We start from the raw sequence: 54,156 nt of genomic DNA, 5'->3' as shown, positions 1-54,156 counted from the left end.
GCCTGGCCCGCAAGATCGTCAACAAGCAGGTGCCCGAGGTCCTGGCCGGGGCGACCATCTTCTCCCTCGACATGGGGGCGCTACTGGCCGGCACCCGCTATCGCGGGGACTTCGAGGAGCGGGTCAAGCAGGTGGTCAAGGAACTGGAGAACCACCCGGACGCCATCCTGTTCATCGACGAGATCCACACGGTGATCGGCGCCGGCGCCACCAGCGGCGGGGCCATGGACGCCTCCAACCTCTTGAAGCCGGCCCTGGCCTCAGGCGCCCTGCGCTGCATGGGCTCGACCACCTACAAGGAGTTCCGTCAGCACTTCGAGAAGGACCGGGCGCTGGTCCGGCGCTTCCAGAAGATCGACGTGAACGAGCCGACGCTCGAGGACACGATCAAGATCCTGAAGGGCCTGAAGACCTACTACGAGGAGTTCCACAAGCTCCGCTACACCAACGACGCCCTCAAGGCGGCCGTCGAGCTGTCGGCCAAGTACATCAACGACCGCAAGCTGCCGGACAAGGCGATCGACCTGATCGACGAGGCCGGGGCCAGTCAGATGCTGCTGCCCGAGAGCCGTCGGAAGAAGACCATCGGGGTCAAGGAGATCGAGGCCGTGGTGGCCAAGATCGCCCGCATCCCGCCGAAGTCGGTCTCCAAGTCCGACACCGAGGCGCTGAAGCAGCTGGAGACCGACCTGAAGCGGGCGGTCTATGGCCAGGACGAGGCGATCGACCAGCTGTCCGCGGCCATGAAGATGGCCCGGGCTGGCCTGCGCGATCCCAACAAGCCGATCGGCTGCTACCTCTTCTCGGGGCCCACGGGCACCGGCAAGACCGAGACCGCCCGTCAGCTGGCCTCGACGCTGGGCATCGAGCTCCTGCGCTTCGACATGTCGGAGTATATGGAGCGGCACACGGTCAGCCGCCTGATCGGCGCGCCTCCGGGCTATGTGGGCTTCGACCAGGGGGGCCTGCTGACCGACGCCGTCGACCAGCATCCCCACGCCGTAGTCTTGCTTGACGAGATCGAGAAGGCCCATCCGGACGTCTACAACATCCTGCTGCAGGTGATGGACCACGGGGTGCTGACCGACTCCAATGGCAAGAAGATCGACTTCCGCAATGTGGTGCTCATCATGACCACCAATGCGGGGGCGGCCGATGCGCAGCGCAACACCATCGGCTTTGGCCGTGGCAAGGCTGACCATGAGGCCGAAGAGGCGATCAAGCGGGTCTTCACCCCGGAATTCCGCAACCGCCTCGATGCGGTGGTGGCCTTCCGCCCGCTGGACTCCTCAATCATCCGCCAGGTGGTGCAGAAGTTCGTCATGCAGCTGGAGGCCCAGCTGGCCGACCGGCACGTGACGATCGAGACCAGCGACGAGGCGGCCGGCTGGCTGGCCGACAATGGCTTCGACGAGCTCTATGGCGCCCGGCCTCTGGCCCGGGTCATCCAGGAGCACATCAAGAAGCCGCTGGCCGACGAGATCCTGTTTGGCCGACTGGTCAAGGGTGGCCACGTCCGCGTGGTGCTCAAGGACGGCAAGCTGGACTTCGAGATCGAGGGCGACTCCCGCGAGCCGGGCGCGCCGACGATCGAGAATCCGTCCAAGGATGCGGCCGCCGAACTGGCGGACTGATCTGGACGCACCTCAGAAACGTCAAAGCCCCGGCCATCGGCCGGGGCTTTTTCGTGGGCGAAACCGCGAACCTAAGTTCAGCTGATCTGGGCTGCGATCTGCTCGGCCAGGGCCTTGAGTTCGGCGGGATCGGCCATGCCGCCTGCGGCGTGACGGCCCACCGCGACCCCGTCCCAGCGGGGCAGGATGTGAAAGTGCGGATGGAAGACGGTCTGGCCGGCCGCCGTCCCGTTGAACTGGGTGATGACCAGGCCGTCGGGCTTAAGGGCTGCGCGCACCGCCCGGGCCACCCGTTGCACCCCCAGGATCAGGGGGCCGAGCACCTGAGGGGCCTCCTCCAGAAGGTTGCGGGCCGTGGAGTGCTTGGGGATCACCAGGGTGTGTCCCTTCACCTGCGGGAAGACATCCATGAACGACAGGACGTGATCGTCCTCGAACACGCGCGCGCATGGCGCCTCGCCGCGCAGGATCTTGGCGAAGATGTTGTTGGGGTCGTAGGTCCCGTCCAGGCTCATGGCGCGCTCCTTGGTTTCCTGTCCCCTTCCTAGCGGTTTCGCATCCGGGAGGGAATCGCGCGGCCGCCAGCCCTTGCGGCGTATGAGATTTTTCTCGCCTCCGACAAATTTGGGCATGTCACCGGTTCGTCGCGCTTCCATCATTGGACCGTCAACGAGCGCCCCTATCGCAACGCCGATTAGCAATTGCAGCAAAGCTGCAGGGGGATCTCCACATGCACCGCAAGAGCCAACTTCTGCTGGGCGCCGCCCTGGCCGTCCTCGGCCTGGCGACCCAGGCCCAGGCCCAGTCCACGCCGGCCGACACGGTTGTCGACGAACTGATCGTCACCGCCCAGCTGCGGGAGCAGAAGTCCATCGACGTGCCCATCGCGCTCACCGCCTATGGCGCCGGCCGGCTGGACGACCTGGGGGTGCAGGAGTTCGAGGACCTCGCTCTGTTCGTCCCCGGCTTCGAGGTGCAGAACCAGTCCCCGAACAATCCCGGCTTCGTGATGCGCGGCATCACGTCCGACTCGGGCGAGGCCACCAACGAGCCCCGGGTGTCGGTGTTCCAGGACGGTGTGTCGATCTCCAAGTCGCGGGGCTCCTATGTGGAGCTGTTTGACCTGGAGCGGGCCGAGATCTCCAAGGGTCCGCAGTCGACCCTCTACGGCCGCGGCGCCCTGATCGGGGCCGTCAACCTGGTCCAGGCCAAGGCTGACCCGAGCGCCCTGAAGGCGGCCTCCAAGGTCGAGGTGGGCAACTATGGCTACGCCATGGTCGAGGGCATGCTGAACATGCCGGTGAGCGAGGCCTTCGCCGTGCGGGTGGCCGCGCGGCTCAAGGCCCGCGACGGGTTCGTGGAGAACCTGCTGGGCGGCAAGGACTTCAACTCCACCGACACCCAGGCCTTCCGCGTCGCCCTCAACTGGGCGCCGAACGACCAGTTCAACGCCGACCTGATCGTCAACTATCAGCAGGACAATCCCAGCGGCACCTCGTTCAAGTCGCTGACCTTCCTGCCCACCGACCCGACCACGGGCGCCGTGATCGGCGACCTGGGGCGCAATTCCGGCGCGGCCCTGTCCAGCGCCTTGGGCTTCATGGGCGGCAAGGATCTGGGGCTCGACCGGCATGTCTGGGGCGCGACCCTGCTGGCGGACTATGCGTTCAGCGACAGCCTCAGCCTGAAGTCCATCACCGCCTATCGCGAGTTCGACAGCCTGGAGGTGTTCGATCCGGACGGCTTCTCCCTGCCCCTCTTCGTCTTCGCCGAAGACGCGGTCGGCGAGCAGATCAGCCAGGAGTTCCGCCTGAACTTTGACGACGGCGGCCGACTGACCGCCTTCGCCGGGATCGGCCTGTTCCACGAAGAAGGCTCCCAGACCGTCCCGCTGCAGTTCAGCGAGAAGATCTACGCCCTCTATTCCACCGGCGCCCTGGCGCCGCCCCGCGGCCTGCCCCTGCCGGTCATTGAGGCCGTGGCCCCGCGCCCGTTGAAGGCTGCCCACCGCGAGACCTACGCCAATTTCGGCGAGACCACCGCCTATGACGTCTTCGCCGACGTGACCGTCCAGCTCACCGACACCCTCGAGCTGACCGGCGGCGTCCGTTACACCACCGAGGACAAGACCAGCGGCTATCAGGCGCAGCTGATCAATGGCGGCTCGGTCCTGGCCGGCAGCACGCCGACCGTCGGGCGCGGCCTGTTCGTCCAGCCCACCGCCGGGGGCGCGGTGGAGAGCCGCGACATCTCCGACGATGGCCTCACCTATCGCGTGGTGGCCCGCTATGCCCCCACCGCGACGCTCAGCGCCTATGCCTCTTACGCCAAGGGCCGTCGCCCCAAGGTGCTGAGCGCAGGGTCCCCGACCACGCCGGGCGGCCCGGTGCGGTTCACCGAACTGCCCGCCGAAGAGGTGGACTCCTTCGAGGTCGGCGTGAAGAGCGAGCTGTTCGACCGCGCCCTGTCCCTGGAAGGCTCGGTCTACCGCTACGACTACCAGAACTTCCAGACCTCGGTGCTCAACAGCGCCGGCCAGATCGTGGCGGCGAACGCCGGTGAGGCTGACGCCACCGGCTTCGAGGGGCAGTTCACCTGGCGGCCCAGCCCCCGCTTCGAGGCCTTCGGCACCTATGGCTACAGCGACGCCCGGTTCGGCAACGGCCTGTTCAAGGGCAACCAGTTCCGCCTGGCGCCCGACCATGCGGTCTCCCTCGGCTTCCGGGCGGCCATGCCCCTGGCCGGCGGCGATCTGGCCTTTATCCCGGCCTACACCTGGCGCTCGGAGGTCTTCTTCGACAACAACAACGACCGCTCCGACCTGCAGACGCAGGACCGGATCGTCGATGAGGTGCAGAAGGCCTACGGCCTGTTGAACCTGCGGGTCGTCTATCAGCGCGACGACGCCCCCTGGACCCTGGGCGCCTTCGTCACCAACGCCCTGGATCAGGACTATATCAAGGACGCCGGCAACACCGGGGACGCCTTCGGCATCCCCACCTTCATCGCCGGCGAGCCCCGCTACTACGGCGTCTCCTTCGCCGTGAGCTACTAGGTCCGGAAAGGCGCGATCCGTCCCTCAAGGGACGGGTCGCGCCCTCTCACGTCCAAGACTCGAGCGCGCTCTACCCCTGGCGGAAGGGGGAGTATTCCTCGGCCAGCCACTCCATCTCGCCATCGACGGCGGCCTTCTCCCGGGCGACGAAGTCCTCGACCGGGCCGCGCAGGGCCGGATCGGCGATATAGTGGGCCGAATAGACCGGCGTCGGCAGATAGCCCCGGGCGATCTTGTGCTGACCCTGCGCACCGGCCTCCACCCGCGCCAGCCCGCGGCCGATCGCCCATTCGATGGCCTGGTAGTAGCAAAGCTCGAAGTGCAGGAAGGGCACGTCCTCGACGCAGCCCCAGTTGCGCCCGTAAAGGGCCTCATCACCGATCAGATTGAGCGCGCCGGCGATCCACCGCCCGCCTCGCCTGGCCATGACCAACAATACGCGTTCGGCCATCCGCTCGCCGAGCAGGGAGAAGAACAGCCGGTTCAGATAGGGCTGGCCCCACTTGCGTGAGCCAGTGTCCATATAGAAGCCGTAGAAGGCGTCCCAGGCGTCCTCGGTGAGGTCGGCGCCGGTCAGGCAGACGATCTCAAGCCCTGCCTGGGCGTCGCGGCGCTCCCGTCGGATGGTCTTGCGCCGGCCCGAGGACAGGTCGGCCAGGAAGTCGTCGAAGGTCCCATAGCCCCGGTTGAACCAGTGGTACTGCTGACCCTGGCGCTGGGCGAGCCCCTGAGCGCCCAGCCAGTCCCACTCCGCCTGAGGAGGAAAATTGATGTGGACCGAGGAGACGCCCATCTGCTGGCAGAGCGTCAGGGCGCCGCCCAGAAGCATCTCATTGCCCGCCTGAGCCGGAACATCGGGGCGGACCAGCAGGCGCGGTCCGGTGGCCGGGGTGAAGGGCGCGGCCGACAGGAGCTTGGGATAGTAGCGCCCGCCCGCCCGCTCATAGGCGTCGGCCCAGCTGTGGTCGAAGATGTATTCGCCCTGGCTATGGGACTTCAGATAGAGGGGCATGACCGCCCCCACCTCGCCGGCCTCGTCCTCGATGGCCAGGTGCTGCGGCCCCCAGCCGGTGCGCTCCACAGCACAGCCGGACTGCTCCAGCACATCAAGGAAGTCGTAGGCGACGAAGGGGTTGCCGCTCGCGCCAGCGCAGGCCTCCCAGGCCGCCTTGCCGATGTCGGCGATACGGCGGTTCACGCGGACCGCCGGCTTCAGGCTCACGGGCGGAAGCCCTCGAAGATCAGGTTGTCACAGTGATCCTTCACCGCCTCCCACTGCTCGGGCTGGCGGACGGTCCAGGCGACCACGGGCATACCCTCGGCCCGGTAGGCGTCGGCCCGCGCGTCAGGCAGCATGTCCAGACCAAGCGCCAGGAAGTGCGGCCGGGCGATCGCCACCTGCTCGAGGCGGGCATAGGCCTGACGCTCGACCTCGCTCAGATGCTTCACGTCCTTGTAGCTGAAGGAGTCTAGCCCCCGCAGGACGCCGGGATAGTGGTCGGCGAACCAGGCGTGGGAATAGGGATTGAAGCCGATGATGCAGAGCGGTCCGGCATGATCGATGATGATCTCGTGGACCCGTCGCTCCAGGGGGCCCACCTCGCCCCAGTGGGTCTTGAGCTCGATATGCACCATGGCCCGATGGCCGATCAGGGCCAGAGTCTCCACCAGGGTCGGAATGGTCTCATCGGTCCCCTTGAGGGACATCTCGCCCAGCTCGGCGGCGGTGTGATCGCGCAGTCGGCCTTCGACCCCGGTCATCCGCGTCAGGGTGTTGTCGTGGAACACCATCGCCTCCCCGTCCGAAGACAGGTGGACATCCAGCTCGATCCCGTAGCCGGCCGCGCAGGCGGCCTGGAAGGCGCCGAGCGAATTCTCCGGGGCGCCGTCCGGCGTCCACAGGCCGCGGTGGGCCACCGGCGGGTGGAACAGAAGATCCCAGGCCTCGCCGAAGCGGTCCTTCACGACAGCTCCACCACGGCGTCGACCTCGACGGCGAAGTTCATGGGCAGGCGATAGACGCCCACCGCCGACCGGGCATGGCGGCCCAGGTCGCCGAAGGCGTCGACCATCAGGTCCGAGGCTCCGTTCACCACCTGGGGAATGTCGAAGAAGTCTGGGCCGGCCTGGACGAAGCCGCCAAGCTTGACAACGCGGACCACCCGACCGAGGTCACCCCCGCAGGCGGCCTTCATCTGGGCGATCAGGTTGATGGCGCAGAGACGGGCGGCGAAACGCGCGGTCTCCATGTCGACATCCTGGCCGACGACGCCGGTGACGCCGCCCTGGGCGTCGCGGGACACCTGTCCGGAAATGTGCAGGAGGCTGCCGGCCCGGACGAAGGGCACATAGTTGGCGACCGGGGCGGAGGGCTCGGGCAGGCGGACGCCAAGCGCGGCCAGACGTTCTTCAACGGTGCTCATGGCTCTGTCTGTAGCGCCCGGGCCGCCATGAGAAAAGCCCGGTCCGTCGCCGGACCGGGCTCTTCAAGAGATAGGCTGCGCCCGAGGGCGCCGCCGCGCCCTAGCGGGCGGCTTGCAGACGCTCGACGGTCGCGGTGACGCGCTCGTTGATCGGCTTCATGGAGTCCTTCATCGAGGCGGTGAAGAGCTCCGACATGCGGGTCATTTCCGACATGTAGGATTCCATCGCCTTCTTGGTGAAGGCGGTCTGGAGTTCCATGGCTTCCTGCAGGCTCTTGGCCGAGGCCAGGGTCTTGGCGGCGGCCATCTGCTCCTCGACGTTCTTCTTGGCGAAGGCCAGAGCCTCGGCGCCGACGGCTTCAGCGCCCTTGGCGGCGGCCGTGGCCGAAGCCACCAGGGCCTCGAGGTTCTGCTTGGAATAGGTGTTGGTCTCGGCCAGGGCGGTCATGGACTTCTCCATGGCGTCCTTGAAGGCGTGGTTGCCAGCGAGGGTAAACTCTTCGGCGGCGGTCTTGGCGGTCTTGGCGTTGTCGGCGGCGGCCATGGCTGAACTCCTTCAGAAGTCAGATGCGCGGCGGGCCGCGCGGGGGGATGTCAGGAAGCGCGGCGGCGGCCGCGCGAACGCTTGATCAGGAACTGGGCTCTACGCATCCGCAACATCCCATGCTGCACCGCAGCAGTCAACCTTGTTTTTGTGCACCGCACAATGAACGCGCCACTCGCCTGACAGGCGGGCAATGCGACGATTTGGGATGCTCAACAGGTGTTTACCCTCGCGCAAGGTGGGACGTGTCATGTTAGCGTTTGATCCTTGGCGCGCACCTCGGGGGGCGCGTCAGAAACCCAAAACGTGACGGACGACGCGATGCTCAAACACGCCCGCCGCCAGATTCTCGCCGGCCTGATCGCCGCGGCGACCGTTCTTGGCTTTGCCGCTCCGGCCGCCCAGGCGCAGATCCCCTATCTGCAGTTGCCGGCGCAGCAGCCCAAGTACGCCTCCATCGTGGTGGACGCCGAAACCGGCGAGGTCCTCTATGGCAAGCGCGCCGACAGCTCTCGCTATCCGGCCTCCATCACCAAGGTGATGACCCTCTATCTGATGTTCGAGCAGCTGGCCGCGGGCCAGATGACCCTGGAGGACCGGGTCGTCTTCTCGCCCCGCGCCGCCGCCGCACCGCCCACCAAGCTGTTCGTCAAGGCCGGCGATTCGATCACGGTGGAAGAGGCCATGCACGCCCTGGCCATCCGCTCGGCCAATGATGTCGCTGTGGCTGTCGCTGAGAAGCTGGGGGGCAGCGAGGCGCGTTTCGCCGCGCTCATGACCCTGCGGGCCCGGGAGCTCGGCATGGACTCCACCACCTTCGTCAATGCCTCGGGCCTGCCCGACAGCCGTCAGCTGTCCACCGCCCGGGACCTGGCGGTGCTATCGCGGGCGATCATGCGGGACTTCCCGCAGTACTACACCCTGTTCAGCACCCCGGAGTTCAACTTCCGGGGCACGCAGATTCGCGGCCACAACAGCCTGCTTCGGCGCGAGCTTGGCGTGGACGGGTTGAAGACCGGCTACACCAACGCCTCGGGCTACAATATCGCCATTTCCGGGGTGAAGAATAACCGCCGGCTGATCGTGGTGGTCCTCGGGGGCGCCTCGACGGCGGCCCGGGACAATCACGCCCAGGACCTGCTGCTCACCGGCTTCGACGTGGCCGACCGCCGCTCGCGCGGCGAGCGGATCACCGTGGCCCAGAACCTGTTCGAGCCTGAGCCGACCGGCCCCATCATGCGCCCGTCGCGGGAACAGGGGGATGGCGAGCAGGACGGCCTGAAGATCGTGCTGGCCACCGCCCCGCCCCCGCCGGCCCCGACCCGGGCGGCCGCCCAAGCGCCGCCGGCCGGCCAGTGGCAGGTGCAGGTGGGCGCCTTCAAGTCCAAGGCTCTGGCCCAGGAGCAGCTGAAGCTGAGCCGCCGCCGATTCGCCGAGGCCTTTTCCGGGGCCGGCACGCTGGTCACTGACGCCACCGCCGGCTTCTACCGCGCCCGCTTCTCCGGCCTGACCGAGGCCCGCGCCAAGGCGGCCTGCGAGACCCTGAAGGCGAAGAACCAGGCGTGCATGGTGATCGGGCCGGCCTGAGGCCTCGCCTCAGCCCCGCAGAAGGCGGTCACGGGCGGCGTTGATCTGCGCCGCCAGTCCGGCTGAGCCGCCCGCGTCGGGATGGGTGCGGCGCATCAGGCGGGTATAGGCCGCCTGGATCTCTTCAGCATTCGCCTCGGGCCCGACCCCCAGGATATCGCGAGCCTCCCGCTCGCTCATGCCGCCCTTGCCACTGGAGCGCGCGCCGCCCTCGCCGCCCAGGCCTGGACCTGCGCCGGCGCTGCGGGCGCTCATGGCCAGCCAGAGTCCGATGACCAGCAATACAGGGGCGAAGGCCCAGCCGCCGCGCACGGCCAGGAAGGCGGCCGCGGCGAAGGCCGCGACGCTGGCCAAGCCTGAGAGGATCCGCCACTCCCGCCGTTGAAACATCGGCCGGCCACGGCGGCCCAGCCACACGAACACGGCCAGGGCTATGCACCCCAGCGCCAGATAGAGCATGGGCCTATTCGGCCGCCATCAGGGTCTGCCCGGTCACCTCGCCGAGGCCGAGCGCGCCGATCAGGGCGCGGAGCTCCTGGCGGGCGGCCACGTGCTGGAGGGAGATGGCCACCGGGCGGATGGCCGGCGACAGGTCGGCGATGGTCAGGCCGAAGGGATAGAGCTCGCGATAGATGACCCGGTCGCGCAGGCCAGGTCCGACGCGGAAGCCGACCCGGCGGGACAGGGCCTTGACCCGTTCGTCCAGGCGGCGGCGGTTGCGGGCCTCGGTGGGCGCCAGACGGTTGCGCAGCACCACCCAGTCGATGGAACGGCCATCGGCCACGGCGCGGGCCTTGCGGCTGTCCCAGACGGTCACCGAATAGAGCCCGGGACGCTTCAGATCCAGCGAGACGGGGTCGACGACGCCCAGCATGTCGAAGTCGACAAAGCTGTCGTTCATCGGGGTGACGATCAGATCAGCCAGACCGTGGGCGGCCCGGGAAATGGCCGTATCGCCCCCGGGGGTGTCGATCAGCACGAAGTCGGCGGCCTCATTGGCCGCCTCGAAGGCCTGGTGGAAGGCCGCCAGAGCCTCGCCATCCGTGGCCAGGGCCAGGTCGGGGCTCAAGGGGAATTCCAGAGGCATGGGGGCTTCGACCTCATTGGCCGCCAGCCAGGCTCGCCGGCTGGCGAAGAAGTGGCCGAGGGACTGCTGACGCAGGTCCAGGTCGAGCACGGCCACCTTGGCGCCGCCATACATCAGGGCCACGGCGAGGTGCAGGGCGATGGTGGACTTGCCAGCACCGCCCTTCTCATTACCGACGACGATCACACGGGGTTGGGACATGAGTCCTGCTCCATCGATTCGGCCAGGCGGGCCTATAGGTTAACGAGAGGCTTATGCCGGCCGCCACGTCAACTTGGCAGGCCCCCGCCCCTGTGGACGGATGGACGCACCCCCTGTGGTTCAGCCATAAGCCGCAGGCTGCTTTTTCCGCCAGATGAGGCCCCATGTCCGCGCAAACCCTGCCCATCGTCCGCACTGTCACTGCGCTTCGGGACCAGGTCCGCGCCTGGCGGGCGGCCGGCGAGACCGTGGCCATGACGCCCACCATGGGCGCCCTGCACGAGGGGCACCTGTCTCTGGTGCGGCTGGCCAGGACGAGGGCCGACCGGGTGGTGGCCAGCATTTTCGTCAACCCCGCGCAGTTCGGGCCCAATGAGGACTTCGAGCGATATCCCCGGGACGAGGCCGGTGACGCCCGCTTGCTGGCCAGCGCGGGCTGCGACCTGCTCTATGCGCCCGAGGTCGGCCAGATCTATCCGCCGGGCTACGCCACCAAGGTCAGCGTCGCAGGGGTCAGCGAGCCCCTGGACGGGGCCGCCCGGCCCGGTCACTTCGACGGGGTGGCGACCGTGGTGGCCAAACTGTTGAACCAGGCCCAGCCCGATGTGGCGGTGTTCGGCGAGAAGGACTTCCAGCAGCTACAGCTGATCCGCAGGCTCGCCCGCGACCTGGACCTGCCGGTGGAGATCCTCGGCGCCCCCATCGCCCGGGACGCGGACGGCCTCGCCCTGTCCTCGCGCAACGCCTATCTCAGCGCTGCAGAGCGCCCCATCGCCGGCATGATGAACAAGGTGCTGGCCGACGCGGCGAGGAGACTCAAGGCCGGGGATTCGGTGGAGAAGGTGGAGGCCACAGGCCGCGCGGCCCTGGAGCGGCACGGCTTCCAACGGGTCGACTATTTCGAGGTCCGACAGGTCGAAGACCTCTCACCCGCCGGCGCCCCGCCCCATGAGGGGCGGGTGCGCATCTTCGCCGCCGCCCATCTGGGCAAGACCCGGCTGATCGACAACATGGCGGTCTAGGGACCGCTACCAGAGGCCGGCCTCGCGCAGCTGACGGGCCAGTTCCGGCGGCGTCTCCTGGCCGCTGTCGCCGGCCAGGTCTGGCGGGACGTCCTTGGGCTCCAGATAGCGCCAGCCCTGGAAGGGCCGCCTGGGCGTCGGGGCGACCCGCACCAGGGTCTCGTCCAGCAGCATCTCGCAGCGGGCGTCCGGCCCCTCCCCCACCGTGGTGACCTCAAGGATCAGCTGCCGGGTCAGGATCGCGCCCTTGTAGACCCGGTAGAGGGAGCCGCCGTCGGTGAGCTCGGCCGCCCGCTTCGGGGTCTGCCGGGTGCGCAGGATCCAGGGCTGACCCGCCCTCGCCTGAGGTTCACGCCAGTCCAGCAGGTCTTCCACGGTGTCGCAGCCGACGACGAGCTTGATCAGATGAACGGTCATGGGGCTCGGTCTAGGCGGCCGGGGCCAGCCGCGCCAGCACCACGCCCTCGCTGACCTGGGCGCCGACGGAGACCGAAACCGTCTCGACCACGCCGTCGAAGGCCGCGGTCAGGGCGTGCTCCATCTTCATGGCCTCAAGCGTCACCAGGGTCTGACCCCGGACCACCTTGTCGCCCTTGGCTACCGCTACCGCCACCACCTTCCCCGGCATGGGCGAGATCACCGCGCCGTCGCCCGCTGGCCCCTCCCCGGCGACCGCCGCCGGCGCCTGACCGGAAAAGGCGTAGGCTTCCCCGGCCTCGAACACGACGATGGCGCCGGCCGCGTCCAGCAGCACGTCGGCCGACAGCGGTCCCGCCTCCAGGGGGGCGTCCATGGCTGCGCCGTCGCGGTACAGCCGCAGGCTCGTCTGCGGGGATGCGTTCAAGCGAAAGCCAGTGAGCGCGCCCCAGGGACCGCCCGGCTCGGCGGCTGATGTGGGGGTCTGGGATAAAAGCCCCTGTGCAGCGGCCGAGAGGACCGCGGGGCTGGGATCAGGGGACAGCGCCAGGGCGTCCTGACGCGCGGCGATGAAGCCGGTGTCCACCTCGCCAGCCAGGAAGTCGGGCTCCCCCAGGCAACGGGCGAGAAAGCCGGCATTGGTCCGCACCGGCCAGACCTGCACCTCGCCACACGCCTGCGCGAGCCTGCGGGCGGCGGCCTGGCGCGTGGGGCCATGGGCGATCAGCTTGGCGATCATCGGATCATAGTGCGGGCTGACGACGCCGCCAGCCTCGACGCCGGTGTCCACCCGCACGTCGTCGGGCAGCACGAAGTGCTCGAGCTCGCCGATGGACGGCAGGAAGCCCGCCGCCGGGTTTTCGGCATAGAGCCTGGCCTCCATGGCCCAGCCGTTCAGGGTGATCTGATCCTGGGCCAGCGGCAGGGGCTCGCCGGCGGCGACGCGCAACTGCCATTCCACCAGATCCTGGCCGGTGACGGCCTCGGTCACCGGATGCTCCACCTGCAGGCGGGTGTTCATCTCCATGAACCAGATGCGGTCAGCGCGCAGGCCCTCGCTGGCGTCGGCGATGAATTCGACCGTGCCAGCGCCCACATAGTCCACGGCTTGCGCAGCGCGGACGGCGGCGGCGCAGACGGCCGCGCGCACCTCGGGGCTCATGCCTGGCGCGGGGGCCTCCTCGATCACCTTCTGGTGGCGGCGCTGCAGGGAGCAGTCGCGCTCGAACAGGTGGACCACCTGGCCGTGGGCGTCGCCAAACACCTGCACCTCGATGTGCCGCGGCCGGGCCACATAGGTCTCCAGCAGCACGCGGTCATCGCCAAACGCCGCCGCGGCCTCCCGCTTGGCCGCCCCAAGAGCCTCGGCGAAGTCGGCGGCGCGCTCGACCTTGCGCATTCCCTTGCCGCCGCCCCCGGCCACGGCCTTGATCAGCACCGGATAGCCGATCTCTTCGGCCTGGCCGGCGAGATGGGCGGGGTCCTGGTTCTCACCGTGATAGCCCGGCGTCACCGGCACCCCGGCCTGGATCATCAGGGCCTTGGCCGCGTCCTTCAGCCCCATGGCGCGGATGGCCGAGGGCGGCGGCCCGACCCAGGTCAGGCCCGCGGCCATCACCGCCTCGGCGAACTCGGCATTCTCAGACAGGAAGCCATAGCCCGGATGAATGGCGTCGGCGCCGCTGACCCTGGCCGCCTCCAGCACGGCGGCCACATTGAGATAGCTCTCCCGGGCCGCCGCCGGCCCCAGGCGCACGGCCTGATCAGCCTCACGCACATGCGGGGCCTGGACGTCGGCGTCCGAATAGACGGCGACGGTTGCCAGGCCCATCTGCCGGGCGGTGCGGAAGATTCGCCTGGCGATCTCGCCGCGGTTGGCGACCAGCAGGGTCGTGATCATTCGGACCAGCGGGGCTTGCGCTTTTCGAGGAAGGCCAGCACGCCCTCCTGCCCCTCGTCGCTCACCCGCACCCGGGCGATGACCTTGGCGGTGTCCTCCATCAGGCCGTGATCGATGTCCTGATAGGCCACGTGCTCCACGATCTTCTTGGACTCGATCACCGCCATGGGGCCGCAGGCCATCATCTCGGTGGAGAGACTCGCGATGGCGGCGTCGAGTTCTGTGTCATCGGCCACCACCTGGGTGATGAGGCCGATCTTCTCCGCATGAGCCGCATCGAAGGTGCGCCCGGTGGCGAACAGGCCCCGCGCCGTGCGGGGGCCGAGGGCGGCGACCACATAGGGGCTGATGGTGGCGGCCACGAGGCCGAGCTTGACCTCGGCGAAGCTGAACTGGGCGTCGGCGGTGGCGATGGCCATGTCGCAGGCCGCCGCCAGGCCCGCCCCGCCGCCATAGGCGCCGCCCTGGACCAGGGCCACGGTGAGGGCCGGGATGTCCCACAGAAGCTTGAGCATCTTCGCCATGGCCATGGCGTCTTCGCGGTTATCGTCCTCGGTGTGGCCAGCCGCCGCCCGCATCCAGTCCAGATCGGCGCCGGCGCTGAAAGTGCCGCCCGCACCGCGCAGGAAGACTAGGCGCACATGCTCGGCGCCATGCAGGGTCTCGAAGGTCTCCGACAGGGCGGCGATCAGGGCCGCATCGAAGGCGTTGCGACGCTCAGGGCGGTTGATGGTGACGATGGCCACGCCCTCAACGGTGGCCTCCAGGCGCACCAGGGGCGAGGTGGCGTCAGAGTCGAGGCCTTCGACCAGGGGATCGACGATGGGATTGGTCATGGTCTTTCAGGCTTCCTCACATTCGGAAGACGCCAAATCGCGTCTCCGGCACAGGCGCATTGAGCGCCGCAGAAATCGACAGGCCGAGCACGTCGCGGGTCTGGGCGGGATCGATGATCCCATCATCCCACAGGCGGGCGGTGGCGAAATAGGGGTCGCCTTCGGTCTCGTAGCGGTCGCGAACCGGCGCCTTGAAGGCGGCCTCATCCTCGTCCGCCCAGGTTTCGCCCCGGGCCTCCAGGCCATCGCGGCGGATGGTGGCCAGCACGCTGGCGGCCTGCTCGCCGCCCATGACGCTGATCCGGCTGTTGGGCCAGGTCCAGAGGAAACGGGGCGAATAGGCCCGGCCGCACATGCCGTAATTGCCGGCCCCGAAGGAGCCGCCGATCAGGACGGTGAACTTGGGGACCTGGGCGCAGGCCACCGCGGTGACCAGCTTGGCCCCGTCCTTGGCGATGCCGCCGGCCTCATAGCGGCCGCCGACCATGAAGCCTGAGATGTTCTGCAGGAAGACCAGCGGGATCTTCCGCTGGCAGGCCAGCTCGATGAAATGGGCGCCTTTCAGCGCGCTTTCGGAAAACAGGACGCCATTATTGGCCAGGATGGCGACCGGATAGCCCCAGATGCGCGCAAAGCCGCAGACCAGGGTCGTGCCGTACAGCGCCTTGAACTCGTCGAAGTCCGAGCCGTCGACAATGCGTGCGATGACCTCGCGCACGTCATAGGGCGCGCGCACATCGCCGGGGATGAGGCCGTAGAGCTCTTGCGCATCGAAGGCCGGGGGTCGTGGCTCGGCCAGGGCCATCTGGTGGGTCTTGGTGGTGTTCAGATTGGCGACGATAGATCGCACGATGAGCAGGGCGTGCTCGTCGTTCTCGGCCACGTGGTCCACGACGCCCGAGCGCCGGCCATGGGTGTCGGCGCCCCCCAGCTCCTCGGCGCTGATCACCTCGCCGGTGGCCGCCTTCACCAGGGGCGGGCCGCCGAGAAAGATAGTCCCCTGCCCGCGGACGATCACGGTCTCGTCGGACATGGCCGGCACATAGGCCCCGCCGGCCGTGCAGGAGCCCATGACGCAGGCGATCTGGGCGATGCCCGCCGCGCTCATCTGGGCCTGATTGAAGAAGATGCGGCCGAAGTGGTCGCGATCGGGAAACACCTCGGCCTGATGCGGCAGATTGGCCCCGCCGGAATCGACCAGATAGACGCAGGGCAGATGGTTCTGCAGGGCGATTTCCTGGGCGCGGAGATGCTTCTTCACGGTCATGGGGAAATAGGCCCCGCCCTTCACCGTGGCGTCATTGGCGAGGATCATCACCTCGCGGCCAGACACCCGGCCGACGCCCGCGATCACGCCAGAGCCAGGCGCCTCGTCGTCATAGAGGCCGTGGGCGGCCAAAGCGCCGATCTCCAGAAAAGGCGCGCCGGGATCCAGCAGCCGCATGACCCGGTCCCGGGGCAGCAGCTTGCCCCGTGATTCGTGGCGTTCGCGCGCAGGCGCCGGTCCGCCCAGGGCGGCTTGCGCCGTTCGCGCCCGAAGCTGGTCAACCAGGCCGCGATTCAGCTGAGCCTGGGTCTGATATGCCTCGGAAGCCGTGTCGATGGAGGAAGTTAGCCTCGTCATATGCATGGCATAGCCCCGCGCGTCGTCACGCGCTAGGCTCTGCGACTGTGGCACGACTGCCGGACCTTCCCAGCGACACCGCCCTGGCCCAGCTGTTCTTTGACGAGCAGCTGGAGGGCGATGCGACATGGTTCTCCCTCCCCGGCGGCGGGGTCCTGTTCGAGCCCGGCGAGGCCGCCGATCAACTCTATTTCCTGAGGGCCGGCCGGCTGGGCGCCTTCCGCCATGAAGATGGCCAGGAGCCCGAATTCCTGGGGGTCATCCGGCCGGGGGAACCGGCGGGAGAGATGTCCCTGCTGTCTGGGACCCCGCACACCGCCCGGGTGGTCGCCCTGCGCGACTCCGAGGTTTTCGCTCTGCCCCGGGACCTGTTCCTGGAGGCCGCGGAGGAGGATCCTGCGGTCATGCTGGAGCTGGCCCAGCTGATCGTCCGGCGCAGCCGCCGCCAGACCCATCGCACCGCCGGCGGCGAGCCCTCAGTCTATGGCTTCGTCACCGTGGGCGAGCCCGTGGCGGTTCGCCCCCTGGTGGACCGGATCGCCCGCCACATCATGCGCCAGGGCTACAGCGTCACCGTTGTCGGGGCCGAGGCGGCCACCGCGCCCACCGAATGGTACTCCGAGGTCGAGCGAAATCACGACTTCGTCCTCTACGCCGCCGAGGGCCAGGACCTGGGCTGGCGGGCCGTCGTCGCCCGACAGGTGGACCGCCTGTTCCGGATCGGCAAGGCCGCCGCCCAACCGCCCGCCAATATCGTCCTGCACCCGGCCCAGCCGCTGCAGGCCCACCAGCTGGTGGACCTGATTCTATTGCATCCCCGGGAGAGCCCCGCGCCCCGGACCTCCGAGGCCTGGGTCAAGGCCGCCCAACCGGCCCGGCTGTTCCATATGCGACGGGACGACGAGGCCGACGCTGCGCGGCTGGCCCGGGTGCTGACCGGCCAGTCGGTGGGGCTGGTGCTGTCGGGCGGCGGGGCCAGGGCCTACGCCCATGTCGGCGCCATCCGGGTGCTGCGGGAGCGCGGCGTGCCCATCGACTTCATCGGCGGCGCCTCCATGGGCGCGATCGTCGCGGCGGGTCTGGGCATGGGCTGGTCCGATGAGGAGGCCGACCGCCGGATCCGTGACGCCTTCGTCTCCTCCAGCCCGCTGGATGACATCGCCTTCCCTCTCCTGGCCATGACCCGGGGGGAGAAGGTTCGGGCCAGGCTCTATGAGCATTTCGGCGACACCAGCATTTCTGATCTGTGGCTGCCCTTCTTCGCCGTCTCCTCGAACCTGACCACCGGCGCCTATCAGATCCACCGCAGCGGCCGCCTGACTGACGCCCTGCGCGCCACCATCGCCCTGCCCGGCGTGATGCCGCCGGCGACCCAGGGCGACGACGTCCTGGTGGATGGCGCGGTGCTGAACAACTTCCCCGCTGACGTGATGAGCGCCCTGCACCTGGGCCCGGTGGTGGGGGTCGATGTCACCCGGGGGCGCAGCATCACCGCCCGGGATGTGGCGCGACCTTCATCTGTGTTTCGCTGGATCCTGTCGGGCGCCTGGCGCCAGGGGCCGCCCATCGTCTCGCTGCTGATGCGCGCAGCCACCGTGCCGACCGGACGCGATCTCCGCGCCGCGCGGGAGAGCGTCGACCTGCTGGTCACCCCGGACATGACCGGGGTCGAGATCCGAAACTGGGAGGCCTATGACCCGGCGGTCACCGCGGGCTACCTGGCCATGGGTCAGGCCCTGGACCGCCTGACGGTCCCCGTCACCGAGCTTCGCCGGCGCAAGGCGCTGAGCGAAGGCGGTGGAAAGGGCTGGCGCTGAAACGTCGCAGCGATCACGCAGACTTGGGTTTGCCAAACTCAGAATCCCATCCCATATTCGTTGTGGTGTTCAACAATTGAAAGGAGGTGATCCAGTGTCTCATTGTCATCTGTCGCAGTCGGTGACCGTAGCCTGGGCCTCCCACGAGGTTCGCGCCTAAGCGCTGCTAAGGTTGCGGGCCGCCGCACTAGCGGTCCGACAATGGAAGGGCCGGCCCCGACAATGGGCCGGCCCTTTTTTGCATCTCGATTTGGCTGGAAGCAGCCGGACGACTAGGTCCGGCTGCGCCGTGGTCTAGTTCCGGCGGGGGGTGGTCGCCGCACCGGCTACACCGCCGATAGCCGCGCCAGCCGCCGCACCACCCAGATCGCCGCTGACGGCCCCGCCCACGGCGGCCCCGCCCAGGGCGCCGGTGGCCGCCCGCTCCGTGACGGTGGTGCCGCAGGCCGCCAGGGCCAGGGCGGAAAAGGCGATGGGGATCACGATCAGGGTCTTGCGCATGGGGAGGCTCCTCTGGGTTTCCTCAAAAAGGAAGGCGCCAGCCCCCGTCGAAGTTCCCGAAAAGTCAGTAGGCCAGACAGGCCAAGCTGACGCTTTGCAGGACGGACTCTTGCGAGAAACGGGTCCGGTAAGCCGCCCGCACCGCGCCAAGGGCCGCCCGGTCGATTGCGCCCTCTTGAGCCAGGATCACGATTTTGGACGCCTCGGCCATCAGGGCGCCGCGATGGGACCAGCGGCCCTCGGCGTCGAGGATCGTCATGCCGTTGGGGAAGCGCGGGGCCAGTTCGCGGGCGACAAAGTCCCGAAACGCCGCCTCGTCCACGCCAGGCGCCTCACCGATGTTGCGCCCGAAGAACAGGTGCGCCGTCTGGCCAGCGCGCTCGTCAGGGCCGCAGGCCGGGGCCGTGGCACAGCCCGTCAGGACCATGGCCCCCAGGATCATGGCCGCCAGCAGCCTCACCCGCCGATCAACTCCCGGCCGATCAGGAAGCGGCGAATCTCATTGGTGCCGGCGCCGATGTCGTAGAGCTTGGCGTCTCGCAGCAGGCGCTCCACCGGATAGTCCTTGGTGTAGCCTGCGCCGCCCAGGGCCTGGATGGCCTCCAGGGCGCATTTCACGGCGTTTTCCGAGGCCATCAGGATGGCGCCGGCCGCGTCGAAACGGGTGGTTAGGCCGGCATCGCAAGCCCTGGCCACCGCATAGACATAGGCCCGGGCCGAGTTGAGGGCGACATACATGTCGGCGACCTTGGCCTGCATCAGCTGGAAGGAGCCGATGGGGGCGCCGAACTGCTTGCGCTCGCGGACATAGGGCAGCACGGCGTCCAGGCAGGCCTGCATGATGCCGAGCGGCCCACCGGCCAGGACGGCGCGCTCATAGTCGAGACCGCTCATCAGGACGCCAACGCCGCCGTTCAGCGGCCCCAGCACATTCTCCTGCGGGACCTCACAGTCCTCGAACACCAACTCGCCGGTGTCGGAGCCGCGCATGCCGAGCTTGTCCAGCTTCTGGGCGCAACGGAAACCCTTGAAGTCCTTCTCGATCAGGAATGCGGTGATGGCCCGGCCCGTCACCTCGGGGTCGGTCTTGGCATAGACCACCAGGACGTCGGCATGGGGGGCGTTGGTGATCCAGAACTTGGTCCCGTTCAGCACATAGCGGTCGCCGCGGGGCTCAGCCCGGAGACGCATGGAGACCACGTCTGAGCCTGACCCGGCCTCGCTCATGGCCAGGGCGCCCACATGCTCGCCGCTGATCAGGCGTGGCAGGTAGCGTTGTTTCTGCTCCTCAGATCCCCAGCGACGGATCTGGTTCACGCAGAGGTTGGAGTGGGCGCCATAGGACAGGCCCACCGAGGCCGAGGCCCGGCTGACCTCCTCCATGGCCACCACATGTTCGAGATAGCCGAGACCGAGGCCGCCATAGGCCTCCTCCACCGTGATCCCATGCAGGCCCAGGGCGCCCATCTGGGGCCAGAGGTCCCTGGGGAAGGTGTTGGAGGCGTCGATCTGCGCCGCCCGCGGGGCGATCCTATCGGCGGAGAACCGCGCGGTGGTCTCACGGATGGCGTCGGCGGACTCGCCGAGGCCGAATTCGAGCGAAGGGCCGGACTGCAGGGTCATGGCCAAGGGCTAGCACGGGCCGCGGCGGGCCGCGAGAGGACAAACGCCCCCCAGCTCGCCCGAGCTCAGCAGCTCATGCCCCGCCGACCGCGGCGCCGCCGTCAGTTCAACCCGTCTTCGCCCTCTTCGAGGTCGTCGTCGCCGCCCAGGCGCTGCAGCACCAGATAGGCCGCGACGCCGAAGAAGCCGACCCCAGCGATGCCCGCGATCCAGCCCACGGTCAGCGGGCTGATCAGCCCGCCTTCAGTGACCCGGGCGTTGAACGCCCAGAACAGGCCGCCAGCGAACAGGGCGAGCCCCGCCCCGGCGAGGGTGATCAGCGCGCCCAGATCCCCACGGTTGATCGTGCGAGGCACCGGTTCGAAGGACATGGTCGAGGGCGGCTCAAGGGTGTCGTCGATCAGCAGCCGGGGCGGCGCATCATCCACCGTCCGGGCCTCTGGCGGCGCGGCTGGCGCCTCGAGGGGGTCGTTAGCCGCCTGGATTGTCGGGGTCACCAGCCGCGGCGGCTCCGCCGGCGCCGGCTGCGCCACCGGCGCCGCAGGCTCGGCCTCATCGGGGGGCGTCAGCACGAGGGCGCGCTCGGCGCCCCCGCCGATCAGTCCCACCGTACCGCCCCAGCTGGACGCGGCCGCCGCCTTGGGGGCGTCAGGCTCAGGCGCAGGCGCAGGCGCAGGCGCAGGCGCGGCTTCGAGCGCTTGGGCCGGCGTCGGCAAGTCTTCGGTCAGCGACGCCACAGGCGTCGGCTCATCCTGATCGGGGGTCTCCGCCATGGACAGAGACTCAGGGGTCGGCGCGTCCTCGGCGGCGGCGTCAGACGCCGGGGCCTCATCCTTGAAGATGGCGGCCAGGCGATAGCTCACCGCGGCGGCGGCGGCTTGGGCCGGACTGGGGGCCTGGGCCTCCTCCTCCGGCGGCGCCGGCCGCAGGGTGGCGGCGGCCGGGTCGCGTTCAGCTACGGCGCTCAGTCCGTCGAGGGCCGCGCGGACCGCCAGCGGGGTCTCCCGAGGCACGATCCCGGCGATGTCGGCGTCCACATTGGGCCGCAGGATCGGCGAAGGGGCCGGCACCCAGCCGTCCATGGGGGTCAGGAACAGAGTCTTCTCGGCGGCCCGGCGGCGGACCAGGGCGTCGATGACGATCCGCTCGCCCTCAAAGTCGGCCTTGCGCCACAGCTCCATGGCGCAGGCCGCCTGCAACAGCTGGCCCTCATTGATCCGGCGCAGGACCGAGGAGCGGCGGAAGTTGTCCAGGCCGATATTGAAGGCGAAGCAGCACAGGGCGTCGAACTGGTTCTGGGTCAGCGGAGCGTAGGTGACCTCGTTGACCAGGTGCGCCACGGCGATCAGGTCGTAGAGCAGCAGGGCCTCGGCGTCCCGTTCAGAGACTTCCGCCCCTTCCCGCGCCGTCAGGGTGTGGCCATAGCCAATCGTCCAGTGGCCATCGGCCAGCCTCGCGGCCTTGGCGCGGTAGCCTTCGAAGCGCTTGATCAGTTCGATCGCAGCGCGGGAGATCTGGTGACGCGGTTTCATGGCCGTCCTGATCCATGTTGAGACACAAACACGGGGTCCGGGCCTCAAGCCGCAAGATAAGGGCCGCTTACAACAGGATCAGGCCGGCGATCCCAAGGAAGGCGAAAAACCCTGTGAAGTCGGTGACGAAGGTCACAAAGACGGCAGACGACACGGCCGGGTCGCGGCCCATGCGCTCCAGGGCCAGGGGCACCAGGGCCCCGGCGGCCGCGGCGACGAACATGTTGATTATGATCGCCGCGCCAAAAGCCGCACACAGCCTCAGGTCGCCAAACACCAGATAGATGGCCACGCCGGTGACCACGGCGAGCACGCCGCCATTGACCAGACCCACCAGCATCTCCCGGCTGACCGTGCGCATGGCGTTCACCGCCGAGAGCTCACGGCTGGCCAGGGCGCGCACCGCCACGGTCAGGGTCTGGGTCGCGCCATTGCCCCCCAGAGAGGCGACGATCGGCATCAGGACGGCCAGGGTCACCACCTCGGCGATCTGCGCCTCGAAGGCCTGGATGACGCTGACCGCCAGGGCGGCGGTCAGGGTGTTGAGCAACAGCCAGGGCAGGCGCGAGGCGACCATGTCCCAGACCCCCCCGTGGCGGCCGCTGTCGGAGACGCCGGCCAGGGCCAGGATGTCTTCGCGGCTTTCCTCGTGGATGACGCCGACAATGTCATCGACGGTGATCTGCCCCACCAGCCGGCCGCCCGGCTCGACCACCGGGGCTGAAATCAGGTGGTACTTGTCGAAGATGTAAGCCACCTCCTCCTGGTCCATATCGACCGGGATTTCGGACAGCGACTCCATGATCTGGGCCAGCGGCACGTCGCGGCGGCTGCGCAGCAGGGTGCTGATCGGCACCGCGCCCACGGGCTTGTAGGCCGGATCGACCACATAGACGTCGAAGAACAGCTCAGGCAGGTCGTCGGCTTCCCGCCGGAAATGGTCGATGGCCTGGCCGACGGTCCAGAACTGCGGGGCGGCGACCACCTCGCGCTGCATCAGACGGCCGGCGGTCTCCTCGCCGTAGGACAGCGCGCTCTCGATCGCAGCGCGCTCGCCCTCCGGCAGGGCGGCCAGCACCTCGGCGCGCTTGTGGATCTCCAGATCCTCGACCACGTCGGCGGCGTCGTCGGAATCCAGTTCGCCGAGCGCCCGGGCCAGGACGTCGGGCGAGACGGCCTCGAGGATCTCCTCGCGGATTTCGTAGTCCAGCTCCGACAGGATCTCGGCCAGGGCCTCGGGATCCAGATGCGGCAGGATCTCCTTGCGATCCTCAGCGGCGAGGAAGCCGATCAGGTCGGCCACGTCGGCGGGATGCAGGGCGCTCAGCAGTTCCCGCAGGCGATCGGAGTCGCCGCGGTCAGCGGCGTCCACCACCATGGATACGAACTGCGGGTTGAGCGCATAGTCCTCGCCCAGGGCGAGGTCTTCCAGGTCTTCTTCGCGATCGACATTGAGGTCGGCGGCAGGGTCGGCCCGTTCACGGCTCATCTGGCCCTCCCCTGCGCTTTGGTCGAAATCTACCGCTTCTGCTGTTCCTGGTTCACTGGTGCGGTCGAGAAGACTCGAACTTCCACGGGTTGCCCCACAGCGACCTCAACGCTGCGCGTCTACCAATTCCGCCACGACCGCTCGTGGTGAGCCGCGGGGCGTAGCAAACCGCCGCTGCTTTGTGAAGGAGAGTTTTGCGCGCTTAGCTGCCGCCGGCCATGTAGTCGAACACATTGGCCCCGCGGGTGACGGCGATGGCGATCTTGTCGTCGCTGATCTGGATCTCGCCCCGGGCCACAGGATGGTTGTTGGCCAGGATCCAGACCTCTTCGTTGACGGTGGCGTCGAGGGGAATCACCGCCCCGCGGCCCATCCGCAGCAGCTGCTGCATCGGCAGGGAAGCGCGGCCGAGCACGACCGAGATCTCCACATTGACCGCCTGAACCTGACTGGACAAACCCACACCCCTGAGCGCCGCCTCATCTGCGACTTTGCAGCCGGCGGCTTAAGCCCCCACATTGCCCTTGCCATGCTTGACCACGCGTTAAATCCCGAGCCCCCGCAGATAAAGTTTCAGCGTCAGGATGGCGCAGCCGTCGGCTGGGCGGTGTCTCAAGGGCTTGTGGACTATGAGGCCGCCGTGGGCGTCATGGAGGCCCGCGCCGCCGCCATCGCCGAGGGCCGGGCCGGCGAGCTGGTCTGGCTGCTGGAACATCCGCCGCTCTATACGGCGGGCGTGTCCGCCAAGCCGGCCGACCTGCTGACGCCTGACCGGTTCCCGGTCTTTCAGAGCGGCCGCGGCGGCCAGTTCACCTATCACGGCCCAGGCCAGCGGGTGGCCTATGTGATGCTGGACCTCACCGCCCGGCGCCGCGATGTGCGGGCCTTCGTGGCGGCGCTGGAAGCCTGGGTGATCGAGTCGCTGGGGCGCTTCAACATCGAGGGGGCCATACGCCCCGGACGCGTCGGGGTCTGGGTGGAGCGCAACACGCCTGGCTTTCCGCCGCAGGAGGACAAGATCGCCGCCATAGGGGTCAAGCTGCGCCGGTGGGTGTCGTTCCACGGCATCGCCCTGAACGTCGAACCCGACCTTGGCCACTTCGCCGGGATCGTCCCGTGCGGCGTCACCGAGCATGGGGTGACCAGCCTGGTGGACCTGGGCCTGCCCGTGACCATGGATGAAGCCGACGCGGCGCTGCGCGTCGGCTTCGAATCCGTCTTCGGGGCGAGCGCGGAGGTCGAACCCCCGACCCTCCCCTGAGTTCAAGGCTAGGCGGTGGCGCCGTAGTAGCCGGTCACCTCATCGCGCCAGCCGTAGTCGCCGTCGCTGAAACGGGCCTTGTCGTAGCCCGGCGCGCCTTCAAGGGTGTCCTTCTCGAGGGCGACGACGAAGCCGTCCTGTTCGGTGTCATAGGTCAGGACCGACCAGGGGAGCGGATAGTGCTTTTCGCCCATGCCCAGCAGGCCGCCAAAGGCCATGGTGGCGAATTCGGCCTGGCCGGAGCGCTTGTCGATGAAGATGTTCTCCACCGTGCCCAGCTTCTCGCCCTGGGGGTTGTAGACGCTGACGCCTTCGACCTTGTCGGCGGCGATCAGGCGCATGTCGGTGCGGTCGGCGGGATCGTTTGCCATGTCAGGCTCCTCTTGAGGTGGATTGCCTCAAGGGAACCCCCCACAGGGGCCTCTGTTCCGACGGCGAAGCTGGGGATCGTCGGTCAGGCGAACTCGGCCAGCACCTCGTCGGCGGCCACCGAGTCGCCGGCCTTGGGGCCGACCAACTTCACTGTCCCGTCGCGCTCAGCGCGGATGATGTTCTGCATCTTCATGGCCTCAATGATGGCCACCACCTCGCCGGCCTTCACCTCCTGGCCCTCCACCACGCTGAGGCTGACGACAAGACCTGGCATGGGCGAGAGCACCAGCTTGGCGGTGTCGGCGGCCTGCTTGGCCGGCAGGCGCTTGTGCAGCAGGGCCGAGACCGGCGTCAGCACCAGAACCCGCGCCTCGGCGGCCCGGTGGCGGATGACAAAGCCCTCGGCCGCCGGACGCACTTGGACGCTGAATCGCGCCCCATCCAGGGTCGCGGCGAAGACCGGCTGGCCTGGACGCCAGTCGATGTCCGACAGCACCAGCCGGCGACCAGCCTCGGGCAGCTCCACGCTGACCGTGTCGCCGTCCAGGCTCAGGCGCACCGGATGATCGGCGCCGCCCAGATTGACGACCCAGTCGTGACGGCCCCGGCCGGGCCAGGCGCGCTCGCTCATCACCTGATGCATGGCGCAGGCCGCGGCGATCTGGATGTCGGTCTGGCGGGGCGTGGGGATCGCCCCGTGGAAGCCCTCGGGGAACTCGTCCTTGATATAGCTGGTGGACAGCTGGCCCGACCGGAAGCGGTCCTCGTCCATCACCGCCACCAGGAAGGGGATGTTGTGGCCGAGGCCCTCGATATGGAAGGTCTCGAGAGCTTCGCCCATGGCGTCGATGGCGGCCAGACGGGTCGGCGCCCAGGTCGACAGCTTGGAGATCATCGGGTCGTAGAACATCGAGATCTCGTCGCCCTCGCGGACGCCGGCGTCGTTGCGCACGGTCAGCCCGGCGGCCTCGGATTCCTGCGGCGGACGATAGCGAACCAGCCGGCCGATGGAGGGCAGGAAGCCGCGATAGGGATCCTCGGCATAGATGCGGCTTTCGATCGCCCAGCCGTTGATCTTCAGGTCGTCCTGCGTGAAGGCGAGCGGCTCGCCGGCGGCCGAGCGGATCATCTGCTCCACCAGGTCCACCCCGGTGATCAGCTCGGTGACCGGATGCTCCACCTGCAGGCGGGTGTTCATCTCCAGGAAGAAGAAGCTGCGGTCCTGGCCGGCGACGAACTCGACGGTGCCGGCGCTGTCGTAGCCGACCGCCTTGGCCAGCGCGATGGCCTGGTCCCCCATGGCCTTGCGGGTGGCCTCGTCCAGAAGCGGGCTGGGCGCCTCCTCGATGACCTTCTGGTTGCGCCGCTGGATCGAACATTCCCGCTCGAACAGGTGGACGACGTGGCCGTGCTTGTCGCCCAGCACCTGGATCTCGATATGGCGAGGGCTCTCGATGAACTTCTCGATGAAGATCCGGTCGTCGCCGAAGCTGGACTTGGCCTCCGCCTGCACGGCGGGGAAACCCTCTTCGACGTCCTGGCGGGTCCAGGCGACCCGGATGCCCTTGCCGCCGCCGCCGGCCGAGGCCTTGATCATCACCGGATAGCCGATCTCCTCGGCGATCTGGACGGCGTGGGCGGTGTCGGAGATTTCGCCCACATGGCCCGGCACGGTGGAGACGCCGGCGCGGCCCGCGGCCTTCTTGCTTTCGATCTTGTCGCCCATGGCCGCGATGGCCTCAGGGTTCGGCCCGATGAAGACGATGCCCTCCTCGGCCAGCCGCCTCGCGAAGCCTGCGTTTTCAGACAGGAAGCCGAAGCCCGGATGGACGGCCTCGGCCCCGGTCTCGCGGCAGGCCGCAACGATCTTGTCGGCCACCAGATAGCTTTCGGAGGCCGGAGCCGGACCGATGAAGACCGCCTCGTCGGCCATCTCCACAGCCATGGAGTCGGCGTCGGCCTCGGAATAGACCACCACCGTGGCGATCCCCATCCGGCGGCAGGTCTTGATGATGCGAACAGCGATTTCGCCCCGGTTGGCGATCAGAATCTTGGAAAACATGGTCACCGAACTCAACGCAGCTTCACCGCCGTACCCGAGGCGCTGACCATCAGCATCCCGTTCTCGGCCCCCAGGGTCTCGTAGTCCAGGTCGACGCCGACCACAGCGTCGGCGCCCAGGCCGCTGGCCTCGGCGCACATTTCGCGCAGGGCGATGGCCCGCGCCTCGCCCAGGGCCTTCTCATATCCCCCGGCGCGGCCGCCGATGATGTTGGTGATGCCAGCGAAGATGTCCCGGAAGATATGGGCGCCAATGATCGCCTCCCCGGTGACGACCCCAAGGGTCCTGGCGATCTCGCGCTCGGCGATGCTCGGGGTGGTGGCGGTGATCATTCCTGGGCTCTCCGACATCGCCCCCATTTGACAGGGGGTCCTTCCGATCCGTCGGGGGCGACCTTAGATTGGCTCACATGACCAAGCCAGCCGAGTCCCCCGTGACGACTTTTGATCTGACGCCCCCCGACCTTGCGGAACGCAAGACCCTGGAAGGCGACCTGACGCTCGAAGAGGCAGATGTCCTCCTTCGCCACGGGACGGAAGCGCCCTTCTGCGGCGGCCTGCTCGATAACAAGGAGGACGGCGTCTATTGCTGCCGCCTTTGTGGCCTGCCCCTGTTTCGCGCACACACCAAGTTCGAGAGCGGCACGGGCTGGCCGAGCTTCTTCGCCCCGATGAACGAGGCCCACGTCATCGGCGTGCGCGATGTGAGCTATGGCATGGTCCGGGTCGAGACCCGCTGCGCCCGGTGCGACAGCCACCAGGGTCACGTCTTCCCCGACGGTCCGCCGCCGACGGGCCTGCGCTATTGCATCAATTCGGTGTCCCTGGAATTCGTTGGCGACGGCGAGCCCCTGCGCGATCCCCTGGGCCGCGGCGACAACGCCCACCTGCGAGCGGGCTAACCGGCCTCCAGGATGGCGAGCATGGCCCTGGCCGTCGCCGGGTCAGTGCCATCCTGGGCATGCCAGGCGGCCGATAGTCCGGCGTGGGCGTGGGCCCAGCTTCTTAGGCGGGCCGGCTCCAGATCTGCAGCCTGCGCGATCTGCGTGAGACGCGCGGCGACGCGGTCGGGGGTCACCGAGGCCAGGTCTGGATTGGGAAAGATGTTGGCGTAGTCATAGGCGCGCTCGCCCACCAGCCCCCAGGGATCGATGGCGAGCCAGCCCAGGGCGCCGAAGTCCAGCACATTGCCGTGGTGTATGTCCCCGTGCAGGAGCACCAGGTCGCGGGGGGACCGCAGCAAGGCCATTGCGAGGTCGCGCGCCCGGCCCAGGCTCGGGTCTGCCGACTGGATCAGGGCGTCGAACAGTTTATCCAAGGGCGGCGCCGTCGGCGGGGCTGAACCGCGCGACGCGTGCAGCCTGGCGACCACCTCGCAAAGGATCGCGGTGGCCGCCTCGTCCCATCCAGCCTGGACCATCGGGACCAGTGCGCCGCCTGAGGCGCGTACCATCAGCAGCGCGTCGTCCTGGGCGGCCAATATAGGGGCAGCCCCTGCCCCGCCCCACCACGCCATGATGCTCCCGCCCCGCCGCTCGTCGGCGCTGTGAGCCAGTTTCAGCATGGCGGCCTTATCCCCTGCTCTCACCGGCAGCAGGCGCGAGCGGGTCACGGGCATGGACATGACATCGCCCTCTGGAACGAGGGTCCAGAGGGCGAGCCAGGGTTCGAAATCCTTCAGATCATCGCCCATGCGGCCAGCCTAGGCCGGCGGCCGCGTCCGGCGCAATCGCGGGCTATTCCTCGCCGTCGGTGACCTTGGCGAGGGTGGTGTTGGTGGCCATGCGCGCCGGCTGGCCGGTCACGGAGCCCTGATCGACCCGGGGCTGGACCCGCAGATTGTTCTGCACGTGCTTCACCCCGTGAATATCCTCGACGCAGTGTTCGGCCCGGTGCTTGGCGCGGCGGTCGTCGACCGTGCCGCTCAGGGTCACCTCGCCGTCCTTCACCTGGACCTGGATCTCCGAGGCGTCGATCCAGGGATCGTCGGTCAGGCGATGATGGACGTCGTCGCTGATGCGGTCGTCGGGCCGCACATAGCCCTTGGGGCCGCGTCCGCGATGGCTGCGCGCCTGATCACGGTCGCGGCGGCGTTCGGCCTCTTCGTCTCCGAACCAGGAGGCGACCTCATCGGTGGTTCGGTCCCAGAAGCCGCGGTCGTCACCGCGATCGATGCGCCGTTCGTGTCCGCCATAAACTCGGGCATAGGCGTCGCGGGTCGAGGCCCGTTGGGGCGCCGCCGGTCCGCCGAAACCGCCCTGCTCCATGGCGTAGCCTTCCTGACCAAAATAGCCTTCGCCATAAATCCGGTCGCGGTCGGGCTGGGCTCTGATCTCGCGGGACATGGTCCGTACTTCAGCGTCGCGGCCATAGGCTGCGCCGCTCTCGCGCTCCCCGAACACAGGGCCGCGAGCGGGCTGCTGCGGGGAAAAGCTGCGAGCCTCATCATCCCGCTGCCCATAGCCGCCCGAGCGACGATCCTGGTCGCCGCGCATCGCACGAATGCGCTCATATTCCTGGTCTTCGGTCCACCTGTCGGCCATGGCTGGTTCTCCCGTTTTTGACTGGGTGCGCTTCAGCGCTCTCCAAAGACAACGGGTTCAGGGGCGAGCTTGTTCCGCGACGCCGCCGGACGGCAGACGCCTCAGAGCGGGATATTATCGTGTTTCTTCCAGGGGTTGGACAGGGTTTTGCCCTTGAGGGAGCGCAGGCCGCGGACAATCCGGCGCCGGGTGCCGTGGGGCATGATGACGTCGTCGATATAGCCGCGGGCTGCGGCCACGAACGGGTTGGCGAACCGCTCCTTGTACTCCGCCTCACGGGCGACCAGCTCCTCGGGCGTCTGGTTGCGGAAGATGATCTCCACCGCCCCCTTGGAGCCCATCACCGCGATCTCGGCGGTGGGCCAGGCATAGTTCAGGTCACCGCGGATGTGCTTGGAGCTCATGACGTCATAGGCGCCGCCATAGGCCTTGCGGGTGATAATGGTGATCTTCGGCACCGTGGCCTCGGCATAGGCGAACAGGAGCTTGGCGCCGTGGCGGATCAGCCCGCCCTGCTCCTGGCGGGTGCCCGGCATGAAGCCCGGCACGTCGACGAAGGTCACCAGCGGGATCTCGAAGGCGTCGCAGAAGCGCACGAAGCGGGCGGCCTTGCGGCTGGCGTCGATGTCCAGAACGCCGGCCAGCACCTGCGGCTGGTTGGCGACTATGCCGACCGGCTGGCCGTCCATGCGGGCGAAGCCGCAGATGATGTTCTTGGCGAAGTCCGGCGAAATCTCGAAGAAATCGGCCTCGTCCACGACCTTCAGGATCAGCTCCTTCATGTCGTAGGGCTTGTTGGGGTTGGCCGGGACCAGGGTGTCAAGGCTCGGCTCCTCCCGCTCCGCCTCATCGAAGCTCACCCGCACCGGCGGGCGCTCGCGGTTCGAGGTGGGCAGGAAGTCCACCAGGCGGCGGACCTGGGTCATCGCCTCCAGGTCGTTCTCGAAGGCGCCGTCAGCGACGCCGGACTTCATGGCGTGGACCCGGTAGCCGCCCAGGTCCTCATGGGTGACGTCCTCGTGGGTGACCGTCTTCACCACGTCGGGGCCGGTCACGTACATGTAGCTCGTGTCCTTCACCATGAAGATGAAGTCCATGATGGCCGGCGAGTAGACATCGCCCCCGGCGCAGGGGCCCATGATTACGGCGATCTGCGGGATGACGCCCGAAGCCAGGGTGTTCTCCAGGAAGATGTCGGCATAGCCGGCGAGCGAATCCACGCCCTCCTGGATGCGGGCGCCGCCGGCGTCGAACAGGCCGATGATCGGGGCGCCCATCTTCAGGGCCTGGCGCTGAACCTTGAGGATCTTCTGCGCATGCGCGCTGGACAGAGATCCGCCGAAGACCGTGAAATCCTTGGAGAAGACGAAGACGGTGCGGCCGTTGATCGTGCCCCAGCCGGTGACCACGCCGTCGCCCGGAACCTTCTGTTCGGCCATGCCGAAGTCGGTGGCCCGGTGCTCGACGAACATGTCGAACTCCTCGAAGGAGCCTTCATCCAGCAGCAGGTCGACCCGCTCGCGGGCCGTCAGCTTGCCCTTGGCGTGCTGGGCTTCGATCCGCCGGGCGCCGCCGCCCTGGCGGGCGGTTTCCCGCATGGTTTCGAGCTGCTTGAGGATCTGCTTCACGCTGCGTCCCGTCCCTGAAGGCCACTGTCGGGCTCAGGCGTAATGGGCGCCGCGAAGCCGCGCAAGTTCACGCGGCGTCAGCAGAATTCGCCCTTACGCGGCGTCCAGGGCGCGGAACCAGGCGTCCAGCATGGCCGACTCCACCGACAGGCGCGCGACCCGTTCGGCCGCCTCCTCATCAATCCCCCAGGCCTCTTCCTGAAAGATCTCGTCCAGGCGCGAGAGGGTCAGCGCCTGAGCCCCGTCCAGCCAGCCCCGTTGCAGGGCGAGCGCCAGGACGGCCGAGCCATAGAGGGAGGCGCCGAAGGCGACCCCAGCCAGGCGGAAATCATCCAGTGAGGAGGCCAAGTCGCGGACCTTGACCAGGGTGGGTTCGGGCTGCGGCCTGTGGATAATTCCGGCGGCCCGGACGAAGGCGAGACCCAGCTCCCCTTCGGCCCGCTGCAGCACCGGCTCCCAGTGGGCGGTCTGGCGGGCCACCAGGGCCTCGGGCTCCTCGGCGAAATAGCAGAGCAGGTCTGAGCTGGCGTAATCGGCCACGGACTGGGCGGTGGCCGCGCGGGCCTGCGGGATGGAGTCGATGGCTGTGTTGGCCAGGCGTGTGGCGTGCATGCCGGCCACATCCAGGACTTCGCCCTGCCCCTCCCATTCCTTGGCGATCAGCTCGGCCAGGGCCCGGGTCGGGGTGACCAGCCGGCCGCCTCTCGGTCCGCGGACCTGGCGCTCGTCCAGCAGAATGGCATGGCCGCCTTCAGCCTCGGCGACGGACACAGTCTTGTAGAATCGACGGGGCCGGTCTGAGGCCTCTTGAAAACCACGTCTCAAATTCGACTCCATGGCGTGCGACGGAGATGGGGCGGATAATCGTGGAATGGGGGATCGCCCCACCGCGCGCAAGGAGGCGCCTTATGGCCCTGCCAGACCGTGATCTCCAGGCCGCAATCGCCGCGACCCGTTTTGGCCTGGGCGCGCGGCCCGACGAGATCGCCGCAGCGCAGGGCGATCCGCAGGGTTTTCTGCTGGCGCAGACGAGGCGCAAGGCCGCTTCAGGTCAGATCCGCGCCCTGCCCCTAGAGCGCGCCGAGGCCCTGCAGAATTTCCGACAGGCGCAGGCGGCCTTCCTGAAAGCCAACCGGCAGCAGGATCGCAAGGCCCGCGACCTGCAGCCAGAGGTCAACGCCGCCCGCACGGTCCTGCGCGATCAGATCGCCGCCGACGTCCTTGAACGGGCCGCGCGGGGGGCCACCACCGATGCTGGATTCGCCGAGCGCTGGGCGCTGTTCTGGGCCAACCATTTCAGCGTCGGGGCCGGCAATTTCGTGCGAACGGCCACCATCGGCCCCTATGAGGCCGCCGCCATCCGCCCCCATGTGTTCGGCAGGTTCGCAGACCTGCTGGCAGCCGCAGAAACCCATCCGGCCATGCTGCTCTATCTGGACCAGAACGGGTCGGTGGGCCCCGACAGTCCGCTGGCCCAGCGAATGGCCAGGGGCAAGGCCGCCCAGCGGCAGGTCGGCCTCAATGAGAACCTGGCCCGGGAAATCCTGGAGCTGCACACGGTCGGGGTGAACGGGGGCTACACCCAGGCCGATGTCACCGAATTCGCCCGGGCGCTCACCGGCCTGACCTTCCGCGGCTTCAACGCCCCGGCCGAGGAGGTGGGCGAGACCTATTTCCGCCAGATCGCCCATCAGCCGGGGCCGCGGTCGGTCATGGGCGTCGTCTATGAGGTCGAGGGCGAGGCCCAGGCCCTGGCCATCCTGAAAGACCTGGCCGCCCGGCCGCAGACCGCCCAGTTCATCTCCGCCAAGATCGCTCGCCACTTCGTGGCTGATGATCCTCCGCCGGCCCTGGTGGCGCGACTTGAGGCGGCCTGGCGGGACACCGACGGCGCCCTGGACCAGGTGGCGGCCGCCCTGATCACGGCGCCGGAGGCCTGGGCGCCCGAGCCGGCCAAGTTCAAGACGCCCTATGAGTTCATGATCTCCAGCTGGCGGGCGGTAGGCGACGCGCCCCGCAGACCGGCCGATCTCACCATGCTGACCGCCATGGGTCACCGTCCCTTCTACGCGCCCTCGCCGGAGGGCTGGCCTGACGAGGCGGCGGCCTGGGCGACGCCGGACGGAGTCATCAAGCGGCTGGTCTGGACGCAGGACTACGCCCCCCGCGCCATAGGCGCCGCCGATCCGTCGAACATCGCCGTCGAGGCCCTGGGCGCCCGGCTTTCGCCAGCGACCGCCACGGCGGTGGCCCGCGCGGAATCCCGCGGCGAAGGCCTCGCCCTCCTGCTGATGAGCCCGGAGTTTCAGCGCCGATGACCGCCTCCGCCCCGATCTTCGCTTCCCCGCCCCTGTCCCGGCGCCGGCTGCTGGCGGCCGGAGCCGGCCTTGGCCTTGGCCTGCAGATGTGGGGCTCCAGCGCCCTGGCGGCCCCACAGCGTCGGAAGTTCGTGCTGGTGATCCTGCGCGGGGCGGCCGACGGCCTGTCGATCACCCCTCCGGTGGGCGATGGCGCCTACGCGGCCCTGCGCCGAGAGCTGGCCATCACCGACGCGGCCCTGCCCCTGGACGGCGACTTTGGCCTGCATCCGGAGCTGAAGATCGTTCACCGGCTGATCGGCGCGGGCCAGGGGCGGTTCGCCCCAGCCGTGGCCATGCCGGCGGCCGGCCGCTCCCACTTCGAGGCGCAGGACCGCCTGGAGGCCGCGGCCGGCGACGATGTGAGCTCGGGCTGGCTGAACCGGGCCATGGCCAGCCTGGGGCGTGGCGCGCCCGTGGAGGGCCTCTCCGTAGGGCCCGTGGCGCCCCTGGTGTTGCGCGGCCAGGTGGCGACCTCGTCCTGGTCCCCCGGGCGGGCCGTGGAGACGGCGGCGCGGCTGCCCATGCTGGTCCAGGACCTCTATGCCGACGATCCCCTCCTCGGTCCCGCCCTCGCCCGGGGCCTGAAGACCGAGGTCCTGGCCCAGGCCAACCTCGCAAGGCTTGCGGCAGACACCGCCGATACGCCCGAGGCGTCCAACGCCGCCCGCCTGAGCCGCACCCTGCAGGGCGACAGCCCCGACGCCGCCGGCCGCCTGGGCGCCGCCGTGGCCGGCTTCATGGGAGAGGAGACCGGCGCCGACACGGTCGCCATCTCTCTGGACGGCTTCGACACCCACGCCAATCAGGCCGGGGCGCTGACACGACGCCTGGCCTATGTGGACGCCCTGGTCGGCGGTCTTGAGGCGGGCCTCGGCGGCAGCTGGCGCGACACGATGGTGCTGGTGGTGACGGAGTTTGGCCGCACCGCAAGGATCAACGGCACGCTGGGCACCGACCATGGGACCGCTTCAACGGCCCTGGTGCTGGGCGGCGGCCTGAAGCCCGGCGGGATCATCGGCGACTGGCCTGGCCTGCACGAGGCCCGCCTGTTCGAGAACCGCGACCTCACCCCGACCACCGACCTGCGCAGCCTGTTCAAGGGCGTCCTGGCCGACCATATGGGCGTTGATCGCCGGGCGCTGGACACTACCATCTTCCCCGATAGCGCCGCGGCGGCGCCGATCCTCGGCCTCGTCTAGCGCCGCTTGCGGCCGAAGGGCTCGGGGTCGGCCTCGTGCTCGTCAAAGCCGAAGCGGGCGAAGCCTGCCTTCATCTCCGGGCTCAGGGGCGCCTCAAGGATCAGCATGCCGCTGGAGGGGTGAGGCAGGGTCAGACGCCTGGCGTGAAGCTGCAGCTTGAGCTGACCCGACAGCTGTGCCGAGGCCTCGTCGCCATACTTGGGATCCCCCAGGATCGGGTGGCCCATGGCCTTCATATGGGCGCGCAGCTGGTGCGTCCGGCCGGTGTGGGGGCGCAGGGCCATCCAGGCGGCCCGGGGGCCAGCCCGGCTGATGGTCACGAATTCGGTCTCGGCCGGATCAGCCTCCTTGTCGCCCTTCTCAGCCGGCACGATCATCTCACGGTCGCCAACGCCGCGCTTGATCAGGGGCAGGTCCAACACGCCTTCGGTGGGACGCGGATTGCCCATGACCAGGGCCCAGTAGGTCTTCTGCGCCTTGCGCCTTGCAAAGGCGCCGGCCAGCTTGGCCGCCGCCGAGGGGGTCTTGCCCAGGACGAGGACGCCGGAAGTATCCCTGTCCAGGCGGTGGACAAGCCTCGGCCGCGACAGCCCTTCGCCCCAGGCGCCCAGCAGACGGTCCACATGGCTGTTGGTCTTGGTGCCGCCCTGAACGGCCAGGCCCGAAGGTTTGTTGAGGACCAGAACCTCCTCGTCCTCATAGATGACGAGCCCCTTCACGAAGGCGACGTCCCGGGGATGCAGCTCGACGGCCTTGCGGCTGTCGCCCTTGGCCGGTGCGTCCGGCAGGGGCGGCACGCGGACGGTCTCGCCGCCTTCCAGCCGGGTGTCGGGCTTGGCGCGGGCGCCATCGATGCGGACCTGGCCCGAGCGGATCAGCTTGTGCAGCTGTCCCTGGGTCAGGTGGGGCCAGCGCCGGCGGAACCAGCGGTCCAGACGCACCCCGCCCTCGGCGGGATCGACCACCATGTTGCGGACCTCACGCATCAGGCGAACCTGCGCATGAACATCAGCCCGGCGAACAGGGCGGCGATTGAAAGGACCACCGAGACCAGCACATAGCCCAGGGCCTCGCCATAGGCGCGGCGCTCGATCATCAGGACGGTCTCCAGGGAAAAGGCTGAAAAGGTGGTGAAGCCGCCGAGCAGGCCAACGCCCAGCAGCAGCCGCAGGCGTTCCTGGTCGCCGCCGCCCCTCAGCGCGAGCCAGCCCACCAGCAGGCCCATCAGCAGGCCGCCGGAGACGTTGGCGATGAAGGTTCCGGCCGGCCAGGACATGCCAAGCCGGTTTAGGCTGACCACGCCCAGCAGGTAGCGCGCCACCGCGCCGACCCCGCCGCCGAGGGCGACCAGAAAGAGCTTTTCCATGGCCCCTTATGCAAGCGGAGCCTCGATCCCGCCAAGCGCCGATTGGCGTACAAGGGTCAGACGCGGGGTCGCAGGGTCTCCTGAACCCCGCGGGCCTCGTAGGCGTTGGGGTCCGGCGGACGCTGGCCGCGGCCCATCACCACTTCCAGGCTCTGGATCGCCGAAGGTCCGCCCCCCAGGGACATGCTGGTGCCGACTCCGACCCCGATAGCGGTCCGGCCGCCATAGGACCCACCGCCCGTGCCCAGCGACAGGCGGGGACCGCCGCCCGGCCGCCCGGATGTGGCGCGATCGGTGATCTGGAACCAGTCGTAGCCTTGGGCGAGGGTGAGCTCGGCTGCGCGCAGCAGCGCATAGTCGGCCACCTGTTGCGGGGGCGCGCCTGGCCCGCCCTGGTAGGTGACGCGGAAGCGTCCGGGCTCGATCTGGTATTCCGAATAGCCCGCCCCCCGGGGACCATAGGCGGGGCCATAGGGTGAGGCGGCCATGGCGCACCCGCCGAGGACGGCGCAGACAGACAGACAGGCGAATAGGCGCTTCATGCGGCCATAACGTGCCGCGACGGACCGCTGTTCCGCAACAGCTTCAATAGGTCGGCGTCGCAAGGCCGAGGCCCGCGCAAAAGGCGCCCATGTCGGCTGGCGGCGGGGCGGTGATGCGCAGGCGTTCCCCGCCCGCCCGGGGGACGTCCAGGGCCGCAGCGTGCAGCATCAGCCGTGAACAAATCTGCCCGCCAAGACTCAGCGCCCCGCCATAGCGGACATCGCCGGCGATCGGCCGACCGATGGAGGCCATATGGACCCGGAGCTGGTGCATGCGGCCGGTCTTCGGCGACAGCTCCACCAGGGCGGCCGTTGGGGTGGCGCTCAAGGTCCGGTAGCGGCTCTGTGCGGTTTCGGCGCCGTCGGCTTCGGGGCTGCAGATCCGCATATAGGCTTCGCGACCGATCTCCTCCCGGCGCAGGGGCTTGTCGATCAGCCCCTCCCGAGGCTCCGGCGCACCAGGCGCGACCACGGCCAGATAGGTCTTGCCAAAGCGTCGGGCCATCATCGCCTTGCCCAAGGCCGAGGCCGCCGGCTTGGTCTTGGCCGTCAGGATGACGCCGGAGGTGTCCCGGTCCAGCCGGTGGATCAGCCGTGGCCGCGCCTTGCCCGGCTTGGCGAAGGCGAACAGCAGCTCATCAAGCGTATGGACCTGCCCCCGCCCGCCCTGGCTCGACAGGCCTGAGGGCTTGTTGAGCGCCAGCAGGTCGTCGTCCTCATAGATCACCATGGAGCGGACCCAGGCGATTTCGTCGGGCGAGAGGCGGATTGCTGGCGGAGGCGCCTTTTCGGCGCGGGCCGTCGGGCTGCGGCTCATCCTTGAGCCTTGCGGGTGCGCAGTTCAGCCCAGCGGTCGAGTCGCGCCTTGATCGGCCCTTCGGCCCCCTCGCCCTTGGGGCGATAGAAGACCGGCCGCGCCATCTCGTCGGGGAAGTAGTTCTGGCCAGAGAAGCCTTCCTCGGTGTCGTGGTCGTAGGCGTAGCCCTTGCCATAGCCAAGGTCGCGCATCAGGCGGGTCGGCGCATTGCGGATGTGGGCCGGCGGCATGAGGGAGCCGGTGTCCTTGGCCGCCTTTTGGGCTGCCTTGAAGGCTGCATAGACGGCGTTGGACTTGGGCGCGGTGGCCAGGTGGACCACCAGTTGGGCGAGCGCGATCTCGCCCTCGGGACTGCCCAGGAAGTCGTAGGTGTCCTTGGCGGCGTTGGCGAGGACGAGCGCCATGGGGTCGGCGGCGCCGATGTCCTCGGCCGCGGTGCGGATCAGCCGCCTCGCCAGATAGAGCGGATCCTCCCCGCCCCCCAGCATGCGGGCCAGCCAGTAGAGGGCCGCGTCCGGATCCGACCCGCGGATCGACTTATGCAGGGCCGAGATGAGGTTGTAGTGCTCCTCCCGGTCCTTGTCGTAGGCCGGGCTGCGCTTCTGCAGGATGGCGCCCAGTTCCTTGGTCGACAGCGCCTTGGCCGTACCGATGTTGAACAGGGTCTCAGCCAGGGTCAGCAGGTAGCGGCCGTCCCCGTCAGCGAGCGCCACCAGGGCCTGGCGGGCCTCGGGCTCCAGCGGCAGGGCGCGGCCCTCGAAGGCCTCGGCCTTGGCCAGCAGCGTGGTGAGCGCCTCGTCGTCCAGCCGCTTGAGCACGAAGACCTGGCAGCGCGACAAGAGCGCCCCGTTCAGCTCGAAGGACGGGTTTTCGGTGGTGGCGCCCACCAGGGTGACGATCCCCTCCTCCACAAAGGGCAGGAAGCCGTCCTGCTGGGCGCGGTTGAAGCGATGGATCTCATCGACGAACAACAGGGTCGACTGGCCGGCCAGCCGGCGGGCCCGGGCCTGCTCGAAGGCCTTCTTCAGGTCGGCCACGCCGGTGAAGACTGCCGAAAGCTGCTGAAATTCATAGCCTGCCGCCTTGGCCAGCAGCCGCGCGATGGTGGTCTTGCCGGTCCCCGGCGGCCCCCACAGGATCATGGAGGCCAGGCGGTGGGCCTGGGCCATGCGGCCGATGGGGCCGTCCTCGCCCAGCAGATGATCTTGTCCCACCACCTCGCCCAGAGTTTGCGGACGCAGGCGATCAGCCAGCGGCGAGGGCGCGTGCGGGGTCAGCCCAGCGGCTTCGAAGAGATCGGCCATCGGCGACTCATAGCAAATCCGCGCCTGCGCCGCGCGGGCGCGATCCTACAGCCGGAAGTTGGCGGTCACTGGCTGACCGTTGCGCTGGATGGTCACCTGCCAGGCGCCAGTCTCGGCCCCGGCCGTCGCAGCGGCGGTCAGGTCGCGGACCGTGCGGATCTCTCGCCCATTGACGCTCCGGATCATGTCGCCGGGACGCAGGCCGGCGTTCATGGAGAAGCCGCGGCCGACGCGGATCACCATGACCCCAGGACCCTGGAATGGATCGACCCCCAGTTCGTCGGCCACCGCCGGCGAGAGGTTCACCACGGTGGCGCCGTCGAAGGGATTGCGGCCACTGAGCACCTGTTCGTCCCGGGCGGGCGTGGCCGGCGGGGCCTCGGCGCGCAGGTTGAGCGTGGCGGTGGTTCCGTTCTCGCGACGGACGCCCAGGCGCAGGGTCTCGCCCAGCCGGCGGGTGCCGACCGCATAGTTCAGGCCGCCGACATCGCTGACCGCCTGGTCATCGACGCTGAGGATCACGTCGCCCTGGCGCAGGCCGGCACGGGCCGCCGCTCCGCCAGCCCAGATGTCGGCCACCAGCACGCCCTGCGGCGCGCTCATGCCGATGGAGCGGGCGATCTCCGCGGTGACGGTCTGGGTGCGCGCGCCCAGCCAGGGGCGCTCTACCCGCTGCCCGCCGCCGACTGCGGTCTCGACCACCCGGCGGACCATGGCCGCGGGCATGGCGAAGCCGACACCGCTGGACGTGCCCGAGCGGGAGACGATGAAGCTGTTGATGCCAATCAGGTCGCCGTCCATGTCCACCAGGGCGCCGCCGGAATTGCCGGGATTGATGGCCGCATCGGTCTGGATGTAGCTGGCCGCCGCATCCCCGCTGGGGTCGGCGGTTCGGTTCAGGGCCGAGATGATGCCGTTGGTCACCGTCTGGCCCACCCCGAACGGGTTGCCGATGGCCAGGACCAGGTCGCCGACCTCGGCGTCGGTGGAGTCATCGATGGCCAGGACCGGCAGGCGCTCCTCCCCCAGGTCGATCTTCAGGACGGCGAGATCGGTGCGCTCGTCGGCCAGCAGCAGCTTGGCCGGAAACTCCCGGCGATCGGCCAGGGCGACGATGATCTCCTGACCGCCAGCCACCACATGGTTGTTGGTGACGATCACCCCATCGGCGCGGACAATGACGCCTGAGCCCAGGGAGCCTTCCACGCGACCGCGCGGCGCGCCCAGGCCAAACAGGTCCCAGAAGGGATCGGCCTGGCGGCGCACGACGCGGCGGGCCGAGATGTTGACCACGGCCGGCGCGGCCTTCTTCACCACGGGGGCGAAGGAGGTCTTCATGTCGGCTGCGGTTTCCGGCGCAGAGCGGGTCGGCTGGGCGAGCGCGGGCTGGGCCTCGCTGCGGCTGGCGGGATCGGTGCAGGCGGCCAGAAGGACCAGAGCCGGAAGAAGCAGACGTGCGGCGCGCATGGAGACTCCGTGGAACAGTCCGACCTCGCCGTTTGGCGAAGCTTTCGGGCGCAATGATGACGCGGCCTATAGCATGGCCTGAGTTCAGGCGGCCGCGGGCGCCGTGGCGGGGGGCCTGGCGACCCGGGTTCCCAGGATGAGGGCGACCACCAGCAGGGCCGAGGCCAGATAGATGGCGAGGCCCGGCGCCTGCAGCTGGTCGGTATGGCGGATCGACCAGGCGAAGGTCAGGCCAAACAGGGCCGGCCCCACCATGGAGGCGATGCCCTGCAGGCTCTGATTAGCGCCCTGCAGCTGGCCCTGCTGGTCAGGCGCGACCCTGCGGGTCATCAGGCCCTGGAGGCCTGGCATCAGGAAGTTCATCAGGGCGAAGACCGGCACACCCGCCAGATAGAGCAGGCCCGTGGGCGCAAACCCGTACCAGGCGAACCCGATCGCCCCGGCCGCGGCCCCCAGCATCAGGGCCCCGCGCTCGCCGATGCGGGCCACGACCGGCCCCACCAGCAGGGTCTGTACGATCACGCCCGCCACGCCGGTGGCCATCATGGCCAGGCCCATGGTCGAGGGGCTCCAGCCATAGCGGTAACCGGTATAGAGGACGAAGATGGCCGGCAGCACCGTGTGGGCGAGCTGGAACAGCAGGCCGATGGTCGCCAGGCCCAGCAGGTCGGGGTGCGAGCGTAGCAGCCGAAGCGAGCCCAGGGGGTTGGCCTTGGCCAGATCGAAGCTCTTGGTGCGACGTTCCGGCGGCAGGGATTCCGGCAGGACGAAGAGGCCGTAGAGCCCGTTGATCAGGGCGAGGCCCGCGGCCACATAGAAGGGCAGACGCAGGTCGATGTCGCCTAAGGCGCCGCCGACGGCTGGGCCGATCAGAAAGCCGAACGAGAAGGCCGAGCCCATCCAGCCAAAGGCCTTGGCCCGACCCTCCGGCGGGGTGACGTCGGCCACATAGGCGCCGGCGGTGGCGAAACTGGCCGCCGTCATACCGTTGAGAATCCGCCCGACCAGCAGCCACATGAGATTGGGGGCGACGGCGATAATGACGAAATCCAGCGCCAGGCCGAAGATGGAGACCAGCAGCACCGGACGCCGGCCGATCCTGTCCGACAGAAGGCCCAGGAGCGGCCCGCAGATGAACTGCATGGCGCCCCAGGTCACGGCGAAGACCACGTTCCATTCGGCGGCCTGGGCGGTGTCGCCGCCGGTGAAGGCCTTGATGAGGTTGGGCAGGACCGGGATGATCAGGCCAAACGAGATGCTGTTCATCAGCGCGGTGGCGAAGATGAAGCCAAAGGCCGCCCGGCCGCCTCGCGCTGGCCCGCCAGCCGCGCCTTCGCCCATCACTGCCATCTCACGCTCCCCCCGGACCCTTCAGAAACAAAAGCGGAACGATCCCTACGCCTGAGCGGCCTGGGCGTCCAGGCTGGCGAGTTGGTCCCGCCACCACTCGGCCAGGCGCATCTGCAGCGCCTGGTCGGGGAAACCATGCCGCGCCGCGCTCTCGGCGGGAACCCGCGTGAAGCCGCGATGCTCGATGCTGACCCGGGTCTCCCCGCCGACCGGCTCGAACCGCGCCTCCACCTCAGTGTGAAGGTCAGGCGGGAAAGTCGCCTGGCGCCAGGTAAAAACCAGCTGGCGGGGCGGCGCCCAGGTCACGATCCGGCCGATCTCGAAGACCTTGCCGTTCGCTAGGGTCTCCGTCAGGCGGCCGCCCTCCCCGGCCTCGAAGGCCAGGCGTCCGGGCGCACGCGGCGTGGTCTGGAACAGCGGGCTTGGCCGCCACCACTGGCCGATCTCATCGACAAAGGCCTGAAAGGCGCGTTCGGGCGAGGCCCTCACCCGCAGCGCCACAAAGACCCTGGAGGTCATGCGTCTGCGTCCAGATGCGCCTTGAACGCCTCAAGCTGAGCGCTCCACAGGGCCTCGCTCTCCTGCAGCCAGGTCATCAGCTCCGACATGGGTTCGTGGCGCAGGGCGTAGATCCGCACCCGGGCGTCAAAGCCGGGGTGGGAGTCCTCCACCAGACCGCTCTCGCGCAGGGTCTTCAGATGGCGGCTCATGGCCGGGGCCGACAGGCCTACGGCGCGGGCCAGGTCGCCTGCGGGGCGGGGTCCTGCCCTCAGCAACTCGACGACCTGGCGACGGTGGGGATCGGCCAGGGCGGCCAGGGTGCGATCCAGGGCGGCGCTCATCGGGTCGAGGGGCGCTGGCTGGTGGACGTGCCAAGTTCGGCGTCCCACTGGGCGGGGCTCATCGGCGCCACGGTCTGGCCGAACGACCAGACATGGCCTTCCAGATCCAGCGCCAGATAGGTGCGGTCCCCATAGGCCTGGGTCTCAAGGGGGCGGATGATCTCCGCCCCGGCCGCGACGGCGCGGGCGTGATGAGCGTCGATGTCGAAGGCCAGTTGCAGGTGAACGGTCTGGGTGTTCCGGCCCTGGACGTCCGCAGGCGTCGCGTGGCGGTCGGACCACGCCCGGGAGACGCCGACGGTCTGACCCCGAAAGGTCATCTCGGCATGGACCAGTTCGCCCGCATCGTCGGTCACATAGATCCGAGGCTCCAGGCCAAACGCGGTCTCCAGCCAGGCATAGGCGGCCTGGGGATCACGGTAGGAGACATAGGGGGTGACCGCCGATCGCGCCGCCTCGGCTGGCTTTGCGGGGTCTTCGCCACCCACGGCGTAGATGAGGCCGGTGGCTGCGGTGACCTCGGCGGGGCTGACCGTACGCCGGGGCTGGCTGAAGTTCCAGACATGCCCCTCGAGGTCCAGACACCGGTAGGTCCGGTCGCCGTAGAACTCGTCCTGAGGCGTCTGGGTGATCCGGGCGCCGGCCTGGCCCGCGCGGGCGCAATGCTGGTCGATATCCACCTGCGGCGGCAGCTCGATCCGGCAGAACTGGGTCCCCTGCCCCTCCAGGCTGGCGGGGCTCCGCATTCGAGCGGGCCCCAGGACGCCCCCCTCCCATTCCCCCGCGACGCCAAGCTTCACGCCGTGAAGCTCCATCTCCGCATGGGCCAGCCGGCCCTCGGCGTCGGTCAGCAGGATGGTCGTCTCGAAGCCGAAGGCCTCTGAGAGCCAGGCCAGGGCGGCCTCGGGATCGCGGTAGAAGGCGACGGCGGTCACCTGAGCCTGGGCGGTCATGGGCGCTCTCAGAGACTTATCATTTTCCGCAATATTTCTCTCATTTCACAACTATCTGGTCAAGCGCGCGGACGGCCTGCGATCTCGCGGCTTCAGTCTTGGGCGAGCCCAGCGGCCAGGACGCTGACGTTCCCTTGATGGGGCGCGGGATCGATCGCCAGGAGGCGGGCCAACAGAGGGTAGATATCCACGTTGTCGATCCGCGGCAGCGCGATCCCGGACTGAAAGGCCGGACCGGCGCCCACGAAGACGGCGGTCATGGTCGGATCATCAGGATCGAACCCGTGAGCGCCGCCGACCACGGGACGGCGGGCGGCGACCTCTCTGGGCAGGATCTCCCACCCGGTCTCAGCCAGACAGAACAGACTGGCCACCCGTCGGTGCCGGCCATAGGCGAACCGCGCCGGCAGGTCAGCCTTGCGCCAACAGGTCATGTGCGCGTGATCGCGCAGCAGGGCCGCCTCGGCCTGGACCTGACGTCCTTCGGCCGGTTCGAAGGTCAGGTGGGGTCCGGTGGACAAGACCTGCCCATCCTCCGCCGACACCAGCTCCTCCAGATGGATCACCCGGTCGCGGGAGGTCTCCGCCATGCCATGGTCCGAGACGACGATGAGATTGGACGCCGCTAACAGGCCTCGCGCCTCCAGACCCGCGGTCAGGCGTCCAATGGCCGCGTCGGTACGGGCCAACGCGGCGTTCAGCTCTGGCGCGTCCGGGCCATACCGGTGGCCGTCGGTGTCCACCTCGTCGAAGTAGAGCGCCAGGAAGGCCGGGCGCTCTGACGCCGGGACGTCGAGCCAGGCCAACAGCTGATCCACGCGGGCCTCGGCGCTCATCGACTGGTCAAAGGTCCGCCATTGGGTGGGACGCACCCCGCCGATCTCCGCCTCCGAGCCTGGCCAGAACAGCGTCGCGGTCTTCAGGCCCCCCCGCTCGGCGCTCACCCAGATGGGCGTCCCCTCGTTCCACCAGACCGCGTCGGTGACCTCCGCCCGGTCCCCCAGGCGAAACACCCGCCCCGGCAGGTCGGGGTCCTGCATCACGTTGTCCACCAGCCCATGGCGGTCAGGCCGCAGGCCGGTGACCAGGGTGTAGTGGTTGGGGAAGGTCTTGGTGGGAAAGGCCGCCCGCATGTCCGCCAGGACGCCCCGTTCGGCCAGGGCGCTCATGTGCGGCGTGATCCCTCGGTCCAGATAGTCGGACCTGAAACCGTCCACCGAGATCAGGATCACCGGGGCCGCGGCGGACGGCGCCATCTGGGCGGCGCCCATCCCATGGCCGGCGCAGGCCGACAGACCAAACAACAGCAGAAGGCCGAGAAGGCGGAGGACGGGAGGTGTCATGAAGCCGCTCAATATCCCCGGCGGATGACGACTTGACCAAGGCGGCCAAGAAAAAACCCCCGAGCGTCGCCACCCGGGGGTCTTTCGATTCAACAGTCCAGCGGGACCTTAGTCCTCGCCGAAGGCCTCAGGCCGGGGGCCGCTGTCCTTGCCCTTCTCGGACGGATCGCGGTCCACGAACTCGATCACGGCCAGGGGGGCGTTGTCGCCGTAGCGATAGCCGGCCTTGAGCACGCGGATGTAGCCGCCGTTGCGGGCGCTGTAGCGCGGGCCGAGGGTGGAGAACAGCTTGCCTACCTGTTCCACGTCACGGACGCGGCTGATGGCGATACGACGGGCGTGCAGGTCGCCGCGCTTGGCGAGCGTCACCAGCTTCTCGACGAAGGGACGCAGTTCCTTCGCCTTGGGCAGGGTGGTCACGATCTGCTCGTGCTTGATCAGGCTGGCGGCCATGTTGGCGAACATGGCGGTCCGGTGGGCGCTGGTGCGGCCCAGTTTACGGTGCGCATAACCGTGACGCATAAGTGTCTCTCCTGGGCTTACCGCCCGCCTGGCGCACCCGCGTTTTGTGGGGCGACGCCTTGTCTCACCAATCCCAGCCTGCTCCCGCCTGGGTCATTGCGAAGCGCTGGGACCCTCCACCGCTGGAGCGGCTTCTCGGGGTCCTGGCCGCCGAAGCAGCCCGAAGTCAGCGCGGATAGGTCTTACATCTGGTCTTCGAACTTCTTGGCGAGGTCTTCGATGTTCTCCGGCGGCCAGTTGGGCACATCCATGCCCAGGTGCAGCGCCATGCCGGCGAGGACTTCCTTGATCTCGTTCAGCGACTTGCGGCCGAAGTTCGGGGTGCGGAGCATCTCGGCTTCGGTCTTTTGGATCAGGTCGCCGATGTAGACGATATTGTCGTTCTTCAGGCAGTTGGCCGAACGGACCGACAGCTCGAGCTCGTCGACCTTCTTGAGCAGGGCCGGGTTGAACGGCAGTTCCGGCTTGGCCTCGCCTTCGACCTTCTTCTTCGGCTCTTCGAAGGTGATGAAGATCTGCAGCTGGTCCTGGAGGATGCGGGCGGCATAGGCCACCGCGTCAACGGGGCTGACCGCACCGTTGGTCTCCACTTCCATGATCAGGCGGTCATAGTCGAGGCTCTGGCCCTGACGGGTCGGCTCGACGCGATAGGCGACGCGCTTGACCGGCGAATAGAGGGCGTCCACGGCGATCAGGCCGATGGGGGCGTCCTCGGGCCGGTTCATCTCGGCCGGGACATAGCCCTTGCCGGTCTGCACGGTGAACTCCATGCGCACATTGGCGCCGTCGTCCAGGGTGCAGAGCACGTGGTCAGGATTGAGGATCTCGATGTCCGAGGGGGTCTCGATCTGACCGGCGGTCACCACGCCCGGGCCCGTGGCGCGCAGGGTCATGCGCTTGGGGCCTTCGGCGTGCATGCGCACCGCCAGCTGCTTGATGTTCAGCACGATATCGACGACGTCCTCACGGACGCCTTCGAGGGACGAGAACTCGTGGACGACGCCGTCGATCTGGACGGCGGACACGGCCGCGCCCTGAAGGGAGGAGAGCAGCACACGCCGCAGGCTGTTGCCCAGCGTCACACCAAAGCCGCGCTCGAGAGGTTCAGCGACGATGCGGGCCTTGCGGCTCGCGTCAGAACCGGTCTCGATCTGCGGCTTTTCGGGACGGATGAGCTCGTTCCAGTTTCTTTCGATCACGGATGGGTGTCCCTAAACGCAGGATCGCCGGCCGCGAAACGCGGGCCGGCGTTGGGGGATGCGAAACGCCAGTCCTTAGACTCGCCGGCGCTTGGGCGGACGGCAGCCGTTGTGCGGGATCGGGGTCACATCACGGATGGTGGTGATGGTCATACCGACCGACTGCAGCGCCCGAAGGGCCGATTCCCGTCCCGAACCCGGGCCGGACACGTTCACTTCCAGGGTCTTGACGCCATGCTCAGCGGCCTTGCGACCAGCATCCTCGGCGGCCATCTGGGCGGCGTAGGGGGTCGACTTCCGCGAACCCTTAAACCCCATCATCCCGGCCGACGACCAGGAGATGGTGTTCCCCTGCGCATCGGTGATCGTGATCATGGTGTTGTTGAACGAGGCGTTCACGTGCGCCACGCCGGAGGTGATGTTCTTGCGCTCACGCCGTTTGACGCGCGCCGGTTCTTTGGCCATCGGCTAAGCTCTCTTATTATTTCTTCTTGCCGGCGATCGGCTTGGCGGGGCCCTTGCGGGTGCGCGCATTGGTGTGGGTCCGCTGACCACGGACCGGCAGGCCCTTGCGGTGGCGCAGGCCGCGATAGCAGGCCAGGTCCATCAAACGCTTGATGCTGACCGCCGTGTCACGGCGCAGGTCGCCCTCGACAAGATAGTCGCGGTCGATGGTTTCACGGATTTGCAGCACCTCGGCGTCCGTCAGCTGGTTCACGCGCCGCGCGGGCTCGAGACCAACCTTCTGGACGATTTCGGCGGCCTTGGCCTGACCGATGCCGTGGATGTACTGCAGCGCGATCACGACGCGCTTGTTAGTCGGAATGTTGACGCCTGCGATGCGGGCCACTGGGGTAATCTCCTGGTCACGCAGAGATGCGCGAACGGCGCCTGGCGACCCTGAGGCTGCCGTGCGTCCTTCGCGCCCTTTCGCGGAAGCGCCCCGTTATATGGATCGTTGCGTTTCCGTCAATGGCGGAACGTCACATTTCTGTGGGTTCCGTTGGGCGAAGGTGAGAACTCCGGGAAGCCCGGAGGTCTCGTAGAAGGGCTGCGCGGGCCGCAGCGTCCCTAGGACGCCGAGACCCCCATGGCCCGGTCGATGGCCTGGGCCACCGCCTCGATCGTCTCCATGCCGTCCACCTCAACCAGTTTGTCTTGGCCTTGGTAGTAGGGCAGCAGGGGGGCGGTCTGTTCGTTATAGGCCCCGAGGCGAACCTTGAAGCTGTCGGGATTGTCGTCGGGACGGCCGGTCTCCGCATAGCGGGTGGCGATCCGTTCCATCAGAGCCTGGTCGTCAACCTTGAGTCGGATGACCAGGTCAATCTTTGCGCCCCGGGAGGCCAGCATGGCGTCCAGCGCCTTGGCCTGGGCGAGCGTCCGCGGGAAGCCGTCGAAGATGGCGCCCCCGGCCTGTTCGGTCTCGGGCAGCCGCTCCTCGATCAGGGCGATAACGATCTCGTCGGAGACCAGCTCACCGCGCTGCATGATGCCTTCGACGCGCTTGCCCAGCTCGGAGCCCGAGCTGATGGCCGCGCGCAGCATGTCGCCAGTGGAGAGCTGGACCATGCCCTTCTCACTCACCAGCCGCTTGGCCTGGGTGCCCTTCCCCGCCGCCGGCGGTCCGAACAGAATCAAGTTCATTTCGAAATACCCTCCCCCACCGGCCTGAAATGGCGCGGCGTATGGCGAGCAGCCCTCCTTTAGGACCGCCCGCGACCGCCCCGCAGCTTCGACTTCTTGATGAGGCCTTCGTACTGGTGGGCGAGCAAATGAGATTGAATCTGGGTCACGGTGTCCATGGTGACGGTGACCACGATGAGGATCGAGGTGCCCCCGAGATAGAAGGGCGCATTGTAAAATCCGATCAACGCCTCAGGCAGCAGACAGACAATGGTGATGTAGGCCGCGCCGATCACCGTCAGACGGGTCAGGACATAGTCCAGATACTCCGCCGTCCGTTTGCCTGGCCGGATCCCTGGCAGGAAGCCGCCGTATTTTCGGAGGTTCTCGGCCGTGTCGTCCGGATTGAAAACGATGGAGGTGTAGAAGAAGCAGAAGAAGATGATCAGGGCGCCATAGAGCACCATGAACAGGGGCTGGCCGTGCTGCAGCGCGCCGACCGTGCCCGGCAGCCACTGGGCCCAGGGCGGCAAATCGGCGGTCGCCAGGAAGCCCATCACCGTCGTCGGCAGGAGCAGCAGGCTCGAGGCGAAGATCGGCGGAATGACGCCGGCGGTGTTGATCTTCAGCGGCAGGAACGAGGTGTCCCCGCCGACCATGCGGTTGCCCTGCTGGCGCTTGGGATACTGGACCAGCAGGCGGCGCTGCGAGCGCTCCATGAAGACGATGGCGATGACGACGGCGATGGCGATGGCCATGATCAGCAGCATGCCGACCCCGGACAGGGCGCCGGTGCGCGTCATGGAGAACATCTGCCAGATGCCCCGCGGCAGGACCGCGACGATACCGGCGAAGATGATCAGCGAGATGCCGTTGCCGACCCCGCGGCTGGTGATCTGCTCGCCCAGCCACATCAGGAACAGGGTGCCGCCCGTCAGGGTGACCACGGTGGAAATGATGAAGAAGGGCCCGGGATTCTGGACCAGCCCCTGGCTGGCGGACAGGCCCATGGCGATACCGGCCGACTGGAAGACGGCCAGCACGACGGTCAGATAGCGGGTGTACTGGTTGAGCGTCTTGCGCCCGGCCTCTCCGCCCTCTTTCCGGAGCTTCTCCCAGGGCGGATAGACCGCACCGAGCAGCTGCACGATGATCGAGGCCGAGATGTAGGGCATCACGTTCAGGGCGAAGATCGCCATACGTTCCACGGCGCCGCCGGAGAACATGTTGAACATGCCCAGAATGCCGCTGGCCTGGCCTTCAAAGGCCTGGGCGAACGCGATGGGGTCGATGCCCGGGATCGGAATATAGGTGCCCAGGCGATAGACGATCATCGCCAGGAGCGTGAAACCGATCCGCTTGTGCAGCTCCGTCGCCTTCTGGAAGGCGCCGAAGTTGAGATTGGCTGCGAGTTGTTCGGCGGCCGAAGCCATTTAGATCCCCGCGTCTAAGAACCGGTCACACATAGGGGAGGCCCGGGCGCATGTCATCTGGCGAGCGCCAGATGCGCGATGAAAGCGCCCCTGCCCCCGCCGGTCGCCCGGCGGGAAGCGTGAGGCGCTTAGGGGCGTCCGTCGGCCTCAGCCTTCCGATTCGGCTTCAGCCTGCGGGCGCAGGGTGGTCACCTTGCCGCCCGCCTTTTCGATCGCGGCGATCGCCGAGGCCGAGGCGGAATAGACAGTGATGTCGATCTTGGACTTGATTTCGCCCTTGCCGAGCAGGCGGACGCCGTCCTTTTCGCGACGGAGCACGCCCGAAGCGATCAGGGCCTTGGCGTCGATGGCCGACTTCGCGTCGAGCTTACCGGCCGTAATGGCCTGCTCCAGGCGCCACAGGTTCACCTCGGCGAAGTCCTTCGCGCGATGAACGTTGAAGCCGCGCTTGGGCATGCGCATGTGCAGGGGCATCTGGCCGCCCTCGAAACCGGCGATGGAGACGCCGGTCCGGGACTTCTGGCCCTTGACGCCGCGTCCCGCAGTCTTGCCCTTGCCCGAACCCGGGCCACGGCCGACGCGCATGCGGCCCTTGACGGAGCCTTCGCGGGGCGAAAGTTCATTAAGCTTGGTCATAGTCGCCTCTCCTGACGAGATCTGGCGCCGGGGCGAACCCCGACTCGGCTGAAATGGGCCCCTCAGATAGGGGCAAAGGTCTCAGGGTGGAAGGCCTAGCCCTCCACCACCTCAACCATGTGCTGAACCTTGCGGATCATGCCCCGGATCGACGGAGTGTCGTCCAGGGTGGCCACGCGGCCCACGCGGTTCAGGCCCAGGCCCACCAGGGTGGCGCGCTGGTCCTTGGCCCGGCGGATGGGGCTCGCGGTCTGACGAACAGTGATGCTGGCCATATCGCTTATCCTTCGGCGTCGGCGGCGACGGCGCTTTCGGCCGAGGCGCCGTCGGAACGGCGGCCGATCACGTCGCTGACCTTCTTGCCGCGCTTGGCGGCGACCTGGCGCGGAGACGCCTGGGCCTTGAGGGCCTCAAAGGTGGCGCGCACCATGTTGTAGGGGTTGGACGAGCCCACCGACTTGCCGACCACGTCCTGGACCCCGAGGGTTTCCAGAACCGCGCGCATCGGACCGCCGGCGATCACGCCGGTGCCGGGAGGCGCCGCGCGGACCATCACCTTGCCTGCGCCCCAGCGGCCATTGCCGTCGTGGTGCAGGGTGCGGCTCTCGCGGAGCGGCACGCGGATCATGGACTTCTTGGCCTCTTCGGTGGCCTTGCGGATGGCTTCCGGCACTTCACGCGCCTTGCCATGCCCAAAGCCAACCCGGCCCTTCTGGTCACCGACCACCATCAGGGCGGCGAAGGAGAACCGACGGCCCCCCTTCACGGTCGCCGCGACGCGGTTGATGTGCACCAGCTTCTCGACGATGTCGCTGTCGGCGCGATCGTCTGCGGGGTTCCCGCGATTGCGGTCCCGGCGATCGCCGCCGCCGCGTTCGTTTCCACGAGCCATTCGCTTACCCCTAGAAGTTCAAGCCGGCTTCACGCGCGGCATCGGCCAGCGCCTTGATCCGGCCGTGAAAGATGTAGCCGCCCCGATCGAAGACGACGTCCTTGACGCCCTTTTCGATGGCGCGCTGGGCGACCAGGGCGCCGACGCGAGCGGCGGCGTCCTTGTCGGAGCCCTTGGCCGGCTTGTCGCCTTCCAGGGACGAGGCCGCCGCCAGGGTCACGCCGCGTTCATCATCGATGACCTGGGCGTAGATGTTCTTGTCCGAACGGAAGACCGACAGACGCGGACGGCCGTTGGAGAGCGCGCGAAGACGCCGGCGATTCCGCTCGGCGCGGCGCTTGGAGGTGTCACGAGGAGAGAGCGCCATGGCTTACTTCTTCTTGCCTTCCTTACGACGGACCTTTTCGCCCGCGTAACGAACACCCTTGCCCTTGTAGGGCTCGGGCGGACGGATCCGGCGAATGCGGGCCGCAGTCTCGCCGACCAGCTGCTTGTCGATGCCGCTGATCTTGACTTCGGTCTGCTTGGGCGTGGCGAAGGCCACACCCTCCGGGGCTTTGATCTCGACGTCGTGGCTGAAGCCCAGCTGCATGGAGAGCATGTCGCCCTTCATCGCCGCGCGATAGCCGACGCCGACCAGTTCCAGGGTGCGCTCGTAGCCCTCGGTGACACCGACGACCATGTTGCTGACCAGGGTGCGGGACAGACCCCACATGGACTGGGCGCGGGTGGTCTCGACCTTCTTGGACAGAACCAGCTCGCCGCCCTCCTGGCGGATCTCGATCTCTTCGGCGACCGTCCAAGCGAGTTGGCCCTTGGGCCCCTTCACCGTCACGGTCTGACCGGCGATCGTCACCTGCACCCCGTTCGGGACGGGAACCGTCTTCTTTCCGATACGAGACATATCAGTAGACCCTGCAGAGCACTTCACCACCCACATTGGCGTCGCGGGCGGCGGTGTCGGACATGACGCCCTTGGGCGTCGACAGGATCGAGATCCCGAGGCCGTTCTTCACGGGCTTCAGGTCCTTGATCGACGAATAGACGCGGCGGCCCGGCTTGGACACGCGACGGATCTCAACGATCACCGGCGCGCCGTCGAAGTATTTGAGTTCGATCTCGAACTCCGGGAAGGCGCCGGGCTTTTGAACCAGCTGGTAGCCGCGGATGTAGCCCTCGTCGGCCAGGACGTCGAGGACGCGCGCGCGCATCTTCGAAGCCGGCGTGGAAACCTTGCTGCGGCCGCGCATCGCGGCGTTCTTGATACGGGCGATCAGATCGCCAATGGGGTCGTTCACCATGGGCCCCTCCTACCAGCTCGACTTGACGAGGCCGGGGACAAGCCCCGCAGACCCGAGATCGCGCAGAGCGATACGGCTCATCCTCAGCTTACGATAGTAGCCGCGCGGGCGGCCGGTGACGTCGCAACGGTTCCGGATCCGAACCTTGGACGAGCTGCGGGGCAGCTCGGCGAGCTTCAGGCGAGCTTCGAAACGCTCTTCCAGGGGCAGGCTCTCGTCATTGGCGATCGCCTTCAGCGCGGCGCGCTTCTCGGCGTATTGCTTGACGAGGGCCTTGACCTTCTCGTTGCGGTTGACTGCGCTTTTCTTGGCCATGTCTTCTATCCTTCCCCGTTCCTAAGCGTTGAACGGGAACTGGAATTCCCGGAGAAGCTGTCGGGCTTCGTCGTCGGTCTTCGCAGTCGTGCAGACGATGATGTCCATGCCCCAGACCTGGTCGATCTGGTCATAGTTGATCTCGGGGAACACCAGGTGCTCCTTCAGGCCCATGGCGTAGTTGCCACGGCCGTCGAACGAGGTCGGCTTCAGGCCGCGGAAATCCTTCACCCGCGGCAGGGCGATGGTCACCAGGCGGTCGAGGAACTCGTACATCCGATCCTTGCGCAGGGTCACCTTGGCGCCGATCACCATGTTTTCGCGCAGCTTGAAGCCGGCGATGGACTGGCGGGCGCGGGTGGGCGCGGGCTTCTGACCAGCAATCTTGGTCAGGTCGGTGATGGCCGACTGGATCTTCTTGCTGTCGGCCACCGCCTCGCCGACGCCCATGTTGAGGACGATCTTGTCCAGCTTGGGGATCTGCATCTCGTTGGTGTAGCCGAACTGTTCCTTCATCGCCGCGCGGATGCGCTGGCGATATTCGGTTTTCAGCCGGGGTTCGTAAGCCTGATCAGCCATTGATAACCTCGCCGGTCGTCTTGGCGACGCGAACCTTCTTATCGCCTTCAACCTTGAAGCCGACGCGGGTCGGCTTGCCGTTGGAGTCGACGATGGCCACGTTCGAGACGTGAAGCGGCGCTTCCTTGTTCTTGATCCCACCCTGGGGATCGCCCTGCGTCGGACGGGTGTGACGCTGAACCATGTTCAGGCCTTCCACCACGACGCGCTCTTCCTTCGGCATCACGCGGACGACGGAGCCCTGACGGCCCTTGTCCTTGCCGGTCAGGACGACGACGCGGTCGCCCTTCTTGATCTTTGCGGCCATCACAGCACCTCAGGGGCGAGGGAAATGATCTTCATGTGGTTCTTGGCGCGCAGTTCGCGGGGAACCGGGCCGAAGATCCGCGTGCCGATCGGCTCGCTCTGCTTGTTGACGATCACCGCCGCGTTCTTGTCGAAGCGGATGACCGAACCGTCCTTGCGCTTGATGGCCGACGAGGTGCGAACCACGATGGCCTGCAGGACGTCGCCCTTCTTCACGCGGCCGCGCGGGATGGCTTCCTTCACGGAGACGACAATCTTGTCGCCCACGCCGGCATAACGCCGACCGGCGCCGCCCAGGACTTTGATGCACATCACACGACGGGCGCCGGAATTATCGGCGACTTCGAGGTTAGTCTGCATCTGGATCATTAGAAGCGATCCTCTCTTATGTCGCTGACTGGGCGGTCTGCTTGGGCAGGACCTCCCAGGTCTTGAGCTTGGACTTCGGTGCGCACTCGATGATCCGGGCGCGCTCGCCGATCTTGTAGGTGTTGCCCTCGTCGTGCGCGTGATAGCGCTTCGAACGACGGACGATCTTCTTCAGGAGCGGGTGCAGAATGGTGCGTTCGACACGGACCACTATGGTCTTGTCGCGCTTATCGGAAACGAACACGCCTTCCAGAATACGTTTCGGAATCAATGGTCTCCTT

At 68.1% G+C, this 54,156-nt stretch carries 61 protein-coding genes and 1 tRNA gene (1 of these 62 only partly in view); 9 read left to right on the top strand and 53 right to left on the bottom strand.

Translation table 11 applies throughout. From position 1 onward, the window contains the following. A protein-coding gene (gene clpA / locus Q8N19_RS05930) for an ATP-dependent Clp protease ATP-binding subunit ClpA (RefSeq protein WP_305588667.1) crosses the window boundary here: on the top strand, positions 1–1,634 show its 3' portion. 691 nt of this gene lie to the left of the window's left edge; 1,634 of the gene's 2,325 nt are visible here — the last part of the coding sequence; its start codon lies off the left edge, out of view; the stop codon is at positions 1,632–1,634. Between the two features lie 77 nt (positions 1,635–1,711). Here clpA and Q8N19_RS05925 read toward each other — a convergent pair whose 3' ends face one another. After that, on the bottom strand, positions 1,712–2,149 hold the full coding sequence (locus Q8N19_RS05925) for an HIT family protein (protein WP_305588666.1): 438 nt from the start codon (positions 2,147–2,149) through the stop codon (positions 1,712–1,714). A 215-nt stretch (positions 2,150–2,364) separates the two neighbouring features. Between Q8N19_RS05925 and Q8N19_RS05920 the strand changes: the two genes are divergently transcribed. After that, entirely contained in the window at positions 2,365–4,689 is a 2,325-nt protein-coding gene (locus Q8N19_RS05920) for a TonB-dependent receptor (RefSeq protein ID WP_305588665.1), read from the top strand. Between the two features lie 70 nt (positions 4,690–4,759). Here the strand turns inward: Q8N19_RS05920 and Q8N19_RS05915 are convergent, their stop codons facing one another. From Q8N19_RS05915 to Q8N19_RS05900, 4 genes are all read right to left on the bottom strand, one after another. Then, a complete protein-coding gene (locus Q8N19_RS05915; RefSeq protein ID WP_305588664.1) occupies positions 4,760–5,911 on the bottom strand; it encodes a GNAT family N-acetyltransferase in 1,152 nt (383 codons plus the stop codon). Then, entirely contained in the window at positions 5,908–6,654 is a 747-nt protein-coding gene (locus tag Q8N19_RS05910) for a glycerophosphodiester phosphodiesterase (protein ID WP_305588663.1), read from the bottom strand. Before Q8N19_RS05910 ends, Q8N19_RS05915 begins: the two co-directional genes overlap by 4 nt. Continuing rightward, positions 6,651–7,112, bottom strand: coding sequence for a RidA family protein (locus Q8N19_RS05905; RefSeq protein ID WP_305588662.1), 462 nt, complete (start codon positions 7,110–7,112; stop codon positions 6,651–6,653). The genes Q8N19_RS05910 and Q8N19_RS05905 overlap by 4 nt, the downstream gene beginning before the upstream one ends. Positions 7,113–7,212: 100 nt before the next feature. Further along, positions 7,213–7,656 (bottom strand): phasin family protein, encoded by a 444-nt coding sequence (locus Q8N19_RS05900; RefSeq protein WP_305588661.1) that lies wholly within the window; start codon positions 7,654–7,656, stop codon positions 7,213–7,215. Between the two features lie 306 nt (positions 7,657–7,962). On the opposite strand from Q8N19_RS05900, the gene Q8N19_RS05895 reads away from it, so the two are divergent. Further along, positions 7,963–9,243 (top strand): D-alanyl-D-alanine carboxypeptidase, encoded by a 1,281-nt coding sequence (locus Q8N19_RS05895; RefSeq protein ID WP_371133793.1) that lies wholly within the window; start codon positions 7,963–7,965, stop codon positions 9,241–9,243. Between the two features lie 9 nt (positions 9,244–9,252). On the opposite strand, the gene Q8N19_RS05890 is transcribed toward Q8N19_RS05895, so the two are convergent. Together Q8N19_RS05890 and Q8N19_RS05885 are read right to left on the bottom strand one after the other, a co-directional pair. Continuing rightward, on the bottom strand, positions 9,253–9,702 hold the full coding sequence (locus tag Q8N19_RS05890; RefSeq protein ID WP_305588660.1) for a DnaJ domain-containing protein: 450 nt from the start codon (positions 9,700–9,702) through the stop codon (positions 9,253–9,255). A 4-nt stretch (positions 9,703–9,706) separates the two neighbouring features. Then, a complete protein-coding gene (locus Q8N19_RS05885) occupies positions 9,707–10,531 on the bottom strand; it encodes a division plane positioning ATPase MipZ (protein ID WP_305588659.1) in 825 nt (274 codons plus the stop codon). A gap of 164 nt (positions 10,532–10,695) precedes the next feature. Here Q8N19_RS05885 and panC point away from each other — a divergent pair, with 164 nt between their 5' ends. Further along, complete coding sequence (gene panC / locus Q8N19_RS05880; protein ID WP_305588658.1) at positions 10,696–11,553, top strand: pantoate--beta-alanine ligase; 858 nt, start codon at positions 10,696–10,698, stop codon at positions 11,551–11,553. A gap of 6 nt (positions 11,554–11,559) precedes the next feature. Here the strand turns inward: panC and Q8N19_RS05875 are convergent, their stop codons facing one another. The 4 genes from Q8N19_RS05875 to Q8N19_RS05860 are packed head-to-tail and all read right to left on the bottom strand — an operon-like array spanning position 11,560 to position 16,330. After that, a complete protein-coding gene (locus Q8N19_RS05875) occupies positions 11,560–11,970 on the bottom strand; it encodes a DUF1489 family protein (RefSeq protein WP_305588657.1) in 411 nt (136 codons plus the stop codon). A gap of 10 nt (positions 11,971–11,980) precedes the next feature. Beyond that, positions 11,981–13,870, bottom strand: a complete 1,890-nt coding sequence (locus Q8N19_RS05870; RefSeq protein WP_305588656.1) for a biotin carboxylase N-terminal domain-containing protein — start codon at positions 13,868–13,870, stop codon at positions 11,981–11,983. Then, the gene (locus Q8N19_RS05865; protein WP_305588655.1) at positions 13,867–14,706 is read right to left on the bottom strand and encodes an enoyl-CoA hydratase-related protein; all 840 of its coding nucleotides are present in this window, start codon (positions 14,704–14,706) and stop codon (positions 13,867–13,869) included. The genes Q8N19_RS05870 and Q8N19_RS05865 overlap by 4 nt, the downstream gene beginning before the upstream one ends. Before the next feature lie 16 nt (positions 14,707–14,722). Continuing rightward, a complete protein-coding gene (locus tag Q8N19_RS05860; protein WP_305588654.1) occupies positions 14,723–16,330 on the bottom strand; it encodes a carboxyl transferase domain-containing protein in 1,608 nt (535 codons plus the stop codon). Positions 16,331–16,377: 47 nt separating this feature from the next. On the opposite strand from Q8N19_RS05860, the gene Q8N19_RS05855 reads away from it, so the two are divergent. Further along, a complete protein-coding gene (locus tag Q8N19_RS05855) occupies positions 16,378–18,147 on the top strand; it encodes a patatin-like phospholipase family protein (RefSeq protein WP_305588653.1) in 1,770 nt (589 codons plus the stop codon). A 294-nt stretch (positions 18,148–18,441) separates the two neighbouring features. Here Q8N19_RS05855 and Q8N19_RS05850 read toward each other — a convergent pair whose 3' ends face one another. The 7 genes from Q8N19_RS05850 to Q8N19_RS05820 all read right to left on the bottom strand — a co-directional run bounded on the left by Q8N19_RS05850 (position 18,442) and on the right by Q8N19_RS05820 (position 23,755). Then, positions 18,442–18,648: a hypothetical protein gene (locus Q8N19_RS05850; RefSeq protein WP_305588652.1), complete on the bottom strand. Its 207-nt coding sequence runs from the start codon at positions 18,646–18,648 to the stop codon at positions 18,442–18,444. A gap of 64 nt (positions 18,649–18,712) precedes the next feature. Next, positions 18,713–19,108 (bottom strand): DUF3574 domain-containing protein, encoded by a 396-nt coding sequence (locus Q8N19_RS05845; RefSeq protein ID WP_305588651.1) that lies wholly within the window; start codon positions 19,106–19,108, stop codon positions 18,713–18,715. Beyond that, positions 19,105–20,271, bottom strand: a complete 1,167-nt coding sequence (locus Q8N19_RS05840; protein WP_305588650.1) for an isovaleryl-CoA dehydrogenase — start codon at positions 20,269–20,271, stop codon at positions 19,105–19,107. Before Q8N19_RS05840 ends, Q8N19_RS05845 begins: the two co-directional genes overlap by 4 nt. A 101-nt stretch (positions 20,272–20,372) precedes the next feature. Further along, positions 20,373–21,803, bottom strand: a complete 1,431-nt coding sequence (locus Q8N19_RS05835; RefSeq protein WP_305588649.1) for a lysozyme — start codon at positions 21,801–21,803, stop codon at positions 20,373–20,375. 67 nt (positions 21,804–21,870) lie between these two features. Next, positions 21,871–23,292: a magnesium transporter gene (gene mgtE / locus Q8N19_RS05830; protein ID WP_305588648.1), complete on the bottom strand. Its 1,422-nt coding sequence runs from the start codon at positions 23,290–23,292 to the stop codon at positions 21,871–21,873. A gap of 56 nt (positions 23,293–23,348) precedes the next feature. Further along, positions 23,349–23,433 (bottom strand) — tRNA-Leu (locus Q8N19_RS05825). A gap of 61 nt (positions 23,434–23,494) precedes the next feature. Beyond that, complete coding sequence (locus Q8N19_RS05820) at positions 23,495–23,755, bottom strand: FliM/FliN family flagellar motor switch protein (protein WP_305588647.1); 261 nt, start codon at positions 23,753–23,755, stop codon at positions 23,495–23,497. A 66-nt stretch (positions 23,756–23,821) separates the two neighbouring features. Between Q8N19_RS05820 and lipB the strand changes: the two genes are divergently transcribed. Then, the gene (gene lipB, locus Q8N19_RS05815) at positions 23,822–24,553 is read left to right on the top strand and encodes a lipoyl(octanoyl) transferase LipB (protein ID WP_305588646.1); all 732 of its coding nucleotides are present in this window, start codon (positions 23,822–23,824) and stop codon (positions 24,551–24,553) included. An 8-nt stretch (positions 24,554–24,561) separates the two neighbouring features. On the opposite strand, the gene Q8N19_RS05810 is transcribed toward lipB, so the two are convergent. From Q8N19_RS05810 to Q8N19_RS05800, 3 genes are all read right to left on the bottom strand, one after another. Beyond that, entirely contained in the window at positions 24,562–24,924 is a 363-nt protein-coding gene (locus tag Q8N19_RS05810) for a PRC-barrel domain-containing protein (RefSeq protein WP_305588645.1), read from the bottom strand. A gap of 83 nt (positions 24,925–25,007) precedes the next feature. Further along, on the bottom strand, positions 25,008–26,987 hold the full coding sequence (locus tag Q8N19_RS05805) for an acetyl/propionyl/methylcrotonyl-CoA carboxylase subunit alpha (RefSeq protein WP_305588644.1): 1,980 nt from the start codon (positions 26,985–26,987) through the stop codon (positions 25,008–25,010). Between the two features lie 11 nt (positions 26,988–26,998). Then, positions 26,999–27,319 (bottom strand): heavy metal-binding domain-containing protein, encoded by a 321-nt coding sequence (locus Q8N19_RS05800; RefSeq protein ID WP_305588643.1) that lies wholly within the window; start codon positions 27,317–27,319, stop codon positions 26,999–27,001. Between the two features lie 77 nt (positions 27,320–27,396). Between Q8N19_RS05800 and msrB the strand changes: the two genes are divergently transcribed. After that, complete coding sequence (gene msrB, locus Q8N19_RS05795) at positions 27,397–27,888, top strand: peptide-methionine (R)-S-oxide reductase MsrB (protein WP_305588642.1); 492 nt, start codon at positions 27,397–27,399, stop codon at positions 27,886–27,888. On the opposite strand, the gene Q8N19_RS05790 is transcribed toward msrB, so the two are convergent. The 4 genes from Q8N19_RS05790 to Q8N19_RS05775 all read right to left on the bottom strand — a co-directional run bounded on the left by Q8N19_RS05790 (position 27,885) and on the right by Q8N19_RS05775 (position 31,982). After that, positions 27,885–28,679, bottom strand: a complete 795-nt coding sequence (locus Q8N19_RS05790; protein WP_305588641.1) for an aminoglycoside phosphotransferase family protein — start codon at positions 28,677–28,679, stop codon at positions 27,885–27,887. The genes msrB and Q8N19_RS05790 overlap by 4 nt on opposite strands. A gap of 43 nt (positions 28,680–28,722) precedes the next feature. Next, a complete protein-coding gene (locus Q8N19_RS05785) occupies positions 28,723–29,529 on the bottom strand; it encodes a BON domain-containing protein (RefSeq protein ID WP_305588640.1) in 807 nt (268 codons plus the stop codon). Positions 29,530–29,630: 101 nt separating this feature from the next. After that, positions 29,631–31,127 carry an acyl-CoA carboxylase subunit beta gene (locus Q8N19_RS05780; RefSeq protein WP_371133795.1) on the bottom strand — a complete coding sequence of 499 codons (1,497 nt, stop codon included), beginning with the start codon at positions 31,125–31,127 and terminating at the stop codon, positions 29,631–29,633. A 123-nt stretch (positions 31,128–31,250) separates the two neighbouring features. Continuing rightward, positions 31,251–31,982 carry an ATP12 family chaperone protein gene (locus Q8N19_RS05775; protein ID WP_305588638.1) on the bottom strand — a complete coding sequence of 244 codons (732 nt, stop codon included), beginning with the start codon at positions 31,980–31,982 and terminating at the stop codon, positions 31,251–31,253. Positions 31,983–32,065: 83 nt separating this feature from the next. Between Q8N19_RS05775 and Q8N19_RS05770 the strand changes: the two genes are divergently transcribed. Both Q8N19_RS05770 and Q8N19_RS05765 read left to right on the top strand, forming a co-directional pair. Further along, a complete protein-coding gene (locus tag Q8N19_RS05770) occupies positions 32,066–33,475 on the top strand; it encodes a DUF1800 family protein (RefSeq protein WP_305588637.1) in 1,410 nt (469 codons plus the stop codon). Continuing rightward, entirely contained in the window at positions 33,472–34,716 is a 1,245-nt protein-coding gene (locus Q8N19_RS05765) for a DUF1501 domain-containing protein (protein ID WP_305588636.1), read from the top strand. Before Q8N19_RS05770 ends, Q8N19_RS05765 begins: the two co-directional genes overlap by 4 nt. Here Q8N19_RS05765 and Q8N19_RS05760 read toward each other — a convergent pair. The 28 genes from Q8N19_RS05760 to rpsQ form a co-directional block, all read right to left on the bottom strand. Continuing rightward, on the bottom strand, positions 34,713–35,702 hold the full coding sequence (locus Q8N19_RS05760; RefSeq protein ID WP_305588635.1) for an RluA family pseudouridine synthase: 990 nt from the start codon (positions 35,700–35,702) through the stop codon (positions 34,713–34,715). The two genes, Q8N19_RS05765 and Q8N19_RS05760, sit on opposite strands and share 4 nt — an antisense overlap. Further along, positions 35,702–36,082, bottom strand: coding sequence for a fluoride efflux transporter CrcB (gene crcB, locus Q8N19_RS05755; protein ID WP_305588634.1), 381 nt, complete (start codon positions 36,080–36,082; stop codon positions 35,702–35,704). Before crcB ends, Q8N19_RS05760 begins: the two co-directional genes overlap by 1 nt. Before the next feature lie 56 nt (positions 36,083–36,138). Continuing rightward, a complete protein-coding gene (locus Q8N19_RS05750; protein ID WP_305588633.1) occupies positions 36,139–36,570 on the bottom strand; it encodes a hypothetical protein in 432 nt (143 codons plus the stop codon). A 97-nt stretch (positions 36,571–36,667) separates the two neighbouring features. Then, positions 36,668–37,441, bottom strand: coding sequence for an RluA family pseudouridine synthase (locus Q8N19_RS05745; protein WP_305588632.1), 774 nt, complete (start codon positions 37,439–37,441; stop codon positions 36,668–36,670). Beyond that, the gene (locus tag Q8N19_RS05740; RefSeq protein WP_305588631.1) at positions 37,438–38,745 is read right to left on the bottom strand and encodes a replication-associated recombination protein A; all 1,308 of its coding nucleotides are present in this window, start codon (positions 38,743–38,745) and stop codon (positions 37,438–37,440) included. The genes Q8N19_RS05745 and Q8N19_RS05740 overlap by 4 nt, the downstream gene beginning before the upstream one ends. A gap of 45 nt (positions 38,746–38,790) precedes the next feature. Further along, entirely contained in the window at positions 38,791–40,212 is a 1,422-nt protein-coding gene (locus tag Q8N19_RS05735; RefSeq protein WP_305588630.1) for a Do family serine endopeptidase, read from the bottom strand. Between the two features lie 84 nt (positions 40,213–40,296). Beyond that, on the bottom strand, positions 40,297–41,562 hold the full coding sequence (locus tag Q8N19_RS05730; protein WP_305588629.1) for a TCR/Tet family MFS transporter: 1,266 nt from the start codon (positions 41,560–41,562) through the stop codon (positions 40,297–40,299). 45 nt (positions 41,563–41,607) lie between these two features. Continuing rightward, positions 41,608–42,081, bottom strand: coding sequence for an SRPBCC domain-containing protein (locus Q8N19_RS05725; RefSeq protein ID WP_305588628.1), 474 nt, complete (start codon positions 42,079–42,081; stop codon positions 41,608–41,610). Then, complete coding sequence (locus Q8N19_RS05720; RefSeq protein WP_305588627.1) at positions 42,078–42,404, bottom strand: helix-turn-helix transcriptional regulator; 327 nt, start codon at positions 42,402–42,404, stop codon at positions 42,078–42,080. The genes Q8N19_RS05725 and Q8N19_RS05720 overlap by 4 nt, the downstream gene beginning before the upstream one ends. Continuing rightward, entirely contained in the window at positions 42,401–43,357 is a 957-nt protein-coding gene (locus tag Q8N19_RS05715) for a VOC family protein (protein ID WP_305588626.1), read from the bottom strand. Before Q8N19_RS05715 ends, Q8N19_RS05720 begins: the two co-directional genes overlap by 4 nt. Positions 43,358–43,449: 92 nt before the next feature. Continuing rightward, positions 43,450–44,700, bottom strand: a complete 1,251-nt coding sequence (locus tag Q8N19_RS05710) for an ectonucleotide pyrophosphatase/phosphodiesterase (protein WP_305588625.1) — start codon at positions 44,698–44,700, stop codon at positions 43,450–43,452. Between the two features lie 108 nt (positions 44,701–44,808). Beyond that, positions 44,809–45,222, bottom strand: a complete 414-nt coding sequence (gene rplQ, locus Q8N19_RS05705) for a 50S ribosomal protein L17 (RefSeq protein WP_305588624.1) — start codon at positions 45,220–45,222, stop codon at positions 44,809–44,811. A gap of 182 nt (positions 45,223–45,404) precedes the next feature. Further along, complete coding sequence (locus Q8N19_RS05700; RefSeq protein WP_305588623.1) at positions 45,405–46,421, bottom strand: DNA-directed RNA polymerase subunit alpha; 1,017 nt, start codon at positions 46,419–46,421, stop codon at positions 45,405–45,407. 75 nt (positions 46,422–46,496) lie between these two features. Beyond that, on the bottom strand, positions 46,497–46,886 hold the full coding sequence (gene rpsK / locus Q8N19_RS05695) for a 30S ribosomal protein S11 (RefSeq protein ID WP_183777088.1): 390 nt from the start codon (positions 46,884–46,886) through the stop codon (positions 46,497–46,499). 16 nt (positions 46,887–46,902) lie between these two features. After that, positions 46,903–47,271, bottom strand: coding sequence for a 30S ribosomal protein S13 (gene rpsM / locus Q8N19_RS05690; protein ID WP_293319335.1), 369 nt, complete (start codon positions 47,269–47,271; stop codon positions 46,903–46,905). 221 nt (positions 47,272–47,492) lie between these two features. Next, positions 47,493–48,065, bottom strand: coding sequence for an adenylate kinase (locus tag Q8N19_RS05685; RefSeq protein ID WP_305588622.1), 573 nt, complete (start codon positions 48,063–48,065; stop codon positions 47,493–47,495). A 59-nt stretch (positions 48,066–48,124) separates the two neighbouring features. Further along, entirely contained in the window at positions 48,125–49,477 is a 1,353-nt protein-coding gene (secY, locus tag Q8N19_RS05680; RefSeq protein ID WP_305588621.1) for a preprotein translocase subunit SecY, read from the bottom strand. Positions 49,478–49,624: 147 nt separating this feature from the next. Next, complete coding sequence (gene rplO, locus Q8N19_RS05675; protein ID WP_305588620.1) at positions 49,625–50,113, bottom strand: 50S ribosomal protein L15; 489 nt, start codon at positions 50,111–50,113, stop codon at positions 49,625–49,627. Positions 50,114–50,208: 95 nt separating this feature from the next. Beyond that, positions 50,209–50,388: a 50S ribosomal protein L30 gene (rpmD, locus tag Q8N19_RS05670; RefSeq protein ID WP_370689829.1), complete on the bottom strand. Its 180-nt coding sequence runs from the start codon at positions 50,386–50,388 to the stop codon at positions 50,209–50,211. A gap of 5 nt (positions 50,389–50,393) precedes the next feature. Continuing rightward, positions 50,394–51,005, bottom strand: coding sequence for a 30S ribosomal protein S5 (gene rpsE / locus Q8N19_RS05665; RefSeq protein ID WP_293319343.1), 612 nt, complete (start codon positions 51,003–51,005; stop codon positions 50,394–50,396). Positions 51,006–51,015: 10 nt separating this feature from the next. Beyond that, positions 51,016–51,372, bottom strand: a complete 357-nt coding sequence (rplR, locus tag Q8N19_RS05660) for a 50S ribosomal protein L18 (protein ID WP_293319345.1) — start codon at positions 51,370–51,372, stop codon at positions 51,016–51,018. Between the two features lie 3 nt (positions 51,373–51,375). After that, positions 51,376–51,909, bottom strand: a complete 534-nt coding sequence (gene rplF / locus Q8N19_RS05655; RefSeq protein WP_305588619.1) for a 50S ribosomal protein L6 — start codon at positions 51,907–51,909, stop codon at positions 51,376–51,378. Between the two features lies 1 nt (position 51,910). Continuing rightward, positions 51,911–52,306, bottom strand: a complete 396-nt coding sequence (gene rpsH / locus Q8N19_RS05650) for a 30S ribosomal protein S8 (protein WP_305588618.1) — start codon at positions 52,304–52,306, stop codon at positions 51,911–51,913. A gap of 9 nt (positions 52,307–52,315) precedes the next feature. After that, on the bottom strand, positions 52,316–52,621 hold the full coding sequence (gene rpsN, locus Q8N19_RS05645) for a 30S ribosomal protein S14 (protein ID WP_293319351.1): 306 nt from the start codon (positions 52,619–52,621) through the stop codon (positions 52,316–52,318). 21 nt (positions 52,622–52,642) lie between these two features. After that, a complete protein-coding gene (rplE, locus tag Q8N19_RS05640; RefSeq protein ID WP_293319353.1) occupies positions 52,643–53,200 on the bottom strand; it encodes a 50S ribosomal protein L5 in 558 nt (185 codons plus the stop codon). Beyond that, complete coding sequence (rplX, locus tag Q8N19_RS05635) at positions 53,193–53,507, bottom strand: 50S ribosomal protein L24 (RefSeq protein WP_305588617.1); 315 nt, start codon at positions 53,505–53,507, stop codon at positions 53,193–53,195. Before rplX ends, rplE begins: the two co-directional genes overlap by 8 nt. Next, complete coding sequence (gene rplN / locus Q8N19_RS05630; RefSeq protein ID WP_056018090.1) at positions 53,507–53,875, bottom strand: 50S ribosomal protein L14; 369 nt, start codon at positions 53,873–53,875, stop codon at positions 53,507–53,509. The genes rplX and rplN overlap by 1 nt, the downstream gene beginning before the upstream one ends. A gap of 16 nt (positions 53,876–53,891) precedes the next feature. Next, positions 53,892–54,143, bottom strand: coding sequence for a 30S ribosomal protein S17 (gene rpsQ / locus Q8N19_RS05625; RefSeq protein ID WP_305588680.1), 252 nt, complete (start codon positions 54,141–54,143; stop codon positions 53,892–53,894). Positions 54,144–54,156: the final 13 nt, after the last annotated feature.

The sequence above is a fragment of the Phenylobacterium sp. genome (assembly GCF_030693405.1).
Taxonomy (GTDB): Bacteria; Pseudomonadota; Alphaproteobacteria; order Caulobacterales; family Caulobacteraceae; genus Phenylobacterium.
The sequence above is the reverse complement of the archived record's forward strand: the minus strand, read 5'-3'. Positions and strand labels throughout refer to the sequence as shown.

Coding starts and splice junctions, on each gene's coding strand:
- Q8N19_RS05925 (WP_305588666.1), bottom strand. CDS start 2,149: ATGAGCCTGGACGGGACCTACGACCCCAACAACATCTTCGCCAAGATC.
- Q8N19_RS05920 (WP_305588665.1), top strand. CDS start 2,365: ATGCACCGCAAGAGCCAACTTCTGCTGGGCGCCGCCCTGGCCGTCCTC.
- Q8N19_RS05905 (WP_305588662.1), bottom strand. CDS start 7,112: ATGAGCACCGTTGAAGAACGTCTGGCCGCGCTTGGCGTCCGCCTGCCC.
- Q8N19_RS05900 (WP_305588661.1), bottom strand. CDS start 7,656: ATGGCCGCCGCCGACAACGCCAAGACCGCCAAGACCGCCGCCGAAGAG.
- Q8N19_RS05890 (WP_305588660.1), bottom strand. CDS start 9,702: ATGCTCTATCTGGCGCTGGGGTGCATAGCCCTGGCCGTGTTCGTGTGG.
- Q8N19_RS05885 (WP_305588659.1), bottom strand. CDS start 10,531: ATGTCCCAACCCCGTGTGATCGTCGTCGGTAATGAGAAGGGCGGTGCT.
- panC (WP_305588658.1), top strand. CDS start 10,696: ATGTCCGCGCAAACCCTGCCCATCGTCCGCACTGTCACTGCGCTTCGG.
- Q8N19_RS05875 (WP_305588657.1), bottom strand. CDS start 11,970: ATGACCGTTCATCTGATCAAGCTCGTCGTCGGCTGCGACACCGTGGAA.
- Q8N19_RS05870 (WP_305588656.1), bottom strand. CDS start 13,870: ATGATCACGACCCTGCTGGTCGCCAACCGCGGCGAGATCGCCAGGCGA.
- Q8N19_RS05865 (WP_305588655.1), bottom strand. CDS start 14,706: ATGACCAATCCCATCGTCGATCCCCTGGTCGAAGGCCTCGACTCTGAC.
- Q8N19_RS05860 (WP_305588654.1), bottom strand. CDS start 16,330: ATGACGAGGCTAACTTCCTCCATCGACACGGCTTCCGAGGCATATCAG.
- Q8N19_RS05850 (WP_305588652.1), bottom strand. CDS start 18,648: ATGCGCAAGACCCTGATCGTGATCCCCATCGCCTTTTCCGCCCTGGCC.
- Q8N19_RS05840 (WP_305588650.1), bottom strand. CDS start 20,271: ATGACCCTGCAGTCCGGCCCTTCGCTCGAATTCGGCCTCGGCGAGTCC.
- Q8N19_RS05835 (WP_305588649.1), bottom strand. CDS start 21,803: ATGAAACCGCGTCACCAGATCTCCCGCGCTGCGATCGAACTGATCAAG.
- mgtE (WP_305588648.1), bottom strand. CDS start 23,292: ATGAGCCGTGAACGGGCCGACCCTGCCGCCGACCTCAATGTCGATCGC.
- lipB (WP_305588646.1), top strand. CDS start 23,822: ATGCTTGACCACGCGTTAAATCCCGAGCCCCCGCAGATAAAGTTTCAG.
- Q8N19_RS05810 (WP_305588645.1), bottom strand. CDS start 24,924: ATGGCAAACGATCCCGCCGACCGCACCGACATGCGCCTGATCGCCGCC.
- Q8N19_RS05805 (WP_305588644.1), bottom strand. CDS start 26,987: ATGTTTTCCAAGATTCTGATCGCCAACCGGGGCGAAATCGCTGTTCGC.
- Q8N19_RS05800 (WP_305588643.1), bottom strand. CDS start 27,319: ATGATCACCGCCACCACCCCGAGCATCGCCGAGCGCGAGATCGCCAGG.
- msrB (WP_305588642.1), top strand. CDS start 27,397: ATGACCAAGCCAGCCGAGTCCCCCGTGACGACTTTTGATCTGACGCCC.
- Q8N19_RS05790 (WP_305588641.1), bottom strand. CDS start 28,679: ATGGGCGATGATCTGAAGGATTTCGAACCCTGGCTCGCCCTCTGGACC.
- Q8N19_RS05785 (WP_305588640.1), bottom strand. CDS start 29,529: ATGGCCGACAGGTGGACCGAAGACCAGGAATATGAGCGCATTCGTGCG.
- Q8N19_RS05780 (WP_371133795.1), bottom strand. CDS start 31,127: ATGCGGGAAACCGCCCGCCAGGGCGGCGGCGCCCGGCGGATCGAAGCC.
- Q8N19_RS05770 (WP_305588637.1), top strand. CDS start 32,066: ATGGCCCTGCCAGACCGTGATCTCCAGGCCGCAATCGCCGCGACCCGT.
- Q8N19_RS05765 (WP_305588636.1), top strand. CDS start 33,472: ATGACCGCCTCCGCCCCGATCTTCGCTTCCCCGCCCCTGTCCCGGCGC.
- Q8N19_RS05760 (WP_305588635.1), bottom strand. CDS start 35,702: ATGCGTGAGGTCCGCAACATGGTGGTCGATCCCGCCGAGGGCGGGGTG.
- crcB (WP_305588634.1), bottom strand. CDS start 36,082: ATGGAAAAGCTCTTTCTGGTCGCCCTCGGCGGCGGGGTCGGCGCGGTG.
- Q8N19_RS05750 (WP_305588633.1), bottom strand. CDS start 36,570: ATGGCCGCCTCACCCTATGGCCCCGCCTATGGTCCCCGGGGGGCGGGC.
- Q8N19_RS05745 (WP_305588632.1), bottom strand. CDS start 37,441: ATGAGCCGCAGCCCGACGGCCCGCGCCGAAAAGGCGCCTCCGCCAGCA.
- Q8N19_RS05740 (WP_305588631.1), bottom strand. CDS start 38,745: ATGGCCGATCTCTTCGAAGCCGCTGGGCTGACCCCGCACGCGCCCTCG.
- Q8N19_RS05735 (WP_305588630.1), bottom strand. CDS start 40,212: ATGCGCGCCGCACGTCTGCTTCTTCCGGCTCTGGTCCTTCTGGCCGCC.
- Q8N19_RS05730 (WP_305588629.1), bottom strand. CDS start 41,562: ATGGCAGTGATGGGCGAAGGCGCGGCTGGCGGGCCAGCGCGAGGCGGC.
- Q8N19_RS05725 (WP_305588628.1), bottom strand. CDS start 42,081: ATGACCTCCAGGGTCTTTGTGGCGCTGCGGGTGAGGGCCTCGCCCGAA.
- Q8N19_RS05720 (WP_305588627.1), bottom strand. CDS start 42,404: ATGAGCGCCGCCCTGGATCGCACCCTGGCCGCCCTGGCCGATCCCCAC.
- Q8N19_RS05715 (WP_305588626.1), bottom strand. CDS start 43,357: ATGACCGCCCAGGCTCAGGTGACCGCCGTCGCCTTCTACCGCGATCCC.
- Q8N19_RS05710 (WP_305588625.1), bottom strand. CDS start 44,700: ATGACACCTCCCGTCCTCCGCCTTCTCGGCCTTCTGCTGTTGTTTGGT.
- rplQ (WP_305588624.1), bottom strand. CDS start 45,222: ATGCGTCACGGTTATGCGCACCGTAAACTGGGCCGCACCAGCGCCCAC.
- rpsK (WP_183777088.1), bottom strand. CDS start 46,886: ATGGCCAAAGAACCGGCGCGCGTCAAACGGCGTGAGCGCAAGAACATC.
- Q8N19_RS05685 (WP_305588622.1), bottom strand. CDS start 48,065: ATGAACTTGATTCTGTTCGGACCGCCGGCGGCGGGGAAGGGCACCCAG.
- secY (WP_305588621.1), bottom strand. CDS start 49,477: ATGGCTTCGGCCGCCGAACAACTCGCAGCCAATCTCAACTTCGGCGCC.
- rplO (WP_305588620.1), bottom strand. CDS start 50,113: ATGACCAAGCTTAATGAACTTTCGCCCCGCGAAGGCTCCGTCAAGGGC.
- rpmD (WP_370689829.1), bottom strand. CDS start 50,388: ATGGCCAGCATCACTGTTCGTCAGACCGCGAGCCCCATCCGCCGGGCC.
- rpsE (WP_293319343.1), bottom strand. CDS start 51,005: ATGGCTCGTGGAAACGAACGCGGCGGCGGCGATCGCCGGGACCGCAAT.
- rplR (WP_293319345.1), bottom strand. CDS start 51,372: ATGGCGCTCTCTCCTCGTGACACCTCCAAGCGCCGCGCCGAGCGGAAT.
- rplF (WP_305588619.1), bottom strand. CDS start 51,909: ATGTCTCGTATCGGAAAGAAGACGGTTCCCGTCCCGAACGGGGTGCAG.
- rpsH (WP_305588618.1), bottom strand. CDS start 52,306: ATGGTGAACGACCCCATTGGCGATCTGATCGCCCGTATCAAGAACGCC.
- rpsN (WP_293319351.1), bottom strand. CDS start 52,621: ATGGCCAAGAAAAGCGCAGTCAACCGCAACGAGAAGGTCAAGGCCCTC.
- rplE (WP_293319353.1), bottom strand. CDS start 53,200: ATGGCTGATCAGGCTTACGAACCCCGGCTGAAAACCGAATATCGCCAG.
- rplX (WP_305588617.1), bottom strand. CDS start 53,507: ATGGCCGCAAAGATCAAGAAGGGCGACCGCGTCGTCGTCCTGACCGGC.
- rplN (WP_056018090.1), bottom strand. CDS start 53,875: ATGATCCAGATGCAGACTAACCTCGAAGTCGCCGATAATTCCGGCGCC.